This is a genomic window from Sideroxyarcus sp. TK5, from assembly GCF_054601595.1.
In genome coordinates, this window is the sequence record NZ_BAAHSJ010000007.1 from 57,237 (window position 1) to 112,821 (window position 55,585).

General features: G+C 60.9%; 58 protein-coding genes and 1 tRNA gene (2 of these 59 only partly in view). 22 read left to right on the top strand and 37 right to left on the bottom strand.

What is annotated here, in order from left to right; genetic code table 11:
- From nusA to ACYPYQ_RS11705, 6 genes are all read right to left on the bottom strand, one after another.
- On the bottom strand, positions 1-389 hold the start of the coding sequence (nusA, locus tag ACYPYQ_RS11680) for a transcription termination factor NusA (protein WP_459724016.1). Its footprint begins 1,087 nt before the window's first position; the window shows 389 of its 1,476 coding nt (coding positions 1-389); its start codon is at positions 387-389; its stop codon lies off the left edge, out of view.
- Positions 390-412: 23 nt separating this feature from the next.
- Positions 413-838 carry a ribosome maturation factor RimP gene (rimP, locus tag ACYPYQ_RS11685; protein WP_459724017.1) on the bottom strand — a complete coding sequence of 142 codons (426 nt, stop codon included), beginning with the start codon at positions 836-838 and terminating at the stop codon, positions 413-415.
- Between the two features lie 183 nt (positions 839-1,021).
- Positions 1,022-2,065, bottom strand: a complete 1,044-nt coding sequence (gene mtnA / locus ACYPYQ_RS11690) for an S-methyl-5-thioribose-1-phosphate isomerase (RefSeq protein ID WP_459724018.1) — start codon at positions 2,063-2,065, stop codon at positions 1,022-1,024.
- Entirely contained in the window at positions 2,065-2,592 is a 528-nt protein-coding gene (locus ACYPYQ_RS11695) for an adenine phosphoribosyltransferase (protein ID WP_459724019.1), read from the bottom strand. The genes mtnA and ACYPYQ_RS11695 overlap by 1 nt, the downstream gene beginning before the upstream one ends.
- A 1-nt stretch (position 2,593) precedes the next feature.
- Positions 2,594-3,232, bottom strand: coding sequence for a class II aldolase/adducin family protein (locus ACYPYQ_RS11700; RefSeq protein ID WP_459724020.1), 639 nt, complete (start codon positions 3,230-3,232; stop codon positions 2,594-2,596).
- Positions 3,229-4,101 carry an S-methyl-5'-thioadenosine phosphorylase gene (locus ACYPYQ_RS11705; RefSeq protein WP_459724021.1) on the bottom strand — a complete coding sequence of 291 codons (873 nt, stop codon included), beginning with the start codon at positions 4,099-4,101 and terminating at the stop codon, positions 3,229-3,231. The genes ACYPYQ_RS11700 and ACYPYQ_RS11705 overlap by 4 nt, the downstream gene beginning before the upstream one ends.
- Positions 4,102-4,230: 129 nt before the next feature.
- Here ACYPYQ_RS11705 and ACYPYQ_RS11710 point away from each other — a divergent pair, with 129 nt between their 5' ends.
- The 5 genes from ACYPYQ_RS11710 to ACYPYQ_RS11730 all read left to right on the top strand — a co-directional run bounded on the left by ACYPYQ_RS11710 (position 4,231) and on the right by ACYPYQ_RS11730 (position 8,276).
- Entirely contained in the window at positions 4,231-4,692 is a 462-nt protein-coding gene (locus ACYPYQ_RS11710; protein WP_459724022.1) for a hypothetical protein, read from the top strand.
- Positions 4,693-4,730: 38 nt separating this feature from the next.
- Positions 4,731-4,925: a YgaP family membrane protein gene (locus tag ACYPYQ_RS11715; RefSeq protein ID WP_459724023.1), complete on the top strand. Its 195-nt coding sequence runs from the start codon at positions 4,731-4,733 to the stop codon at positions 4,923-4,925.
- 61 nt (positions 4,926-4,986) lie between these two features.
- Complete coding sequence (locus tag ACYPYQ_RS11720) at positions 4,987-5,556, top strand: Tll0287-like domain-containing protein (RefSeq protein ID WP_459724024.1); 570 nt, start codon at positions 4,987-4,989, stop codon at positions 5,554-5,556.
- 22 nt (positions 5,557-5,578) lie between these two features.
- Positions 5,579-7,750: a heavy metal translocating P-type ATPase gene (locus ACYPYQ_RS11725; protein WP_459724025.1), complete on the top strand. Its 2,172-nt coding sequence runs from the start codon at positions 5,579-5,581 to the stop codon at positions 7,748-7,750.
- A gap of 64 nt (positions 7,751-7,814) precedes the next feature.
- The gene (locus ACYPYQ_RS11730) at positions 7,815-8,276 is read left to right on the top strand and encodes an outer membrane lipoprotein (protein ID WP_459724026.1); all 462 of its coding nucleotides are present in this window, start codon (positions 7,815-7,817) and stop codon (positions 8,274-8,276) included.
- A 66-nt stretch (positions 8,277-8,342) separates the two neighbouring features.
- On the opposite strand, the gene ACYPYQ_RS11735 is transcribed toward ACYPYQ_RS11730, so the two are convergent.
- The 4 genes from ACYPYQ_RS11735 to ACYPYQ_RS11750 form a co-directional block, all read right to left on the bottom strand.
- Positions 8,343-10,856 carry a coiled-coil domain-containing protein gene (locus ACYPYQ_RS11735; RefSeq protein WP_459724027.1) on the bottom strand — a complete coding sequence of 838 codons (2,514 nt, stop codon included), beginning with the start codon at positions 10,854-10,856 and terminating at the stop codon, positions 8,343-8,345.
- A 336-nt stretch (positions 10,857-11,192) separates the two neighbouring features.
- Positions 11,193-12,773, bottom strand: a complete 1,581-nt coding sequence (gene guaA / locus ACYPYQ_RS11740; protein ID WP_459724028.1) for a glutamine-hydrolyzing GMP synthase — start codon at positions 12,771-12,773, stop codon at positions 11,193-11,195.
- 42 nt (positions 12,774-12,815) lie between these two features.
- Positions 12,816-14,276 carry an IMP dehydrogenase gene (gene guaB / locus ACYPYQ_RS11745; protein ID WP_459724029.1) on the bottom strand — a complete coding sequence of 487 codons (1,461 nt, stop codon included), beginning with the start codon at positions 14,274-14,276 and terminating at the stop codon, positions 12,816-12,818.
- A 79-nt stretch (positions 14,277-14,355) separates the two neighbouring features.
- Positions 14,356-15,018: a hypothetical protein gene (locus tag ACYPYQ_RS11750; RefSeq protein WP_459724030.1), complete on the bottom strand. Its 663-nt coding sequence runs from the start codon at positions 15,016-15,018 to the stop codon at positions 14,356-14,358.
- 128 nt (positions 15,019-15,146) lie between these two features.
- Here ACYPYQ_RS11750 and ACYPYQ_RS11755 point away from each other — a divergent pair, with 128 nt between their 5' ends.
- A complete protein-coding gene (locus ACYPYQ_RS11755; RefSeq protein WP_459724031.1) occupies positions 15,147-15,599 on the top strand; it encodes a DUF4124 domain-containing protein in 453 nt (150 codons plus the stop codon).
- Here ACYPYQ_RS11755 and smc read toward each other — a convergent pair.
- Positions 15,596-19,114: a chromosome segregation protein SMC gene (smc, locus tag ACYPYQ_RS11760; protein ID WP_459724032.1), complete on the bottom strand. Its 3,519-nt coding sequence runs from the start codon at positions 19,112-19,114 to the stop codon at positions 15,596-15,598. The two genes, ACYPYQ_RS11755 and smc, sit on opposite strands and share 4 nt — an antisense overlap.
- 63 nt (positions 19,115-19,177) lie before the next feature.
- Here smc and queF point away from each other — a divergent pair, with 63 nt between their 5' ends.
- Genes queF through ACYPYQ_RS11775 form a run of 3 tightly spaced genes read left to right on the top strand, consistent with a single transcriptional unit; the run spans position 19,178 to position 21,076 of the window.
- Positions 19,178-19,597, top strand: coding sequence for a preQ(1) synthase (gene queF / locus ACYPYQ_RS11765; protein ID WP_459724033.1), 420 nt, complete (start codon positions 19,178-19,180; stop codon positions 19,595-19,597).
- 4 nt (positions 19,598-19,601) lie between these two features.
- Complete coding sequence (locus tag ACYPYQ_RS11770) at positions 19,602-20,636, top strand: NADP(H)-dependent aldo-keto reductase (RefSeq protein WP_459724034.1); 1,035 nt, start codon at positions 19,602-19,604, stop codon at positions 20,634-20,636.
- Between the two features lie 59 nt (positions 20,637-20,695).
- Positions 20,696-21,076: a hypothetical protein gene (locus ACYPYQ_RS11775; RefSeq protein ID WP_459724035.1), complete on the top strand. Its 381-nt coding sequence runs from the start codon at positions 20,696-20,698 to the stop codon at positions 21,074-21,076.
- On the opposite strand, the gene zapE is transcribed toward ACYPYQ_RS11775, so the two are convergent.
- Genes zapE through purT form a run of 3 tightly spaced genes read right to left on the bottom strand, consistent with a single transcriptional unit; the run spans position 21,073 to position 23,788 of the window.
- Positions 21,073-22,212: a cell division protein ZapE gene (gene zapE / locus ACYPYQ_RS11780; protein WP_459724036.1), complete on the bottom strand. Its 1,140-nt coding sequence runs from the start codon at positions 22,210-22,212 to the stop codon at positions 21,073-21,075. The two genes, ACYPYQ_RS11775 and zapE, sit on opposite strands and share 4 nt — an antisense overlap.
- Positions 22,209-22,583 (bottom strand): VOC family protein, encoded by a 375-nt coding sequence (locus ACYPYQ_RS11785; RefSeq protein WP_459724037.1) that lies wholly within the window; start codon positions 22,581-22,583, stop codon positions 22,209-22,211. The genes zapE and ACYPYQ_RS11785 overlap by 4 nt, the downstream gene beginning before the upstream one ends.
- On the bottom strand, positions 22,580-23,788 hold the full coding sequence (gene purT, locus ACYPYQ_RS11790) for a formate-dependent phosphoribosylglycinamide formyltransferase (RefSeq protein ID WP_459724038.1): 1,209 nt from the start codon (positions 23,786-23,788) through the stop codon (positions 22,580-22,582). Before purT ends, ACYPYQ_RS11785 begins: the two co-directional genes overlap by 4 nt.
- Positions 23,789-23,896: 108 nt before the next feature.
- On the opposite strand from purT, the gene ACYPYQ_RS11795 reads away from it, so the two are divergent.
- Positions 23,897-24,946, top strand: coding sequence for a class I fructose-bisphosphate aldolase (locus tag ACYPYQ_RS11795; protein ID WP_459724039.1), 1,050 nt, complete (start codon positions 23,897-23,899; stop codon positions 24,944-24,946).
- Between the two features lie 25 nt (positions 24,947-24,971).
- Here the strand turns inward: ACYPYQ_RS11795 and ACYPYQ_RS11800 are convergent, their stop codons facing one another.
- From ACYPYQ_RS11800 to ACYPYQ_RS11815, 4 genes are all read right to left on the bottom strand, one after another.
- Positions 24,972-25,850, bottom strand: a complete 879-nt coding sequence (locus tag ACYPYQ_RS11800; protein ID WP_459724040.1) for a DMT family transporter — start codon at positions 25,848-25,850, stop codon at positions 24,972-24,974.
- A 148-nt stretch (positions 25,851-25,998) separates the two neighbouring features.
- Entirely contained in the window at positions 25,999-26,601 is a 603-nt protein-coding gene (locus ACYPYQ_RS11805) for a cytochrome b/b6 domain-containing protein (RefSeq protein WP_459724041.1), read from the bottom strand.
- A gap of 4 nt (positions 26,602-26,605) precedes the next feature.
- Positions 26,606-28,177, bottom strand: a complete 1,572-nt coding sequence (locus ACYPYQ_RS11810) for a tetrathionate reductase family octaheme c-type cytochrome (RefSeq protein WP_459724042.1) — start codon at positions 28,175-28,177, stop codon at positions 26,606-26,608.
- A gap of 91 nt (positions 28,178-28,268) precedes the next feature.
- Positions 28,269-28,817: a DUF302 domain-containing protein gene (locus ACYPYQ_RS11815; RefSeq protein ID WP_459724043.1), complete on the bottom strand. Its 549-nt coding sequence runs from the start codon at positions 28,815-28,817 to the stop codon at positions 28,269-28,271.
- Between the two features lie 335 nt (positions 28,818-29,152).
- Here ACYPYQ_RS11815 and dapC point away from each other — a divergent pair, with 335 nt between their 5' ends.
- The 9 genes from dapC to hpnE all read left to right on the top strand — a co-directional run bounded on the left by dapC (position 29,153) and on the right by hpnE (position 37,897).
- Complete coding sequence (gene dapC, locus ACYPYQ_RS11820) at positions 29,153-30,343, top strand: succinyldiaminopimelate transaminase (protein ID WP_459724044.1); 1,191 nt, start codon at positions 29,153-29,155, stop codon at positions 30,341-30,343.
- A gap of 13 nt (positions 30,344-30,356) precedes the next feature.
- Positions 30,357-31,178: a 2,3,4,5-tetrahydropyridine-2,6-dicarboxylate N-succinyltransferase gene (gene dapD / locus ACYPYQ_RS11825; protein WP_459724045.1), complete on the top strand. Its 822-nt coding sequence runs from the start codon at positions 30,357-30,359 to the stop codon at positions 31,176-31,178.
- Between the two features lie 25 nt (positions 31,179-31,203).
- Complete coding sequence (locus ACYPYQ_RS11830) at positions 31,204-32,382, top strand: PilT/PilU family type 4a pilus ATPase (protein ID WP_459724047.1); 1,179 nt, start codon at positions 31,204-31,206, stop codon at positions 32,380-32,382.
- The gene (locus ACYPYQ_RS11835; RefSeq protein WP_459724048.1) at positions 32,382-32,729 is read left to right on the top strand and encodes a Spx/MgsR family RNA polymerase-binding regulatory protein; all 348 of its coding nucleotides are present in this window, start codon (positions 32,382-32,384) and stop codon (positions 32,727-32,729) included. Before ACYPYQ_RS11830 ends, ACYPYQ_RS11835 begins: the two co-directional genes overlap by 1 nt.
- Positions 32,726-33,859, top strand: a complete 1,134-nt coding sequence (gene dapE / locus ACYPYQ_RS11840) for a succinyl-diaminopimelate desuccinylase (protein WP_459724049.1) — start codon at positions 32,726-32,728, stop codon at positions 33,857-33,859. The genes ACYPYQ_RS11835 and dapE overlap by 4 nt, the downstream gene beginning before the upstream one ends.
- 203 nt (positions 33,860-34,062) lie before the next feature.
- A complete protein-coding gene (gene prmB / locus ACYPYQ_RS11845) occupies positions 34,063-34,968 on the top strand; it encodes a 50S ribosomal protein L3 N(5)-glutamine methyltransferase (protein WP_459724050.1) in 906 nt (301 codons plus the stop codon).
- Positions 34,968-35,777 carry a squalene synthase HpnC gene (gene hpnC, locus ACYPYQ_RS11850; RefSeq protein WP_459724051.1) on the top strand — a complete coding sequence of 270 codons (810 nt, stop codon included), beginning with the start codon at positions 34,968-34,970 and terminating at the stop codon, positions 35,775-35,777. The genes prmB and hpnC overlap by 1 nt, the downstream gene beginning before the upstream one ends.
- 6 nt (positions 35,778-35,783) lie before the next feature.
- Positions 35,784-36,617 (top strand): presqualene diphosphate synthase HpnD, encoded by an 834-nt coding sequence (gene hpnD / locus ACYPYQ_RS11855; RefSeq protein ID WP_459724052.1) that lies wholly within the window; start codon positions 35,784-35,786, stop codon positions 36,615-36,617.
- The gene (gene hpnE, locus ACYPYQ_RS11860) at positions 36,602-37,897 is read left to right on the top strand and encodes a hydroxysqualene dehydroxylase HpnE (protein WP_459724053.1); all 1,296 of its coding nucleotides are present in this window, start codon (positions 36,602-36,604) and stop codon (positions 37,895-37,897) included. Before hpnD ends, hpnE begins: the two co-directional genes overlap by 16 nt.
- On the opposite strand, the gene ACYPYQ_RS11865 is transcribed toward hpnE, so the two are convergent.
- Together ACYPYQ_RS11865 and ACYPYQ_RS11870 are read right to left on the bottom strand one after the other, a co-directional pair.
- Entirely contained in the window at positions 37,891-38,640 is a 750-nt protein-coding gene (locus ACYPYQ_RS11865; protein ID WP_459724054.1) for a MipA/OmpV family protein, read from the bottom strand. The two genes, hpnE and ACYPYQ_RS11865, sit on opposite strands and share 7 nt — an antisense overlap.
- On the bottom strand, positions 38,637-39,488 hold the full coding sequence (locus ACYPYQ_RS11870; protein WP_459724055.1) for a DUF3025 domain-containing protein: 852 nt from the start codon (positions 39,486-39,488) through the stop codon (positions 38,637-38,639). The genes ACYPYQ_RS11865 and ACYPYQ_RS11870 overlap by 4 nt, the downstream gene beginning before the upstream one ends.
- 91 nt (positions 39,489-39,579) lie before the next feature.
- Here ACYPYQ_RS11870 and ACYPYQ_RS11875 point away from each other — a divergent pair, with 91 nt between their 5' ends.
- Positions 39,580-40,077: a Crp/Fnr family transcriptional regulator gene (locus ACYPYQ_RS11875; RefSeq protein WP_459724056.1), complete on the top strand. Its 498-nt coding sequence runs from the start codon at positions 39,580-39,582 to the stop codon at positions 40,075-40,077.
- A gap of 6 nt (positions 40,078-40,083) precedes the next feature.
- A complete protein-coding gene (locus tag ACYPYQ_RS11880; RefSeq protein WP_459724057.1) occupies positions 40,084-40,851 on the top strand; it encodes a ParA family protein in 768 nt (255 codons plus the stop codon).
- A 1-nt stretch (position 40,852) separates the two neighbouring features.
- On the opposite strand, the gene ACYPYQ_RS11885 is transcribed toward ACYPYQ_RS11880, so the two are convergent.
- The 3 genes from ACYPYQ_RS11885 to rnr are packed head-to-tail and all read right to left on the bottom strand — an operon-like array spanning position 40,853 to position 44,128.
- On the bottom strand, positions 40,853-41,077 hold the full coding sequence (locus tag ACYPYQ_RS11885) for a hypothetical protein (RefSeq protein WP_459724058.1): 225 nt from the start codon (positions 41,075-41,077) through the stop codon (positions 40,853-40,855).
- A 5-nt stretch (positions 41,078-41,082) separates the two neighbouring features.
- Positions 41,083-41,826: a 23S rRNA (guanosine(2251)-2'-O)-methyltransferase RlmB gene (gene rlmB / locus ACYPYQ_RS11890; RefSeq protein ID WP_459724059.1), complete on the bottom strand. Its 744-nt coding sequence runs from the start codon at positions 41,824-41,826 to the stop codon at positions 41,083-41,085.
- Complete coding sequence (rnr, locus tag ACYPYQ_RS11895; RefSeq protein WP_459724060.1) at positions 41,819-44,128, bottom strand: ribonuclease R; 2,310 nt, start codon at positions 44,126-44,128, stop codon at positions 41,819-41,821. The genes rlmB and rnr overlap by 8 nt, the downstream gene beginning before the upstream one ends.
- A 46-nt stretch (positions 44,129-44,174) precedes the next feature.
- Here rnr and ACYPYQ_RS11900 point away from each other — a divergent pair.
- A tRNA-Leu gene (locus ACYPYQ_RS11900) sits at positions 44,175-44,259 on the top strand.
- Positions 44,260-44,377: 118 nt separating this feature from the next.
- Here the strand turns inward: ACYPYQ_RS11900 and ACYPYQ_RS11905 are convergent.
- From ACYPYQ_RS11905 to ACYPYQ_RS11970, 14 genes are all read right to left on the bottom strand, one after another.
- Positions 44,378-45,691 (bottom strand): adenylosuccinate synthase, encoded by a 1,314-nt coding sequence (locus ACYPYQ_RS11905; RefSeq protein WP_459724061.1) that lies wholly within the window; start codon positions 45,689-45,691, stop codon positions 44,378-44,380.
- A 20-nt stretch (positions 45,692-45,711) separates the two neighbouring features.
- A complete protein-coding gene (locus tag ACYPYQ_RS11910) occupies positions 45,712-46,869 on the bottom strand; it encodes an ATP phosphoribosyltransferase regulatory subunit (RefSeq protein WP_459724062.1) in 1,158 nt (385 codons plus the stop codon).
- Between the two features lie 2 nt (positions 46,870-46,871).
- On the bottom strand, positions 46,872-47,057 hold the full coding sequence (locus tag ACYPYQ_RS11915) for a DUF2065 domain-containing protein (protein WP_459724063.1): 186 nt from the start codon (positions 47,055-47,057) through the stop codon (positions 46,872-46,874).
- Positions 47,058-47,063: 6 nt separating this feature from the next.
- A complete protein-coding gene (gene hflC, locus ACYPYQ_RS11920) occupies positions 47,064-47,942 on the bottom strand; it encodes a protease modulator HflC (protein ID WP_459724064.1) in 879 nt (292 codons plus the stop codon).
- Positions 47,943-49,118 (bottom strand): FtsH protease activity modulator HflK, encoded by a 1,176-nt coding sequence (hflK, locus tag ACYPYQ_RS11925; protein ID WP_459724065.1) that lies wholly within the window; start codon positions 49,116-49,118, stop codon positions 47,943-47,945. It abuts the gene before it with no gap.
- Positions 49,119-49,137: 19 nt separating this feature from the next.
- Positions 49,138-50,280, bottom strand: coding sequence for a GTPase HflX (hflX, locus tag ACYPYQ_RS11930; RefSeq protein WP_459724066.1), 1,143 nt, complete (start codon positions 50,278-50,280; stop codon positions 49,138-49,140).
- On the bottom strand, positions 50,280-50,510 hold the full coding sequence (gene hfq / locus ACYPYQ_RS11935) for an RNA chaperone Hfq (protein WP_459724067.1): 231 nt from the start codon (positions 50,508-50,510) through the stop codon (positions 50,280-50,282). Before hfq ends, hflX begins: the two co-directional genes overlap by 1 nt.
- A 114-nt stretch (positions 50,511-50,624) precedes the next feature.
- Entirely contained in the window at positions 50,625-51,701 is a 1,077-nt protein-coding gene (locus ACYPYQ_RS11940; protein ID WP_459724068.1) for a protein-glutamate methylesterase/protein-glutamine glutaminase, read from the bottom strand.
- On the bottom strand, positions 51,698-52,270 hold the full coding sequence (locus ACYPYQ_RS11945) for a chemotaxis protein CheD (protein WP_459724069.1): 573 nt from the start codon (positions 52,268-52,270) through the stop codon (positions 51,698-51,700). Before ACYPYQ_RS11945 ends, ACYPYQ_RS11940 begins: the two co-directional genes overlap by 4 nt.
- Positions 52,254-53,063, bottom strand: coding sequence for a CheR family methyltransferase (locus ACYPYQ_RS11950; RefSeq protein WP_459724100.1), 810 nt, complete (start codon positions 53,061-53,063; stop codon positions 52,254-52,256). Before ACYPYQ_RS11950 ends, ACYPYQ_RS11945 begins: the two co-directional genes overlap by 17 nt.
- 23 nt (positions 53,064-53,086) lie before the next feature.
- On the bottom strand, positions 53,087-53,410 hold the full coding sequence (locus tag ACYPYQ_RS11955) for a hypothetical protein (protein WP_459724070.1): 324 nt from the start codon (positions 53,408-53,410) through the stop codon (positions 53,087-53,089).
- Between the two features lie 14 nt (positions 53,411-53,424).
- Positions 53,425-54,168, bottom strand: a complete 744-nt coding sequence (locus ACYPYQ_RS11960; RefSeq protein WP_459724071.1) for an oxygen-binding di-iron domain-containing protein — start codon at positions 54,166-54,168, stop codon at positions 53,425-53,427.
- The gene (locus tag ACYPYQ_RS11965; protein ID WP_459724072.1) at positions 54,165-54,794 is read right to left on the bottom strand and encodes a hypothetical protein; all 630 of its coding nucleotides are present in this window, start codon (positions 54,792-54,794) and stop codon (positions 54,165-54,167) included. Before ACYPYQ_RS11965 ends, ACYPYQ_RS11960 begins: the two co-directional genes overlap by 4 nt.
- Before the next feature lie 3 nt (positions 54,795-54,797).
- Positions 54,798-55,585, bottom strand: partial view of a methyl-accepting chemotaxis protein gene (locus ACYPYQ_RS11970; protein ID WP_459724073.1) — the end only. Its footprint extends 1,123 nt past the window's final position; 788 of the gene's 1,911 nt are visible here — the last part of the coding sequence; its start codon lies beyond the right edge, outside the window — the gene reads right to left on this strand; it ends in the stop codon at positions 54,798-54,800.

Sequence of the window (55,585 nt, forward strand, 5' to 3'; positions counted from 1 at the left end):
AGGATCTGCTCGCGCTCGGCGTCGCGGATCTTCTGGAAGATGACCTGCTTGGCTGCCTGCGCGCCGATACGGCCGAAGTCGATGTTCTCAAGCGGCTCTTCGATGTAGCCTTCCAGCTCCGCCTCAGGATCGCGCTTCTTCGCCTCTTCCAGCTTGATATGCAGCTCGGGTGTCTCGAAGGTCTCGTCGTCCATCACCTGCCAGCGACGGAAAGACTCGTACTCGCCGGAATCGCGGTCGATGCTCACACGCACATCGGCTTCCTCGTCCACGAAACGCTTCTTGGTCGCGGAAGCCAGAGCAGACTCCAGCGCACCGAACACGATCTCCTTGTCCACGTTCTTTTCACGTGCCAGGGCATCCACCAACAACAGAACTTCACGACTCATCGTTATTCTCCGACTGCATCAAATCAAAATACGGGCACCAGACGTGCCTTGTCCACATTCGACAGCTCGATCTCGACCGAACTGCCCGCCATATCCAGCTGCAGCACACCATCCTTCAGCTCGCCGATGATGCCCACCAACTGCTTGCTACCGTTCACGGGCAGACGCATCTTGAACTTCGCCTTCTGCCCTTTGAAGCGCACAAAGTCCGCTTCCTTTTTCACCACCCTGTCCAGCCCCGGTGAAGACACCTCCAGGCGCTCATATTCCACGCCTTCCACCGTGAACAGGCGTACCAACTGGTTGCTCACCCGCTCGCAGTCTTCGACCGAGATGCCATCCGGCTTGTCCATGAACACGCGCATCAGTCCGCGCCCGGACAATTCCAGATCGACCAGCTCGTAGCCCATGCCGGTCAGCGTCGTTTCAACCAGATTCGCAACGTCCATATTCGATCCCACAAATAAAAAACGGGCTCGAGGCCCATCTGAAAACGGCGCGGATTGTACCAAAAGGTTTGCTTATGGGAAACAGGTATTTATGGAATGACCCACAATACACCCCGCCATGCACCCCGCATGCCGCGTAAAGCATGCGCCAGCAGGGGCAGAACGGGGGGGTATCGCGCCGATTCAGCCGGCGTCGAACAGCTTGCGGATGCCTTGCACATCCGGGGCCAGCACCACGCCCTTTTCGGTGATGAGTCCCGTCACCAGCTCCGCCGGGGTCACATCGAACGCCGGATTGCGTATCTTCACCCCCTCCGCCGCCCAGTGATAGTCGCGGAAGCCCTTCACCTCATCCACCGAGCGCTCCTCAATGGGGATGTCCTTGCCCGAAGCGATGTTCAGGTCTATGGTCGACAGCGGGCACGCCACATAGAACGGGATGTTGTGCCGCTTCGCCAGCACCGCCACCATGTAGGTGCCGATCTTGTTCGCCACATCGCCGTTGGCCGCCACGCGGTCCGTGCCCACCACCACCGCGTCGACCTCGCCGTGCGCCATCAGGTGGCCCGCCATGTTGTCGGTGATCAGCGTGACGGGGATGCCTTCCTGCACCATCTCCCAAGCCGTCAGCCGCGCCCCCTGCAGGAAAGGCCGCGTCTCGTCGGCGATCACGGAAATCTTCTTGCCCGCCTCCACCGCCGAGCGGAACACCCCCAGCGCCGTGCCCCAACCCGCCGTCGCCAGCGCCCCCGCATTGCAATGCGTCAGCACCCGTGCGCCGTCCTTCAGCAAGGCCGCGCCGTTCGCGCCCATCGCCTTGTTGATGCGGATATCCTCGGCATGGATCTCATGCGCCTCGGCCAGCAGACGCTGCGCGATCTGCTGCAGCTTCTGCGTCGTCACGCCCTCCCACACCTTGCGCATGCGCTGCAAACCCCAGAACAGGTTCACCGCCGTCGGACGGCTGGCGGCCAGCACCTTGAAGCCCTCTTCCATGCCCGCGTTGAACTCAGCCGCAGACTTGTCCTGCAAGCGCAGCGCCTCCAGCGCCACCCCATAAGCCGCCGCCACCCCGATGGCCGGCGCACCACGGACCACCATGCTGCGGATGCCCTCGGCCACGGAATGCGCGGTGTAGTAACTCAGATACTCGAACGCAGCGGGCAGGATGCGCTGGTCTATCATCTCCAGCCGGTTGTTGAACCAGCGCAGGGTTTCGATCTTCATCAATCCCCCTCGAACTCGCACAACGCGAACACCTTGTGCCCGCGCTTCTCCAGCCGCGCGCGACCGCCAATATCCGGCAGGTCGATCATGAAGCTGCATTCGATGACATGGCCGCCCATCTTCTCGATGAGGATGCAGGCGGCTTCGGCGGTGCCGCCGGTGGCGATGAGGTCATCCACTAGCAACACTTTCTCGCCTTTGGCGATGGCGTCGGTGTGGATCTCGATGCGGTCGGTGCCGTATTCCAGTTCGTAGTCGTGGCCGATGACTTCGGCGGGCAGTTTGCCTTTCTTGCGGATGGGCACGAAGCCGATGCCTAGCGCATAGGCCAGCGGCGCGCCGAGGATGAAGCCGCGCGATTCGATGCCGGCGATCTTGTCGATCTTCACATCCTTGTATCTGCGCACCAGTTCGTCGATGGTGGCGCGCAGGCCGACAGGGTCCTTTAGCACCGTGGTGATGTCGCGGAACATGATGCCTTGCTTGGGATAGTGAGGCACTGTCCTCACGCGTGACTTGATGGGCATGTCAACTCCGTTTCTTGTATTCGACGAACTTCTCTTTCACTGCGTGCATCTGCTGCGCGCTGAGTATGTTCGGCACACCGGCCGCCAACGCTCGCCAGTACACCTCGCACAAGAACTCCACTTCCTGTGCCACCGACAGCGCCTCATCGAGGTCTTTGCCCAGCGCGATCATGCCGTGGTTGCCAAGCAGGCAGGCTTTGCGATCGCGCAACGCTTCCAGCGCGAGGTCGGAAAGGTTCTGTTCGCCGAAGATGGTGTATGGCGTACAGCGGATGCTGTCGCCGCCCGCGATGGCGATGTGGTAATGCACGGCAGGCACATCCTTGCCCAGGCACGCCATGGTAGTGGCGTAGGTGGAGTGCATGTGCAGCACGGCGCCGATCTCGGGGCGGGCATTGAGGATGTCGCAGTGGAAGCGCCATTCGCTGGAGGGTTTGCGGCCTTGCAGCACCTTGCCTGTCTTGTCCAGCAGCACCAGATCGGATTCAGACATCTCGGCCACCGGCAAGGCGGACGGCGTGATGAGGATGTCCTCACCACAGCGCACCGAGGCATTGCCCGCCGTGCCACGGTTCAGGCCGAGCTCTACCATGCGGCGGGAGGTTTGCAGCAAGGCGCTGCGCAATTGCTGTCCGTTCATCTCAACACGCGCCCTGCGATGGCCTGCAGCTTCTTCTTCATCGCTTCATCGCGCGCTTCCGGGGCGGTGATGAGCGCGTGCTGCAATGCGCTACGACAGCCGCATTCGCACGCTTGCTTGTCCGAACCGATATGCGGCACAGCGTGTTTGACCAATGTGCGGGCTTTGTCGGCATTGGCCAGCAGTACCTGGATGATCTGGTCTACGGTCACATCGTCATGGTTGGGGTGCCAGCAGTCGTAGTCGGTGACCATGGCCACCGTGGCGTAGCACAGCTCGGCCTCGCGCGCGAGCTTGGCTTCCGGCATGTTGGTCATGCCGATCACATCGCAACCCCACTGGCGGTACAGCTCGGACTCGGCCAGCGTGGAGAACTGCGGGCCTTCCATCACCAGATAGGTGCCGCCGCGCATGACTGAGATACCCGCTTCGATGGCGGCATTCTCGATGTGCTCGCCCAATCGCCCGCACACCGGATGTGCCATGGAGACATGCGCCACCAGCCCGTTGCCGAAGAAGGATTTCTCGCGTGCGAAGGTGCGGTCGATGAACTGGTCGACGATGACGAAAGTGCCGGGCGAGAGATGTTCACGCAGCGAGCCGACGGCGCTGACCGAAATGACATCGGTGCAGCCGACGCGTTTCAGGGCGTCGATATTTGCGCGAAAGTTGATATCGGAAGGCGGGATCTTGTGGCCGCGACCGTGACGGGGCAGAAAAGCCAGCTTCACCCCGTCCAGCTCACCGAACAGCAGCTCGTCCGAAGGTTCACCGAAAGGCGACTCGACCTTCTCCCAGCGTTTGTTCTCCAGCCCTTCGATGTCGTAGACACCGCTGCCGCCGATGATGCCGATGCTCGCCTGCCCCATGATTCCCCCCAAGTCCGTAATGGGCATGGATTGGAACAGGAAACCGCCATGCGCTCAAGTGTGATGTTTCTCACAGACACTGTTGCAGCTGCTGCCTATGATGCGCCGCATTCCGCACGGAGCCTTAAGATGAAAACCAGCAAATTCGCAATATTCGCCGTTTTCCTTTGGGTCGCCACTGCACTCGTATTCGGCTGGTTCTTCATAAAGGGCAATACCACCGAGATCGAAGGCCAGCGCGATGCCATCGTGCTGTTGCCTGCCGAACGTGAACTGGTGTTACTGGAGATGCGTGGCCTGCTGGGTTCCACCCAGGGTATCCTGGCCGGACTGGACAAGAAGGACATGAAGCAGGTCGCCCAGGCGGCACGTGCTTCCGGTATGGCTTCAGCAGCCGATGTGAATCCTGCGCTGATGGCCAAGCTGCCGATGTCGTTCAAGGAACTGGGCATGACCGTGCACCACGCCATGGACGAGATCGCTCAGGACGCCGAGGCCGGAAAGCCTTCCGCCGAAATCCTGAACAAGTTGAGCAATACCCTTACCAGCTGCGTGGCCTGCCATGCGGCATGGCAATTGAAGTCGGAGTAATATTCAACAACCGTAACCCTTAATGGAAGGAGTCGAAGATGAAATGCAACTCAGGTGGTATCGATCGTGGACTGCGTGTGATCGTCGGACTGGCGCTGATCGGCCTGACTGTGACCGAGACCATAGGCGTATGGGGCTGGATCGGCGTGGTGCCGCTGTTGACCGGCGCCATCGGCTTCTGCCCGGCCTATGCGATCTTCGGCATGAACACGTGCTCGACCGAGAAGAAGTAAACATCATTTCCCCAGACTTGCCCGGCTCAAGCCGGGCATTTTTTATAAGGAAGGAATACCCATGAAGAAATCCCTGCTTTTGACCTCCCTGTTTGTCCTGTCCGCCCCGGCTTTGGCAGACAACCTGGAAAAATACCGCGAAGAGAGCCGCGCTGTGATCGGCCCCTTCATGCAAAATCTGGTTGCCGCGAACAAGAAAGCCGTGATGGAAGGCGGCCCTGAGTCAGCCATCACCGTGTGCAAGGACATCGCCCCCGCGATGGCCGGTGACATCTCCCGCCAGCAAGGCATCAAGCTGACCCGCGTCTCGGACAAGGTGCGCAATCCGATGTTGGGCACGCCCGATGCATGGGAACAGAAGGCCTTGAAGAAGATGGAGAAACAACTGGCCAAAGGCGCGAAGCCCGAAACGCTGGAAGTGGCCGAGATCGTGAAAGAGCCGAACGGCAAATACCTGCGTTACATGAAGGGTATCGTGCTGCAGCCCGGTTGCGTCGCTTGCCACGGCAGCAAGGAAGAAATCTCGCCCGCCGTTCAAGCGCGTCTCGCCGCAGACTATCCGCATGATCAGGCCACCGGCTACAAGCCCGGCCAGCTGCGCGGCGGTGTGAGCCTGAAACGCCCGCTGTAAATCGTGGTAGATTCGGCGTGCCATGACTGAAAAGACAGAGCACGCCGAATTGCAGATCGCCGGGATGCGTTGCGCATCCTGCTCTGCGCGTCTGGAAAAATCCCTCAACGAATTGCCCGATGTCACCGCCGTGGTGAACATCGCCACCGAAAAAGCCAGCCTCACCTACGATCCGACCCGGACCGACCTGGAAACCATAATCGAAACGGTGCGCCACACCGGCTTCGACGCGCACCCCGCGCGCGACTTCGCCGCCGAGAAAGCCGATCGCATGGCTGTGCTGAAGCATGAGCGCAATCTGTTCCTCGTTTCTATATTTCTGACCTTGCCGCTGATCGGTGAGATGGTGCTGATGTTCGCCGGTGTGCATCTGATGATGCCGCTGTGGGCGCAATGGTTGCTCGCCACACCGGTGCAGTTCTGGGCCGGGGCGCGTTTCTATCAAGGCGCTTGGGCGGCATTGCGCAGCGGTGGCAGCAACATGGATGTGCTGGTCGCATTGGGTACCAGTGCAGCCTATTTCATGAGTGTTGCGGTATGGCTGCTCGGGCTGGATCAGCCCGTGTATTTCGAAGCCAGCACCACGCTGATCACACTGGTGTTGATGGGCAAGCTGCTGGAAGCGCGCGCCAAGGGCAAAGCCTCCGCCGCGTTGGAAGCCCTGATCAACCTGCAACCAAAGATCGCCCATACCGAGCGCAACGGTCAATTACTGGATGTCTCCGCCGGTTCCTTGCGCCCGGAAGACATCTATATCGTGCGCCCCGGCGAGAGCGTGCCGGTGGACGGCATCGTGCTGGAAGGCGAATCGAGCATCGACGAAGCCATGCTCACCGGCGAAAGCCTGCCGCAACTCAAACAGTCCGGCACCAAAGTCTATGCCGCAACCCTCAACCAGCAAGGCGTGCTGCGCTGCCGCGCGCTGGCGGTCGGTTCGCAGACCCAGCTCGCCGCCATCATCCGCCTAGTGGAACAGGCGCAAGGCAGCAAAGCCGCCATCCAGCGTCTGGCCGACAAGATATCCGCCGTGTTCGTGCCCACCGTGCTGGGCATCGCACTGCTCACCTTCCTGGGCTGGTGGCTGTATCAGGACAACTTCAGCATCGCGCTCATCAACGCGGTATCGGTATTGGTGATCGCCTGCCCCTGCGCGCTGGGACTGGCCACGCCGACGGCCGTGGTGGTCGCCACCGGCCGCGCCGCGCATGCCGGCATCCTCGCCAAGGACGCCGCCGCACTGGAACGCGCGCACCAGCTCGACATATTGGTGTTGGATAAGACCGGCACGTTGACCGAAGGCAAGCCGGCCGTGACCGAAGTCACCCCCTCTACCGGCATCTCAGAAGAAAGACTGCTTCACACCGCCATCGCGCTGGCCCAGCACTCCACGCACCCGCTCGCCCGCGCGCTGCTTGAGCATGCGGGCGAGCAAGCCATCATCGAAGTCGGCGATCTGCACGAACATACTGGCCAAGGCTTGACTGCCACGGTCGATGGCGCGAATTGCCTGCTGGGTTCGCCCGCCTTTGCCAAGTCGCAGAACATCGTGCTGGACGATGCCGCGCTTGCAGCGCTACAGACCGAAGGCCGTTCGGTGATCGTGCTGGCGCACAGCAACGCCGTGCTCGGCTACATCGCACTGGCCGATCGCCTGCGTGAGAGCAGCCGCGAAGCCGTCGCCAAACTGCGTGGCATGGGCATACGCGTGGTGATGCTGAGCGGCGACAACGACGCCACCGCGCGCGCCATCGCTCAGCAGGCCGGCGTGGATGAGTACCTGGCCGAAGTGTTGCCGCAAGACAAGGCTCGACATGTGACTTCGTTCAAGAAAGGCGGCAAGGTGGTCGGCATGGTGGGCGACGGCATCAACGATGCCCCTGCACTGGCGGCGGCCGATGTCAGTTTCGCCATGAAGAGCGGCAGCGACATCGCGCTGGAAGCGGCCGATATCACCCTGATGCGCAACGACCTGATGTCGGTCGCCGATGCCATCTCGCTGTCGCGTGCCACGCTGAGCAAGATCCGGCAGAACCTGTTCTTCGCCTTCGCCTACAACGTGCTGGGCATCCCGCTGGCGATGCTGGGCATGCTCAATCCGGTGGTGGCGGGCGCGGCGATGGCGATGAGTTCGGTGTCGGTGGTCAGCAACGCCCTGCTGCTGAAACGATGGAAGCCCGATAACGAAAAGCATTGAACTGCGGGCGGTCGGTGCAATCGAACCATCCACCCCGCACATCTATCGACCGAGGAGTCACGTCATGAACACCCCTGCCACTCTCCTGCTTATCTCCAGCACCCTTTTGCTCGGCGCATGTGCCAGCAGCAAATCGGGTGACGTCTATACCCGCGACCAGGTGCGCCAGGTTCAGACCTTCCGCGTCGGTACCATAGAGCAACTCAAGGAAGTGCGCATCGAGGGCACTGCCACCCAGATCGGCACGGCCGCAGGTACCGTGGTCGGCGGTATCGCGGGCAGTTCGACAGGGGACGGCAAAGGCAGCGATGTGATGCGCGTGCTGGGGGCCGTGGTCGGCGGTGTGGTCGGTGCAGCGGCCGAGGAAGGTTACACGCGCGAGGACGGCATCGAGTTCTCCATCCAGCTCGAAGATGGCAGCCACATCTCCGTGGTGCAGGAAAAGTCAGTCAACGACAAGACTTTCAATGTCGGCGACAAAGTGCGTGTGATAGAGAGCGGCGGCGTGGTGCGCGTCTCGCATTGATTTTCCATTCAAGGAAAAAGGAACGGCGGCCCAGGCCGCCGTTCCTTTTCCTCACAGAGCAACTTCTTATTCTGCTGCAGCCACTTTCAGGGTGGGCAGGCTCAACTCCGTCGCGAGCTGGAAACTGGCCAGTTCAATCTTGGGCGCGGCCGACACAGCAGGGGTGACCGGCTTCGTGGCGATCTGGCCGGATGCATGGGCGACCGGGTCCGGCGTATTCATCCACAATCCGGCACTGAGCAGCAAGGTCGCAGCCAGCGCCCCCTGCGACAAGCGTGCGATCCAGTTGGTACGGCGCAGTCTGCCCAGCAGATGTTCGGTCTCCATGGCGGCGCTCAGTTGCTGCATCTCTTCACGCAAGCCCGCATTCTTGCGGGCATCATTCTCTGCGTACGCTTCCGCCAGCGTCTTCAACTCGGCCTGCAATCTGACGCTCTCTTCCGCTGCGGCTCGCGCATGGCGCTCTGCTTCCGCGCGCTGTGCACTCATCTCTGCCAACTGGCGCTCCTGATCGATGCGAGCGGTCGCCTCGGCATCGGCGATGCGTTCTGCTGCCTCACGTTCGACGCGCAAGGTCTCAATATGTGAACGCAGCATCTCGTTCTGCGCCTGGATATCTGCGACCTGTCCGGCTTCCTGCTCGCAACGCTGCGCAAGCAGCTCGATCTGGGCCGATTCGGCCAGTACCTTCTGTTGTTCGAGTTCTGCCAGTGCCAGAGCCTCCTGCTCCTTCTGCGCTGCCAATTGCGCTGCCTCGGTCGCTGCGGCGATACGCTGGCGGGCAGCTACGACGGCGCGTGCATCAGCCTGCAGCGCGGCCTCCTCCGCCTGCGCAGCCTGTTGCAGTGTGGCGGCCTTCATCTTCGCCATGTTCATGGCGCGCAAGGCGACGGATTCCTTGTCGCGTTCGACCTCCATCAATCTTGCTTCCTCAGCCAGTTTGGCAGTTGCGGCTTCCTCGGCTTTGACTTCCTGTTCCATGCGCGCGTTGTCTGCTTCGATGGCGCGCAGTTCAGCATCCATGCGCGCAGTCATGGCTTCGATGGCTTGTTGTTCAGCAATGACTCGACGGAGGGCGACCTGCTCGGCATCCGCTTCCTGGGCGGCGCGCTGCATCGCAAGCGCTTCCGCTTCAGTTTCCGCTGTCATGCGTTGACGCGCGGCGGTCTCGGCCTGCTGCTCAGCCTCTATGCGCTGCTGGATGGCAACCAGTTCCGCTGTTTCCGCTTGCAGGCGCTGCTCTTCCGCCTCGCAATCAGCTATTGCCAGCTGGACACGGGTCTCCGCTGCCGCCAGTTGCTGGTTGATCGCATCCAGACGCTGCTGGAAAATCAGCACTTCCTGTTTGTCGTTGGCAGCCTGTTGCTGAGCGGCCAGATACAGTTGATGTTCGGATGCCGCTTTCTGTGTGGCGAGTTCCCGCGCACGCTCGGCCATCTCGCGATGTTTGTGTGCATTGGCGATGGCTTCCTGCTCGGCTGCCAACTGCATTTCCAGCGCCCGCGAGGTATACATCTCGGCTTCGGCGCGTTGCTGGGCTTCCTGCACCAGCTGATGCGCTGTCTGCGCGCGTGATTCGGCAGCGCGCTTGGCTTGCTGTTCAGCCACCAGCAGGTCGCGTGCATCGGCTTCCGCCTTGCGCAGCAACAGATTGGCGGCTTCGCGCTCGGCAGCGGCCTGACGTTCGATCTCGGCGCGTTCGGTCAGTGAGCGCAAGGCTTCCTGCTCAGCTTGAAGTTTCTGCTCGGCAGCGGCACGGGCTATCTGTTCTTTTTCCAGCGCCTGCCGTGCGATCTCGGCTGCACGACATTCCGCCGCATTGCGCGCAACAGCCTCTTCCTGCGCCTGTTGTTCGAGGCGACTGCGCAACTCAATGCTTTCTGTGAGGGCGCGTTCTTCATTTGCACGCGCAACGGCAGCACGTTCTGCCTCCAGTTCGGCAGCGATACGCGCCTGTATCTCCGCCAATGCCTGCGATTCGCTGCGTTCGCGGGCGATCAGAGCTTCCTGCGCGGAGCGCTCGGCAGCTAGTTTGGCATTCACCAGTGCAACGACTTCGCGCTCGCGCTTGAGTTTTTCTGCCGCGACCTTGACCAGTTCTGCCTCACCGACCTCGCGCTCCTGTGCTTTCAAAGCTGCTTCGTGCTCGGCTTCCGCACGACGGCGCTGCTCATCGTGCAAGCGTTGCTCGGCAAGCAGACGCTTCTCCAATTCCTTTTGCGCTTCCAGTTCGGCCTGCTGGCGGATGCGCACAGATTCTGCCAAACGTGCTTCGGCTGCCACCTTCTCCTGTGAGGCGAGGGTCAGCGCGCGTTCCTGTTCAAGCCGCAGTCGAACTTCTTCGACCAACTGGGACTCGGCACGATTGCGCATCTCGATCTGTTCGGCGATCTCGCTCTCGCGCTGGGCTTTGCCCTGTGCGATGGCCCGTGCATGTGCTTCGGCACGGGAACGGGCCTGCGCGGCGAGTTGCGCATCGATCTCGGCCTCGATGCGGCCGCGCGATTCGAGTATGGCTTCGGATTCAGCCACCTCATCTTCGCGGGATGAGACCAGACGGATCTTGTTGAGTGCTGACATGTTTAACCTCGCTTAAAACTTGTTTGCCGTTTTGGCACGAGGCTAAATTAACAGTCGGGGATATTTTGTATCTGCGGAATAAAGCGGGGAAAGTGGCTTATTTCGGTGATCGACGGGCTGGAAGCAGCCGGATTCACGGCAAGTGGCCGTGGAACGGAGAACGCCGGCGGTCGCTCGGGTCAGATTCCCTCGCTACGCGCGGGGCCCCTCTACCACCTGCTCAGGCCGTTGCCCGCTCATTCCAATTCGGCTGAAATTCACCGTCTGTCGATTCGCGGGCGCATCCTCCTCGGGGTCACACCCCGCAAGCGGGGCCCCGCTCCGCCCTCGGAGGCGCTACTCCCACTCGATCGTGGCGGGCGGCTTGCCGGAAATGTCGTAGACGACGCGGTTGATGCCGCGCACTTCGTTGATGATGCGGTTGGAGACCTTGCCCAACAATTCGTACGGCAGGTGTGCCCAATGCGCCGTCATGAAATCGCTGGTCACCACGGCACGCAGCGACACCACCCACTCGTAGGTGCGGCCGTCACCCATCACACCGACCGATTTGACCGGCAGGAACACGGTGAAAGCCTGCGAGGTCTTGTCGTACCAGCTCTTGCCTTCTTCGTCACGCGTGGCACGCAACTCCTCGATGAAGATGGCATCGGCACGGCGCAGCAGGTCGGCGAATTCCGGTTTCACTTCACCCAGGATGCGCACACCCAGGCCGGGACCGGGGAATGGATGGCGATACACCATGTCTGCCGGCAGGCCGAGCGCGACACCAAGTTCACGCACTTCGTCCTTGAACAGTTCTCGCAGCGGTTCCAGCAGTTTGAGGTGCATGGATTCCGGCAGGCCGCCCACGTTGTGGTGGCTCTTGATGGTGTGCGCCTTCTTGGTCTTGGAGCTGGCAGACTCGATCACGTCGGGATAGATGGTACCTTGTGCCAGCCACTTTGCACTCTTCAGCTTGGCCGATTCGCGCTGGAACACCTCAACGAACTCGCGGCCAATGATCTTGCGCTTCTGCTCGGGGTCGGTGACGCCGGCCAGATGCTTCATGAACTCGCCGCTGGCCTCCACATGCACGATCTTCATGTGCATGTTCTTGCCGAATGTCTCCATCACCTGTGCGCCTTCGTTCAGGCGCAGCAGGCCGTTGTCCACGAACACACAGGTCAGCTGGTCGCCGATGGCACGGTGGATCAGCGCAGCCGCAACGGAGGAATCGACGCCACCTGACAGGCCGAGGATGACTTCCTCGTCGCCGACCTGTGCCTTGATCCTGTCCACGGCTTCCTCGATGTAGTCAGGCATGTTCCAGTCCTGACCGCAGCCGCAGATGTCATGCACGAATCGGCCGATGATGGCCTTGCCCTGATGGGTATGCGTGACTTCCGGGTGGAACTGCACCGCATAGAAACGGCGCGACTCGTCCGCCATCGCCGCGAACGGCGTGGCAGCATTGGAGGCGATCACACTGAATCCGGGGGGAAGTGCGGTGACCTTGTCGCCATGGCTCATCCATACGTCTAGCAGACCGTGGCCTTGTGCATTGGTCTTGTCCTGTATGCCGTCGAACAGTTTCGAATGGCCGTGCGCACGTATCTCGGCATAACCGAACTCGCGCACCGTGCCGCTCTCGACCTTGCCGCCCAGCTGGGCCGACATGGTCTGCATGCCGTAACAGATGCCGAACACCGGAACGCCCAGATCGAACACGACCTGCGGAGCCTTGGGCGTCTCGTCCTCATAGACCGAGTTCGGACCGCCGGAAAGGATGATGCCTGCCGGATCGAAAGCGCGGATATCTGCTTCGCTCATATCCCAGGGATGCAGCTCGCAATACACATGCGTCTCGCGCACGCGGCGGGCGATCAGTTGGGTGTATTGCGACCCGAAATCGAGGATGAGGATTTTTTTGTGCATAGTGAGATGGAAACAAAAAAAGGCGGACGAATCCGCCTTTTGTTAATCGATGTGGTAGTTCGGTGCTTCCTTGGTGATCTGCACGTCATGCACGTGAGATTCACGGATACCGGCGGATGTGATCTCCACGAACTCGGCTTGCGCGTGCACCGTAGGGATGTCTTTGCATCCAAGGTAGCCCATGCTGGCACGCAGGCCGCCGAGTAACTGGTGGATCACGGCCAGCACACTGCCTTTGTAGGGCACGCGGCCTTCCACCCCCTCCGGCACCAGTTTGTCGTTGTTGCCTTCTGTATCCTGGAAGTAGCGATCCTTGGAACCTTGCTGCATCGCGCCCAGACTTCCCATGCCGCGATAGGATTTATAGGAACGCCCCTGGAACAGCTCGATCTCGCCCGGTGCTTCCTCGGTACCGGCAAACAGACCGCCCAGCATCACGCAGTTCGCGCCAGCCGCGATCGCCTTAGCGATATCTCCGGAGAAGCGCACGCCGCCGTCGGCGATCAGCGGCACGCCGGTGCCGGCCAGTGCTTCCGCGACATTGTGGATGGCGGTGATCTGCGGTACACCCACTCCCGCCACCATACGTGTGGTGCAGATGGAGCCGGGACCGATACCCACCTTTACCGCATCGGCACCATGTGCGACCAAGGCCTTGGCAGCGGCCGCCGTGGCGATGTTGCCGCCGATGACGTCCACCTGCGGGAAGTTCTTCTTGACCCATTGCACGCGGCTCAACACACCTTGCGAATGGCCGTGCGCGGTATCCACCACGATGACATCCACCCCCGCTTCGACCAGCAGTGCGACGCGCTCTTCGGTCCCATCCCCTACGCCGACCGCCGCGCCCACGCGCAGCCGCCCCTGGCTGTCCTTGCAGGCATTGGGATGTTCGGTTGATTTGAGGATGTCCTTCACCGTCATCAGTCCGCACAGTTCGAAAGCGTCATTCACCACCAGCACACGCTCGATACGATGCTTGTGCATCAAGTTGCGGGCCTCATCGTGGCTGGCACTCTCGTTGACGGTGATCAGACGCTCGCGCGGCGTCATGATGTTGCTGACCGGCTGGTCGAGATTGCTCTCGAAACGCAGGTCGCGGTTGGTCACGATGCCCACCACGTTCCTGCCTTGCAGGACGGGCAAGCCGGAGATCTTGTGCTGGCGTGTCAGATTGAGCACATCGCGCACAGTCATGTCCGGCGTGATGCTGATCGGGTCCTTGACCACGCCGCTCTCGAAGCGCTTGACCTTGGCCACGTGGGCGGCCTGCTCTTTCGCGGTCATGTTCTTGTGGATGATGCCGATACCGCCTTCCTGTGCCAGCGCGATGGCGAGACGGGCTTCGGTGACGGTATCCATCGCTGCCGACAGCAGCGGGATGTTCAACTGGATGTTGCGGGTGAGACGGGCGCGCAGACTTACATCGCGCGGCAGGACATCGGATTGCGCAGGAAGCAACAGTACATCGTCGAAAGTGAGAGCTTTTTGAGTGATACGCATGGAACCTTCCTCCGCAAAGCGCGCATTATATCAAAACTTGCCGCCGCAACCGGGCCAGCGTGTTGCCCCGCGCTTGCGTTTACCGCTTGTTCCCCATCACATAGATGATGTGCTCGAAGAACAGCTCGCACCAATCCAGATCGCTCCCCTTCAGGGTCTGCAGCAGCTTGTTGACCTCGGCCAGCGGCCAGTTGGGATTCAGCATGACCAGCTTCTCGATCGGATAATGCGGCAACAGGGACTTCATCTTGAGCGCATGCTTGCCGATACCGTCCAGCATCAGGGCCAGATCATTGTCCTTGTCGGCACCGCCAGCCATGTCTCCGTACTGTTTGGGATGCTCGCGCGTGTAATCGATGAACTGGTTCAGTACGTAATAGAACTCGCCCTCATTGTTCTGGGTCACTTCATCACCCAGCATGAAGGGGAAGACCGAAAGCTCCAGCCAGTAATAGTTCAGCTTGGGGTTGCGCCACTTGCTGACACCTACGAAACCCTGTCGCTCCTGCGCCCGGCGCACACAATCATCCAGAATGAGACGGTCCGAGGCCCGCTCTATCAGATCCGGGTCCTTCAAAACGATGGGTTTGACCAAGAAGAAATCGGGGAAATCCTCGAACAGCTTTCCGGAAGTCTGATGCGAGCGGTAGTAGGTACGGAACAGCCGCAGCACCAGATCCTGGTTGCTCTCGACCCGCATGAACTCCTGTCTCTGATTCGATGGTGCCTTGCTGTGCGGCATCTGCCCTCCGGCTATGACTGCATTCTGGATATGGCTGGGTATCCATATCCAGACTGGGGCGGCAATGATAAATTGACGCACCCAAAATTAATAGGTAGTTTTACATCAATTTTCCCAGGAGCCCCCCCATGAGATCTGCTGCCGCACTAGCTCTGCTCTGTTGCCTTTCCCTGTCGGCCCAGGCAGGACTCAACAAGTGGGTGGATGAGAACGGAAAGGTCCACTATTCGGATTCCCCGCCCACCGGGGCAAAGGTCGAATCGGTACGCAACATCACCGGAAAAGGCCAGGAATCGGCCCCGGCCGACTACTCATCCAAGAGTTATACCCAGCGCGAAGCCGAGCTGAATAAAGCACGCCAGGAGAAAAAGGAAGCTTCCGAGAAGTCCGCTCGCGAGACTGCCCAGCAGCAGGAAAGGAAGCAGAACTGCGCAGTCGCACGGGAGAACCTGCGTGCGCTTGAGAGCGGTGCCCGTTTGGTCACCTATGACGAGAAGGGTGAGAAGCGCTTCCTGGATGATGCCGATCGCGAACAGCGTCTGAACAGCGCCCGCGAAGCCGTCAAAGCCAACTGCGACTAGGCTGCCACCGGCGCGGCGCTTGCGTCGCGCATCCGCATCGCCTCTTCGATATCCACCGATACCACCTTGGAGACACCGCGTTCCTGCATGGTCACGCCGACCAGTTGCTGCGCCATCTCCATGGTGATCTTGTTGTGGCTGATGTAGACGAACTGGGTCTTGTCCGACATCTTCTGGATCAGCTTGCACAGGCGCTCGGTGTTGGTGTCGTCGAGCGGCGCATCGACTTCGTCCAGCACGCAGAACGGCGCCGGATTCAGCTGGAACAGCGAGAACACCAGGGCGATGGCGGTCAGTGCCTTCTCGCCGCCGGAGAGCAGATGGATGGAAGCGTTCTTCTTGCCCGGCGGGTGCGCCATCACCTGCACGCCGCTGTCGAGGATCTCCTCGCCGGTCAGCACCAGGCGCGCCTCGCCGCCGCCAAACAGCACGGGGAACATCTCTGACAGGTGGCGGTTCACTTCTTCGTAGGTGGCCATCAGCAGGTCGCGCGATTCCTTGTCGATGCGGCGGATCGCCTCTTCCAGTGTGCCGATCGCCTCGTTCAGGTCTTTCGCCTGCGCATCGAGATATTCCTTGCGCTCCTGCGCCGTCTGTAATTCCTCCAGCGCGGCGAGGTTGACCGCGCCCAACGCGGCGATGTCATTGGCGAGGTGCGACAGCTCAGTCTGCAGGCCGCCGATCTTGGCGCCTTCCAGCAAGGGCTGTAGCGGTTCTTCGTCCACGCCCTGCAGCTGTTCCGACCATTGTTCGAACTGCAGGCGCGCCTCCTGCTCCTTCAGCGTCAGCTCGTTCACCCGCTCGCGCAGCGGATGCAGCTTCTGCTCGCAGGAGAGTCGTGTCTGCTCCAGCTGGTTCAGGTTGAGCGTGGCATGTTCCAGGGTGTTGCGCGCTTCGGCCAGGGATTGTTCCTGCACCTGCCTTTGCTGCAACAGCGCCTGCAATTGCGTCTGCGCATCGCCTTCGGTCAGGTTCGCCAGTTCCGTCCGGCTGGACTCCAGCGTCTTTTCCAGCTCCTGCAGGGTCGCTTCGTGATGCTCGATGTTCAGCCCGAGGTCGGCCAGCTTTTCGGCGCAGGTCTTGGCGAAGAACCGTGCTTCCTGCAGTTCGCGCTGGGCATGGTGGGCGCGCTCGCGCACTTCACGCAACGCGGCTTCCTGCGCATTGGCCTGATAGCGCGCCTGATCGCATTCGATCTGTTGCTGGTCCAGCCGCGCACGTTGTTCGGCCATGGTCTGCGCGATCTCTTCCAGCTGCTGCTGTGCCTCGCCCGCACGCGCGGCCAATTCTTCCATCTCCTGCGAGATCTGCGCGCTGCGTTCCTGCGTGCGTTCGTTGGCCTGCGTCAGCTTCAGGATCTGCATCTGCAGCTGGTGCTGGTCCTGCTGCAACTGCGCCGCGCTGCCGCGCAGGGCGGCGATGCGGCCTTCCATCTCATGATGGGTCTGTTCGGTCTGGGCCACGGCTTCTTTGCCTTGTTCCAGCGCGGCGCTGCGCACGCCGGCTTCCTGCTCCAGCAGTTCGATCTCGCGCTGGCGCGCCAGGATGCCGTGCACCTGGCTGTCCGGGGCGTGGAACAGCACGCTGTGCGCGCCGACCAGATGCCCCTGCGGTGTGACCAGCCAGGTCCCGGCGGCCAACTGGGCGCGGCGCGCCATGGCAGTCGGCAAGTCGTCCACCGCATAGATGCCGTGCAGCCAGTCCTGCAGCACCGGCGCGGAACGTTCATCCTGCACACGGACATAGTCGGCGAGCGGTTTCAGCCCGGGCAGCGGCACGGCACTGCTGCCCGCCCCGTCGGCGGCGTACAGTGCCAGCTTGCCCGGCGGCTGGTCCCAACGTGCGGCCTCATCCAGCCGGGCCAGCGGCAAGGCATTGATGCGCTCGCGCAGCACGGCTTCCAGCGCGTCTTCCCAGCCCTGCTCGATGCGGATGGACTGCCACAGGTGCGGAGCCCCCTCCAGGCCGTGGCCCTGCAGCCAGACTTTCAGATCCTGGTCGTTGTCGAGTTGCGCCTGCAACTGCTTCAGGGCATTCAGGCGCGCCTCTGTATGGCCGAGCTGGCGTTCCAGGTCCTGCGCGGTGAGCCGGGCATTGCGCCGCGCCTCGTCGGCCTGGGGCAACTGCGCCTGTAGCGCGGACAACTGCGCCTGCTGCATCTCATGCTCGGCCTGCATCCCGGCTGAACGCTGCTGGGCCTGCGCCAGGGCCTCGGTATCGGGGCGCGGCAGGTTGTCGCGCTCCAGCATCAGCCGCGAACGGCGGCTGTCGAGCTGTTGCAGGTTGCTCTGGATATGGCCACGCTGGGTCTCGGCCAGCTGCAGTTGCTGCTGCAGGCGCAGTTGTTCGCGCTGCATCTCGTTGGATTTCTCCTGCGCGAGGCGGGCCGTTTCTTCCGCCTGCGGCAGGTATTGCGCCTCGTTCTCGGCACGCTCTTCGCATACGCCGACGCGCACCGCGCCGTCCTGCTGCTGTTCCTGCCAATGCGTCTGCAAAGAGCGCAAGCCCTTCAGCTGCGTCTGCTGCTGGGCGATCTGTCGTTCGCCGTTCTGGATCTGCTGCGCCAGACGGTTGCGCTGCTCGTTGATGAAAGCCAGTTGCTGTTCCAGGCGCGCCACCTCGGCATTGGTCGCATACAGCTCGCCCTGCCGCGCGTGCACCGCGTCGGACAATGTGAAATGCTCGCTGCGCGCGCCTTCCAGCTTGCTCTCCACTTCGCGCAGGCTGGCGATCTCGGCTTCCAGATCGTTCTTCGTCTTCTCGACCTGTTGCGCATGGCGCTCGCGGCGGGCGGCGGCCTCCTGTTTGTTCAGCAGCCACAGCAGCCGCTGCGTGGTCTCGCGCCGCGCTTCGAGTTCACGGTAGGTCTTGGCCACTTCGGCCTGCTCGCCCAGATGGGTGAGCTGCTTGCCCAGTTCCTGCAGGATGTCGGAGACGCGCGACAGGTTGACACGGGTGTCGGCCAGGCGCAGCTCGGTCTCGCGCCGGCGGTCGCGATACTTGGAGACACCGGCCGCCTCTTCCAGGAACACGCGCAGCTCTTCCGGCTTGGCCTCGATGATGCGCGAGATCATGCCCTGTTCGATGATGGCGTAGGCACGCGCACCGACGCCGGTGCCGAGGAAGATGTCGGTGATGTCCTTGCGGCGCACCGACTGGTTGTTGATGTAGTAGCTGGAATCGCCGTCGCGCTGCAGCACGCGCTTGATGGAGATCTCGCCATAGCTGGCCCACTGGCCGCCGACCTTGCCCAGCGAGTTGTCGAACACCAGTTCCACACTGGCACGCGACACCGCCTTGCGGTTGCCCGAGCCGTTGAAGATCACGTCCTGCATGGATTCGCCGCGCAAGGCCGAAGCGCGCGATTCTCCCAGCACCCAGCGCAACGCGTCGATCACATTGGATTTGCCGCAGCCGTTCGGCCCGACGATGCCCACCAGCTGCCCGGGCAGCGAGATGTGGGTGGGATCGACGAAGGACTTGAAACCGGCGAGTTTGATCTGGCTAAGGCGCAATTTGCAGACGGGTAGACGTTATAATGCGCCGCATTCTAACTGAACTCCCAAGGGCCACCAACAATGACCACCAAACCAGCCAAGACACTGGAGACTTTCCCCAATCCCCAGCCCGGACGTGATTACCACATCCACATGGAGATCCCTGAATTCACCTGCCTTTGCCCCAAGACCGGCCAACCCGACTTCGCCACACTGATCCTGGATTACATCGCCGACCAGCAATGCGTGGAATTGAAGAGCCTGAAGCTCTATATGTGGTCGTTCCGCGAGGAAGGCCATTTCCACGAGGACGTGACCAACCGCATCCTGGACGACCTGGTGGCCGCTACCCAGCCGCGCTTCATGCGCCTGACCGCCAAGTTCTATGTGCGCGGCGGCATCTTCACCAACGTCGTGGCCGAACACCGCAAACCGGGTTGGCAGCCCGCACCCCGTGTAGAACTGAGCAGTTTCCACAGCCAGTCCAACACGCGCGGCTGAATCCATGGAATATCGCATCATCGGCAGTAGCGACCTGAAGGTCTCCGCCCTGTGCCTGGGCACCATGACCTTCGGCGAGCAGAACACTGAGGCAGACGCGCATAGCCAACTCGATTATGCGGTGTCACAAGGCGTGAACTTCATCGACACCGCCGAGATGTATCCGGTCGCGCCGCGCGCCGAGACGGTGCACCGCACGGAAACCTATATCGGCAACTGGCTTAAACGGCAGCCGCGCGACAAGCTGGTCATCGCCACCAAGATCGCCGGCCCGGCACGCGGTTTCAGCTGGATACGCGGCGGTCCGCGCGTCAACAGGGAACACATACATGCCGCCATCGAGGGCAGCCTCAAACGCCTGCAGACCGACTACGTCGACCTGTACCAGATCCACTGGCCGGACCGCTATGTGCCGATGTTCGGTGCTACCAGTTACGATGCCACACAAGAGCGCGAAGCCACCGCGGTCGCCGAGCAATTGCACGCACTGGGGGAACTGGTCAAAACCGGCAAGGTGCGCCACATCGGCTTGAGCAACGAGACGCCATGGGGCGTGATGGAGTTCGTGCGCTGCGCCGAACAGCTCGGCTTGCCGCGCATCGTCAGCATCCAGAACGCCTACAGCTTGCTCAACCGCACTTTCGAAGCCGGGCTGGCCGAGGTCTGCCATCACAGCCAGGTCGGACTGCTCTCCTACAGTCCTCTGGCCTTCGGCTGGCTGACCGGAAAATATCTTGCCGATCCCCGTGCGCATGGCCGCATCACCCTGTTCCCCGGCTTCGGCCAGCGCTACAACAAAACGAATGTCCCTGCCGCGACAAAGGAATATGTGCGCATCGCGCAGGAAGCGGGCCTGACACCAGCCACGCTGGCGCTGGCTTTTGCCAGAACGCGCCGCTTCACCGGTAGCGTCATCCTGGGCGCGACGACACTGCAGCAATTGGAAGAGAACCTGGATAGTGCAGAAGTGACGCTGACTGAAGAGACGCTGGCCGCCATCGAAACGACACACCAGCACTACCCCAATCCCGCCCCATAACCTTACGAAAAACAAGCTATGATGCGCGCACCTGACCAAACCCTCCGGAGGATCTGTAAATGCTGAAGAAAGTGATTGCCGTCGTTCTGATCGTGCTGACTGCAGGTGCATGGTTATATCTGGATCATTTGAACAAGCAGGAGCAGATGCTTGCGGAGCAAGCGCGACAGGAGATGATCCAGGCGCGCGCCGAGGCGGCAGCCCGCGCGGCGGCGAGAGCCAAGTTCGAAGCGGAACTGGCGGATGCTTTCAACACCTGCAAGGCAACGGCAGATCAGGCCAAGGAAGACTTCCTGACGGCGAACCGCAAGCCGGTCAAGCGCAAACCGGGCCAATTCACGATCCCGGCAGAGATCGCCGCTCAGGCCGATGACACCTTGACTGCAGCCTATGTGGAGTGCCAAAAGGCGCACGACACCCGGCTCGCGCAAGGCAACTAGGCTCCTTCAGCCCCAGTCAATGCCGCACCGCGACTACGGTGCGGCAGCTCCAGATAATGCCGGGTCTGCATCTCGGCCAGGCGGCTGGCGATGCGTTGCGCTTCGCTGTCATGCCTGCCCGTCGCATATAACCCCTCCAGTGGCACCGCAAAGCTGGCAGCCAGCTTCACATGGTTGTCGTACAGCACGTCGATCAACCAGGTGAACCTGCGTGCGGCGGCTCCGTTCTCGGCAGTCAACTGCGGGATACCGGAGACAAGCACCGTCGGGTAGCGATGCGCGATATCAAGATAATCCGACTGGTCATGGTTGCCACCGCATAGCTCAGCGAAATCGAACCACACCACTTCACGCGCGACACGACGCGCCGGTATACGGATGTTGCGAACCTGAACGGACTGCGCTTCCGAACCGGCACCTGCCGTCAGACGATCGAACAATGAGGCCAGCTGCCTTTCGTTCTCCTCAACCTCGCCGAACATGAACAACGGATCGCGTTCCATCTGCAGCAGGCGGTAATCCGTCTCGCTATCCAGATGCAACACCTTCAGCTCGCGCTTGATCAGCGCGATAGCCGGCAAGAAGTTCTGCCGCTGCAGGCCGTGCAGATAAAGCGCGTCCGGCTCGATGTTGGAGGTGGTCAGCAATACCACACCGCGCTCGAACAATGCTCCCAACAAGCGGCCGAGGATCATCGCATCGGCGATGTCGTCAACATGGAACTCATCCAGGCATAACAAACGGGTCGACTGCGCGATAAGGTCGGCCAGCGCGATCAGCGCATCGCGCTCGTGTGCCAGCCGCTTCATCTCGTGATGCACTTCGAGCATGAAATGGTGGAAATGGATGCGCCGTTTGCGTTTGTATGGCAGGCACTCGTAGAAACCGTCCATCAGGAAGGTCTTGCCGCGCCCCACACCGCCCCAGATATAGAGCCCCTTGGGTACATCCGGACTCAGCAAGCTGCGCCCCAGGAACTGGTTACGCTTCTGTTTGAACTCGATCAACTGGTTCCACAGGTCCTCAAGTTGCTCGATCGCAGCGAGCTGAGGCGCATCGCAAACGATCCCGGATCGCTGGCACGCCGCCTGATACCAGGTCCTGGGGCTGACTGCAGAGTCTGTACCGGAAGTCATGATCGTGCTTGAACGAACTCGAGTGCATTGCCGTCCGGATCGCGGCAGAACAAAGCACTGCGTCCCGACTGACTGAGGGTGAATGCGACACCAGCCGCCAGCAGATGCGCGGCCAGGGCCTTCACATCTCGCACCATGAACGCCACATGACGGTCGCGCCCGCCATGCAGCGGACGTTCCACACCCGCGTCCGGATCTGGCAACACCATCAGATGGATCTGCTGATCCGGTGCCACGTCGTACCACACACCGTCAAAGCTCATCAGCGAACGTTTGGGATCGGGCTGCAATCCCAGCAACCCCTCATAGAATCCGCGCGAACGTGCCAAGTCGCTGCTGATGAAGGTGGCGTGATGGATGCCCAGGATCATGGTTTGAACGGAACGACTTTGCTTGCTGCCATCTTGGCGCGCTGCCGGGCCTCATCGGTATCGTCGCCGGTGGCCAGCGCCACCCCCATGCGGCGGCGCGTGAAAGCTTCCGGCTTGCCGAACAGGCGGATGTCCGCGCCCGGCACACGCAAAGCCTCTGCCACACCCTTGAAGGCGATGCCCTTTTCATCCATCTGTCCATAGATGACAGCCGACGCACCGGACTCGCGCAACGACGCATCCACCGGCAGGCCAAGGATGGCGCGGGCATGCAGCTCGAACTCGTTGAAGCGCTGTGTGCACATGGTCACCATGCCGGTGTCGTGCGGACGCGGGCTGACTTCTGAGAACCACACGCGGTCGCCCTTCACGAACAGTTCGACGCCGAACAGGCCGAGACCGCCGAGGTCGTCGGTGACCTGCTTCGCGATCTCGCGCGAGCGCTGCAAAGCGACCTCGGACATCACCATCGGCTGCCAGCTCTCGACGTAGTCGCCGTGCACCTGCACATGACCGATGGGGGCGCAGAAATGCGTCTCGATCTCCCCTCCCACCCCCAGTGCGCGCACGGTCAGTTGCGTGATCTCGTAGTCGAAGTCGATGAAACCTTCCACGATCACCCGCCCCTGGTCCACGCGCGAACCGCTGGCCGCGTAGTCCCATGCCTTCTTCACGTCATCCGGGCCATCCACTTTCGACTGCCCCTTGCCGGAAGAGGACATCACCGGTTTGACGATGCAGGGATAGCCGATGCCGCCGTCGATCGCCGCCTGTAGTTCTTCCAGGCTGTCGGCGAACCTGTACGGTGAAGTCGGCAGCCACAGTGTCTCTGCCGCCAGACGGCGTATGCCTTCCCGGTTCATGGTGAGTTTGGCAGCTCTGGCCGTCGGAATGACCCGCGCCAGCCCTTCGCTCTCGATCTGCACCAGCATGTCGGTGGCGATGGCCTCGATCTCCGGCACGATGATCTGTGGCTGCTCTTTCTCGATCAATGCACGCAAAGCGGCACCGTCCGCCATATTGATGACATGCGCACGATGCGCCACCTGATGTCCCGGTGCGTTCTCGTAACGGTCCACCGCGATGACTTCCACCCCCAGCCGCTGCAACGCGATGATGACTTCCTTGCCAAGCTCGCCGCTGCCCAGCAGCATGACTTTGGTGGCGGACGGTGACAGCGGTGTACCAAGGATGGCGGCTTGCATGAGCGGTTCCAGACGATGAATATGAATGCCGGAATTATATCGGAGGAGTAACATGGAATCCCTGATACGTTGCCCGCTTCATCGTATTTTTTCAAAGGAGAAAGAATCATGACGAACATCGCGCAGTTGCTGGGAGAGGAAGCCGACTCCCTGTTGAACCACCGCTGCACCGGCATCCCCAAGGAATCGCTGCATGTGCCCGGCCCGGACTATGTCGACCGCGTGGTGGCGATGAAGGATCGCAAGACCGCCGTGCTGCGCAGCCTGCAGACCCTGTATGGCCACGGCCGCCTCGCCAATACAGGCTACCTTTCAATCCTGCCGGTGGATCAGGGCGTGGAGCATTCCGGCGGCGCCTCGTTCGCGCCAAACCCCATCTATTTCGATCCCGAGAATATCGTGAAGCTTGCCATCGCGGCCGGCTGCAACGGCGTGGCTTCCACGCTGGGCGTGCTGTCGTCGGTCGCGCGCAAGTACGCGCACAAGGTGCCGTTCATCGTGAAGATCAACCACAACGAACTGCTGACCTATCCCAATGAGTTCGACCAGACATTGTTCGCCAGCGTGGACCAGGCCTTCGACATGGGCGCGGTGGCGGTGGGTGCGACGGTGTTCTTCGGCTCGGAGCAGTCACGCCGCCAGATCATCGAGATCTCGGAAGCGTTCCAGCATGCGCATGAACTCGGCATGGCCACCATCCTCTGGGCCTACCTGCGCAACCCGGCATTCAAGACCGCCGACAAGGATTACCACGTCGCCGCCGACCTCACCGGGCAGGCCAACCATCTCGCCGTGACCATCAACGCCGACATCGTCAAGCAGAAGATGGCCGAGAACAACGGCGGCTACAACGCCATCAAGTTCGGCAAGACCAGCCCCAAGGTGTACAGCGACCTCACCACCGACCACCCCATCGACCTGGTGCGTTACCAGGTGGCCAACTGCTACATGGGCCGCGCCGGGCTGATCAACTCCGGCGGCGAATCGGGCAAGGACGACCTGCACCAGGCCGTGCGCACGGCCGTGATCAACAAGCGCGCCGGCGGCATGGGCCTGATCCTCGGGCGCAAGGCGTTCCAGAAGCCGATGCCGGACGGCGTGGCGCTGATCAATGCGGTGCAGGACGTGTATCTGGACAACAAGGTGACGGTGGCCTGAAACAATCAAGAGAACCGCTAAGGACTCATTCGTCCCGGTGCACCCTGCCAGACAGAAGGGTAGCCGAGACGATGAGTGCCGCCCCCACCCACTCACGCCAGTCCATGCGTTCGCCGGCCAGCACCCAGGCTGCGGCGGCGGCGACCACCAGCTCGAACAAGAACAGCACCACCGCACGATTGGCGGGGATATGTGAGACACCGTATTGCACGGCGAAGCTGGTGGCGCACAGCACCAGCCCCATCAACAGCAGCAATCCCCAGAACCCGGCCGGGACGACCGCCAGTTGCTGAGACACGCCACCCTGCCACCACAGGAACGGCAGGGTCAGCACCAGGGTACCCAGCCAGAGGCTGAACGATTTGACTTCCACCGACAGATGGGAGGAGCGGCGCGAGACGACATTGGAGAGCGCGAAGCCCATGCCGGCAGTCAGGCCCAGCCATTCCGACACATTCTGCGGGATCGGCAGGCCCAGCTCCGGCGTCCACAGCATCACCACCGCACCGCCCAGCGACAGCGCGACGATGGCATAGCCATGGCGGTCGAGGCGCTCGCCCAGCAGCCAGCGCGAGAACAGAACGGTCCACACCGGCGCGAGATAGAACAGCAGCAGCACGCGCATCACCTCGCCCTGCAGCATGCCCAGCACGTATCCCAGATTGGCCCAGCCCGCACTGAACACCAGCAGCAAGGCCCAGCCGCCCAGCGACGCACGTTCGCGCCACAGGCGCGGCAGGATGAATGAGCCGCACAGCATGGCGAAACCGTAGGTCAGTCCGGTGGCCAAAGCACCCGATATGCCGGCGTCCTGCAGCACCCGGTAGGGATACCAGATCAATCCCCACACCAATGCACCGCTCAACAAGCCTGCTACCGGCACGACGTTTTTCTTTGCAGTCACTTCCCGCCCCTGTCAGCGTCCTATCGAAACGATGCCTCGACTTGCGTTGATTATCACACAGCCTAATGTGGACGGCAGGCGGAGACCGTCCCGATAACGTACATGCCAGCGTATCTGATCATCAGATCAGTATTGGAACTGGTACAGGTCAGTCGACCTCTTCCCAACCGGTGATCATGGCCTTGATGTGGGACAAGGGGGTATGTCCGGTAGTGGTCAGATAGATGTGCGCGATGAGGAATGCCAGCATCATGAACGCCCCCGCCGTATGGAAGAACGCGACCCACTCCAGCGACAGCAAGCCATCCACGCCCCAAGCCTTCCAATCCCCGAAGAAAAGGTAGAACCAGCCCGTGATCCAGAGCAAGGGGCCGATGAACAGCAGCACACCCAGATAGGCGAGCCGTTGCAGGGGATTGTGTTTCTTCAAGACGGTCGGGCGATAAGGATGCGGCGCGCCCTGAAAGATACCCACCGAGTAAAAGCGGATCATCGCCACGACCTTCTCGGTGGTCGGCAGGTACTGCTTCCACTCCCCGGTCGTGAAATGCCAGAAGATGGCGAACACCCACAGCCCCACCAGCGTCCAGGCGGCGACGGTATGCATCGCCACAGCATCCGCGAAACCGAACAGATGGTAGCTGCCATGCACCTCGAAGCCGGTGAGCAGCATGAAGATGATGAGCAAAGCCTGAGACCAGTGCCAGAAACGTTCGAACTTCTTGAATACGTAGATCCTCTCGACTGTCATTTCATCACCCTGCCTTCCTGCTGTTCACCACACGGATCGCACCGTGCACCACAACGCCGATCAAGGTCAGCAATGCCAGTGCCCAGCCGATTATGTCCAGCCAGCGACTGCCGTCGCGTGCCGGCATATAGATGCCTTCGATATCCTTGAGCCTCCCGTTCTTGCTGTGGCATTGCTCACAACTCAGCGCATCCTGCTTGGGTGCGACCATGTGCGTGATCGGCCAGGTCAACTCGGTCTCGACGAAATCGAACTTGCCGCTATAAGGCAGTCCGGCTGCCTTCATGCCGGTGCCGATTGCCTTCTGCCAATCATAGTTGTGCCACAGTGCGGTCGAATCCTCGCCGCCGGTATGCTGCACGGTCAGCGTCATGTTGACCGTATCGTAAGGTTGCTTGCCGCGATGCACCTTGGTCGGCCAGATGCGTGATTCCGGATCCTCCGGCCCGCCGCCCACCTCACTGAGTTGCACCGGTTTGCTCGGGTCGATCTTGTCACCTATCACCTTGTAGGTGGACGTGCCGTTGAACCAGCGGTATTCTGGAATGACATACGACTCCCACTTCCATTCGCCCTTTTGCGAATCGAAAGCGCGTCGCCCGGCGCTGTCCTTGCGCACCATGCGCTTGCCATCCGGCCCCATGGTGGTGGCCTTGGACCAGTCCCAACTCAACTCGGTGCCTATGTCATTGCGCGCGAACTCCGGGATGTGACAGGTCTGGCAGGCGATGTGGTCGGTATGCTGATCGAGTCGTGCCTGATGGTGCGGCTTGTTGCTGTGGCAGGCCTGGCAGGCTGCCGGATTCTCATCAGACTTGCCGCGTATCGCCGCCTCGCCAGTACGCGCCGCTTCTATGTTGTAGCGGCTACCTGTTATCTCGTGTCGCTTCGTGGCATGGCAGGTCGTGCAGCTGAAGTTCAGGCCTTTTTCGTCCATATGTACGTCCAGATAGCGCCCCGGATGCTGCAGGGAACTGTCCATGTCGCCGTGTTTCGCCCCATTGGCACCCCCACCGAAGAAGTGGCAGGAACCGCAGTTGGAGCGGGTCGGCAACTGGATACTCTGTGCGACTTTGCGCAGATCGACCGCTTCGACGAACTTGCCGGAACCGTGCGGGAACTCGACACGCTTGTACACCGGGTGCCCCGAATAACCAGGCAACTTGCGGTAAGTGCCTGTCCCATCATGGCAGATCAGGCAATCGACGTTCTTCTGCACAGAAAAATCAAAACTCTGGTCCTTCCAGCCATAGCCGGCATGACAGGCCATGCAATCCTTCTCGTTGGAGACGACCGCCGTGCAATAGTTGTTGATGATGTTCTTCTTGCCCCGTACCTGCCCCGTCTTGGGATCCTTCGACTGCCAGGTCCAGTGTTTGGTGTGCTGCACCTGTCGCGCTGCTTCGGTATGGCAGATCAGGCAGGCCTGGGTCACTTCCGGCCCGGTTTTGAATACGCGGTCCAACTCGGGGAACTTGCTGTGGTCGGCAGTCGACATTCTGCCGGCCGCTGCCGCATTCTGTGCATCGGATTCGACCGCCTTGGCAACCGCCAAACCCAAGGACGTCGTCAACACGAGCGTAGCCCCACACATCGCAAGCAGGGCCGTTCTGATAGTAGGTATGTTCATTCCGGTTCTTTCACTACGGTGGAGATGACGAACTTGCTCAGCAGCCTCCGGCGGCGCTTGCCCCCCCTGCTCCGCTGGCTCCCGGCGGGGCCGTTTTGATCATGGATGGTGCCGGCTCATTGGGATCGAACAGCACGAACTTGGCCTGGTCCTCAGCAACCTTGCCCATCACATCACCCACCATGGGACCGAACATCTTGCCCATCAGGCTGGCATTCATCATGCCGATATAGGTCTTGCCGTCGTTCTTTTTGTACACCGACACCTTGCAAGGCATCAGGATGGACAGGAAGCGCACCGAATCGTCCTTCAGTATCGGTGCCGAATATTTCGTACTGCACGCCTCGACCATGATCACCGGCAACACATTCCCCCCGGAAGACTCGACAGCCTTGCCCGGGTTACGCAAACCGGACAGCGCCCAGCCATTACCCACCTTCTGGATATTGTGCTGGATGCGCGCGACCGTTTCTTCGACCCCGAACGGACTCTCGATCTCACGGAACATCAGACTTCCCATGAAGACATACGCAAGCACAGCGACTGCCAGTACACCCGCTGCAAATCCCCCAAACAGTTTCAACATGACTTTCTCCTGATAGACACGATGCGGCGATGACTGAATCGGACCCACTTGATGCCGCGCGACTGCATTGCGGTCATTCTATGGCCATGCTCCGCTCACAGATATGCCTCTTTGGAGCTATCTAACCGCCATCCCCAAGGTATTGCCTCGATCGCTCAAGCGATCCGCATCACCTGCCAGTTGATTATCTCCGAGAGACATGACCGGAAGATTGCACCACTACAGCACTCGATCTTGCCAAGTTGCAGAGCGGATCAAGCGATATTTTTGGCAGCACGCGCAGGTGACGAATATAATCCCGCAGTCCGAAAGATCCTCTCCATGCCGGCTCGCTGATGAACCCATATCTAGACAAGCTCCAACCTTACCCTTTCCAGAAACTGACCAGGCTGTTCGGTGAAGTCAACGCAAATTCGTCACTCGATCCGGTCAGCCTGCACATCGGCGAACCCAAGCACCCCACGCCGCAGTTCATCCGGGATGCGCTGATCGGGGGACTGGATGGTCTGGCGAGTTATCCCACGACGGCGGGCAGCAACGCGCTGCGTCTGGCGATCGCCTCATGGTTGCACAGACGTTACCAAGTCCCGACCCCGAACATGAAGACACAGGTGTTGCCGGTGAACGGCAGCCGCGAGGCGTTGTTCGCTTTCGCGCAGGCCGTGATCGACCGCAGCAAGCCGGATCCGGTCGTGGTCTGTCCCAATCCCTTCTACCAGATATATGAAGGCGCGGCGCTGTTGGGGGGCGCGACACCGCACTTCCTCAATACACTGCCAGAAGACAACTATGCGCTGAACTTCACACATCTGAGCGAAAAAGTCTGGCAGCGCACCCAGCTCATCTATGTATGCTCGCCGGGCAACCCGAACGGCCGCGTGATGCCGCTGGCCGAATGGCAGACCCTGTTCGAGATGAGTGACCGTTACGGCTTCGTCATCGCCGCCGACGAGTGCTATTCGGAGATCTACTTCGGCGACGACCAGCCGCTCGGCGCCCTGAAAGCCGCGCAGCTACTCGGTCGCAGCGACTATCGCAACCTGGTGGTGTTCTCCAGCCTGTCCAAACGCTCCAACGTGCCGGGCTTGCGCTCCGGCTTCGTGGCGGGCGATGCCGCCGTGCTGGAAAGGTTCGCGCTGTACCGGACCTATCACGGCTGTGCCATGAATCCCGCCGTGCAAACCGCAACCATCGCCGCGTGGAACGATGAAATACACGTGATGGAGAACCGTCGTCTGTATGCCGAGAAGTTCGAACTGGCCATCAAGGAACTCAGCCCGGTGTTACCGGTGAGCAGACCGGATGCGGGGTTCTACCTGTGGATCCGCACGCCCATCGCCGATACAGCCTACGCGCAACAGCTCTACCGCGACTATAATGTGTCCGTGTTGCCCGGCAGCTTCCTGGCACGCGAAGCGCATGGGATCAATCCCGGCGCGGATTTCATCCGTCTGGCACTGGTCGCCGGACTGGACGAGACGCGGGAAGCCGTACGCCGCATCGCCGAATTCACCAATAAACTCTAACCAGGAAAAAACCATGCCCCAATTGCAAGCCATCATCGAAGAAGCCTTTGAACGCCGCGCCGAGATCACCCCGCGCAATGTGGATGCCCAGCTCAAGGAGTCGATCAACACCGTCATCGAATACCTGGACCAGGGAAAGCTGCGCGTGGCCGAGAAGATCAACGGTGCATGGGTCACCCATCAATGGCTGAAGAAGGCCGTGCTGCTGTCGTTCCGCATCGAGGACAACGCCTTCATCAAGGGCGGCTTCACAAACTATTTCGACAAGGTGCCTTCCAAGTTCGCCGACTACAACTCCAAGGAATTCCGCGAAGGCGGCTTCCGCGTGGTGCCGCCGGCAGCCGCACGTCGCGGTGTGTACATCGCCAAGAACGTGGTGCTGATGCCTTCCTACTGCAACATCGGTTCCTACGTCGATGAAGGCACCATGGTCGACACCTGGGCCACCGTCGGTTCCTGCGCGCAGATCGGCAAGAACGTGCACCTGTCCGGCGGCGTCGGCATCGGCGGCGTACTGGAACCGGTGCAGGCCAACCCCACCATCATCGAGGACAACTGCTTCATCGGCGCGCGTTCCGAGATCGTGGAAGGCGTGGTCGTAGAGGAAGGCTCGGTCATCTCCATGGGCGTGTTCATCGGCCAGAGCACCAAGATCCTCGACCGCGAGACCGGCGAGATCATCTACGGTCGTGTGCCGGCCGGTTCCGTCGTGGTCAGCGGCAGCATGCCTTCGAAGGACGGCACGCATAGCCTGTACTGCGCGGTGATCGTGAAGAAGGTGGATGCCAAGACACTGGGCAAGACCGGTATCAACGAACTGTTGCGCGGCATCTAAACCCACTCCACCGGGGGAGAAGAACATGATCGTCACACCGCTGTTGCAACTGGCTGCAGACAAACTGGCATCCGACCTGTTCTTCTCCGTCGGCGCACCGATCAACATCAAAATCAACGGCATCCTGATGCCGGTCAACCAGCAGAAGCTGACCGACGAGCAGATCAAGCAGATCGCCTACGAGATGATGACACCGGAGCAGATCTCCGATTTCGAGCTGCACATGGAGATGAACTTCTCCTTCCGCGTGCCCGAGATCGGCAACTTCCGCGTCAACGTGTTCCGCCAGCGCGGCAGCATCGCCGTCGTCATCCGCTATGTGCGCAACAACATCATGAACATCGAGGACCTGCACCTGCCACTGGTGCTCAAAGAGCTCATCATGGAGAAGCGCGGTCTGGTGCTGATGGTCGGCGCGACCGGTTCCGGCAAGTCCACCACGCTGGCCGCCATGCTGGAACATCGCAACCGCACGCAGAGCGGCCATATCCTGACCATCGAGGACCCGCTGGAATACATGTTCCACCACGGCAAGTCCATCGTGAACCAGCGCGAGATCGGCACCGATACCGAGGATTATGGCAATGCGCTGATCTCTGCCATGCGCGAAGCGCCTGATGTTCTGATGATCGGCGAGATCCGCGACCGCGACACCTTGAAACACGCGCTGATCTTTGCCCAGACCGGCCACCTGTGCCTGTCTACCCTGCACGCCAACAACAGCTACCACGCGCTCAACCGCATCGTGAACTTCTTCCCGTATGACGCGCGGCAGAGCATCCTGTCCGACCTGGCGATGTGCATGCGCGCGGTGATCTCGCAACGACTGGTGCGCAACACACAGGGCAAGCTGGTGCCCGCCGTGGAGGTGTTGCTCAACTCCGCGCTGATCGCCGACCTGATCAAGAACGACCAGATCGAGAAGATCCGCGAGGCGATCGAACAGAGCGTGTCGCACGGCTCGCAGACCTTCGAACAGGCCTTGTACAAGCTGTTCAAGTCGGGACAGATCACCAAGGAAGAAGCCCTGAAGAACGCCGACTCGGCCAGCAACCTGTCTTCGCTGATCGACTATTCCGTGACCAGCAAGATGAAAGCGTTCGATCCTGCGGAACACCCATCGCAGACACCGGCCCATGCTCCGGCAGCTGCCAGCTTCGACAGCATCAAGCTGAACATCGAGATGCCCGGTTCCGATTCCTGATGAAACTGTACGGCATCCCGAACTGTGACACGGTGAAGAAAGCGCGTGCCGCATTGGCCGCGCGCGGCGTCACTTACGAGTTCCACGATTTCAAGAAGCATGGTGTGACCGAGGCCATGCTTGCCGGCTGGCTGAAACAGGTCGGCTGGCAGCGGCTGCTGAAGAAGACCGGCCCGACCTGGGCCAAGTTGCCGCAGGAAGTAAAGGATGGCATCAAGGACGATGCCTCTGCCCTGCCCGTGCTGCTGCAACACCCGAACATCATCAAACGTCCGGTGCTGGAATCGAGCGGCAAGGTGCTGGCGACCGGGTATAACGAAAACGAATATAAAGAACTGAAACCATGAGCAGCACACTGGAACTGACCAAACAACTCATCGCCCGCAGATCCCTGACGCCGAACGACGCAGGGTGTCTGGACCTCATGGCCTCGCGCCTCGCGCCGCTTGATTTCAATCTGGAGAAGATGCGCCACGGCGAAGTGGACAACCTGTGGGCACGACGCGGCAGTGCCGCGCCCATCGTCTGTTTCGCCGGCCATACCGATGTGGTGCCGACCGGCCCGGTGGAACGCTGGGACAGCGACCCGTTCACCCCCACAGTGCGCGACGGCATGCTGTACGGGCGCGGCGCCTCCGACATGAAGGGATCGCTGGCCGCATTCGTCACCGCGATCGAAAAGTTCACCGCTGAACATCCCGGACACAAGGGCAGCATCGCCCTGCTGCTCACTTCCGACGAGGAAGGCATCGCCGTGGACGGCACGGTGCGCGTGGTGGAAGCATTGAAGGCCCGCCAGCAAACCATAGACTACTGCATCGTGGGCGAGCCGACCTCGGTCAGCAAGACCGGCGACACCATCAAGAACGGCCGTCGCGGTTCGCTGTCCGGCACCCTGATCGTGAAAGGCGTGCAAGGCCACATCGCCTATCCGCATCTGGTGAAGAACCCCATCCACATGGCAGCACCAGCCATCGCCGAACTGGCCGCGACCGTATGGGACGAAGGCAACGAGTATTTTCCACCCACCTCGTTCCAGATCTCCAACATCAAGGGTGGCACCGGCGCCACCAACGTGGTACCGGGCACAGTCGAACTGCTGTTCAACTTCCGCCATTCCACCGCCAGTAGCGTGGCCAGCCTCAAGTCGCGCTTCATCGCCATCCTCGACAAGCACAAGCTGGCATATGACCTGGAGTGGGAGAACTCTTCCGGCAAACCCTACCTGACCCCGCGCGGGGATCTGGTGGATGCCGTGGCTGCCGCCATCAAGCAGGTCACCGGCCTGGATACCGAACTCTCCACCAGCGGCGGCACATCGGACGGCCGCTTCATCGCCGACATCTGCCCGCAGGTGATCGAGCTCGGTCCGCTCAACGCCACCATCCACAAGGTCAACGAAAGCGTGGCGGTCGCCGACCTGGATGCGCTGTCCGAGATCTATTACCTGACCTTGCGCAAGTTGCTGGCAGAATGATGTCGCCCGTTTTCATTCTTTTCATGGTCGCGATCCTGCTGTTGTTGTGCCTCTGGGCATGGAAGATAAACAGGAGCAGTCAGAATCAAAATAGTAGCAGCACGGGCAGCAGTTCAGGCGACCCGTGCAATGGATACCCTTCTCCGCACTGTGACAACGGTGGCAACTGCGGTGGCGGAGGAGATGGCGGAGGAGGAGACTAGATGGACATCAATCATTTTTCCGAGGCCAGCACCTCGCTCAGGACGGTGCGCGACTGCTTCCGTTTCGCCATCAGCCGCTTCAACGAGGCCAAACTGTTCTTCGGCCACGGCAGCGAGAACGCGCAGGACGAGGCCGCCTACCTGATCCTGCACACGCTGCACCTGCCGCTCGACCAGCTGGAACCGTTCCTGGATGCGCGGCTGACGCAGTCCGAGATCTATGAAGTGCTCAACATCATCGAGAAACGCGTGACCCAGCGCGTACCGGCCGCCTATCTTACCCAGCAAGCCTGGCTGGGGGATCACGCCTTCTTTGTCGATGAACGCGTCATCGTGCCGCGTTCCTTCATTGCCGAGCTGCTGCGAGAACGCCTGTTCCCCTGGATCGAGGATGCCGAGCAGGTGAACAGCGTGCTGGACCTGTGCACCGGCAGCGGCTGTCTGGCCATCCTGGCGGCGGAAGCCTTCCCGCATGCCATCATCGATGCGGTCGATCTGTCGGCGGATGCACTGGATGTGGCGCAATACAACGTCACCGACTACGGCCTGGACGAGCGCATCGAACTGATCGAATCCGACCTGTTCGCCAAGCTGGAAGGCCGCAAGTACGATCTCATCATCAGCAACCCGCCCTATGTCGACGCGCCATCCGTCGCCGCACTGCCGCAGGAATACAAGCACGAGCCGGAACTGGCGCTCGGTAGCGGCACGGACGGACTGGATGCCACACGCATCATCCTGCAGCAGGCTGGCGAGCACCTGACCGAGAACGGCATCCTCGTGGTCGAGATCGGACACAACCGAGATGTGCTGGAAGCTGCCTATCCGGATATCCCCTTCACCTGGCTGGATGTCACGGCGGGTGGTGAATTCGTATTCCTTTTGCACAAGAACGATCTTCCTTGATGTCCGTAGACCACTACGAGAATTTTCCCGTCGCCTCCATTCTCATGCCCCGCCGCTTGCGCAAGCCGGTGGCGGCCATCTATCACTTCGCCCGCGCGGCGGACGACATCGCCGACGAAGGTGAGCTGAGTGATGATGAGCGCCTGCGACAGTTGGACGAGTTCCGTGATGAGCTGACGCATATCGCCAACGGTGAGAAACCGTTCCTGCCGTTGTTCCAGCATCTCGCCGGTGAGATACAGGCGCATGCCTTGCCCATGCAGCCCTTGCATGATCTGCTCGACGCCTTCTCGCAGGATGTAGTGAAGAAACGTTACGACGATTACGACGAACTGCTGGACTACTGCCGCCGCTCGGCCAATCCGGTGGGCAATCTGCTGTTGCATCTGTATGAAGAAGCCACGCCGGTGAACATCGCGTATTCCGATGCCATCTGCACCGCGCTGCAACTGATCAACTTCTGGCAGGACGTCGCCAAGGATTGGGCGATAGGCCGCGTCTACCTGCCGCAGGAAGACCTTGCCCGCTTCGGCGTGAGCGAGGCACAGATCGCCGAGGGCCGCTTTGATGACAACTGGCGCGCCTTGATGAAGTTCGAAGTGGATCGCGCGCGCACGCTGATGCTGTCTGGAAAACCGCTGGGCAGCATCCTCAGCGGACGCATCGGTCTGGAGATGCGCATGATCATCCAGGGCGGGCTGCGCATCCTCGACAAACTCGAATCCGCAGACTACGACATGTTCAACAAGCGCCCGGTTTTGAAGCCTTACGACTGGGTTATCATGCTGGCCAGATCCGCCCCCTTCTGAAGCACAATGAATCCCTACGAATACTGCCTGGACAAGGTCAAACAGAGCGGCTCCAGCTTCACCAGCAGCTTCCGCATCCTGAGCAAGGAGCGGCGCGAGGCCATGACGGTGCTGTACGCCTATTGCCGCGAAGTCGACGACGTGGTGGACGAATGTTCGGATGCCAATGTCGCGCGCACCACGCTCAACTGGTGGCGCAATGAAGTGGCGGCGATCTATGGCGGCAAGCCGACCCATCCGGTGTGTCAGGCGCTGGTGCCGGTCGTCTCGCGCTACCAGTTGCCGCAAGAACACCTGCTGGAGATCATCGACGGCATGGAGATGGACCTCGACCAGCCACGCTATGCCGATTTCAAGTCGCTGCAACTGTATTGCTACCGCGTCGCCTCTGTGGTCGGTCTGCTGTCGGCCGAGATCTTCGGTTACACCGACCGTGAGACCCTGAAATACGCACACGACCTCGGCATCGCCTTCCAGCTCACCAACATCATCCGCGACGTGGGCGAAGATGCGCGCCGCAATCGCATCTACCTGCCGATGGACGAGATGCAACAGTTCGGCGTGACCGCAGCCGACATCCTCAACGCGAGAGAGAGCGCTGCCTTCCATAAGCTGATGGCGTTCCAGATCGAACGGGCACGCCGTTATTACCAGCAGGCGTTCAGCCACCTTCCGGCAGCCGACCGCAAGTCGCAGCGTGCCGGACTGATCATGGCCGCCATCTATCGCGCCGTGCTGGACGAGGTCGAGCGTAGCGGCTGCCATGTATTGAAAGAACGCGTCTCGCTGGGGCCCGCCTACAAGCTGTGGCTCGCCATCAAGGCATGGCTGCAGAATTGAAGGTCGGCATCATCGGCGGCGGCTATGCCGGTATGGCGGCTGCCGCCGAGCTCGCCGCCGCCGATATTCCCGTCACCGTATTCGAGAGCGCCAAGCAGCTGGGCGGGCGCGCGCGTGGTGTCGTTTACCACGACACGCAACTCGACAACGGCCAGCATCTGTTACTCGGCTGTTACCGCGAGACGCTGCGGCTGATCGAACGGGTCGGCGGCGATATCGAACGCGATTTCCTGCGCCTGCCTTTGCAGCTCGACCTGCATCACCACCTCGAGTTGCGCGCGCCCCGCTTGCCTGCTCCGCTGCATCTGCTGCTCGCATTGCTCAATGCCAAAGGACTGAGCTGGCACGAAAGGATCAAGGCTGCCCGCTTCATGCTCGCCTTGCGCGGCATGGACTTCCGCTTGCCGCAGGACATGACGGTAGCTGAATTGCTCAGGCTGCACGGGCAAGATGACGCGCTGACGCTCAAATTCTGGGAACCGTTGACCATCGCCGCACTGAACACGCCTATCCACAAGGCCTCCGCACAGGTACTGCTGAACGTGTTGCGCGATGCACTGAACCGCAAGCGTGCCGATAGCGACATGCTGTTGCCACGCGTGGATTTCACATCGCTGTTTCCGCAGCGTGCTGCAGCCTATGTCGAACGGCATGGCGGCAAAGTGAATCTATCTTGCGCTGTGGAAGCCATCGTTCCCGATGGCGACGGAATCGCATTACAGACCGCACAAGGCACGCATCGTTTCAGCCATGTGATCTGCGCAGCCTCCCCTGCAGTCGCCGAAAGACTGTTGCGCCCCTTGCCTGAGCTGGCGGATACGGTGCGACAGATCGCCGCGCTGGAGCAACAGCCTATCTATACCGTGTATCTGCAATATCCCGCGCAAGTGCGGCTGCCACATCCCATGATCGGCCTGCACCAGCGCTTCAGCCAGTGGCTGTTCGACAAGGGCAGCATCGCCGGACAGCACGGGCTGCTGGCAGCCGTGATCAGCGCGGAAGGTATCCATCAGCAACTGGATCAGGAAGCACTGGCGGAGAAAGTAGTCGTGGAGTTGCGCGAGGAATTCGGCATCGTTGACGTACCGCTCTGGCGCAAGGTCATTGCCGAGAAACGCGCGACCTTCTGCTGTGCGCCCAACCTGCAACGCCCTGCCCAACAGACCGCCCTGCCCCGCGTGTTGCTGGCCGGCGACTACACGGCTGGCGCATATCCGGCGACCCTCGAAGGCGCGGTGATGAGTGGCATCAACTGCACACGATCACTCCTCCGTCAGTAGCGATAACTCAAAGCCAGATAGGCGGTATCCAGATAGCGCTGCGTGACGATTGGACTCCGGTAGATCGAATCGTCCAGCCGCTTATGCCGAACATAGGCATTCAGATGCCAGTTCCGGCTCAGACCGACATCCATGATCAGCGCGATGAAGGCATTGACGGCCGAGGCTGGTGCATAACTGGCGAAAGGACTGCCGATCGCTTCCTGTGCCGACACACCATAGTAATAGCCCGTGTAAGCGGCCGATTGATAGTCGAACCCGAGCATTGGATAGAACACCACGCCTGAGGCCTTGAACTTTGCTCCGTAGATCAATTCGGCCCAATCGCCTCGGGACTTGTTGATATCGTGGAACACATTGAAGAACACACCGCCCAGTGGCGTCACTTGCAACGTCCCCAGTCCGACCGGCAAGGAAGACTGGCGCGTGGATAGTCCGTTCAACGCAGGAGTATCCGTTCTGAATCCATCCTGATTGAACCTTGCGATAACTTCCAGACACCCATAACCGATCTTTTTCGCCTTGTAACCAAAGGTATCCACGCGCGCAAAGAAACGCTCATAGGTGAAATCCAGATACGGCAGGACAGACAGCTCAGCCTGTGAGCCCTCGACGATGGCGCGCGTGGAATAGCTCGCCAGTCCGACATCCCCCTGCAGGCGACTATCGAACATTTCCGATGCAGACACACGCATAGCACCCCATATCAGCCATAGCAGGAAGATCCAGACAGCTTGCTTCACGTTGCGCTCCTCTCTGAATGAATGCGCCTGCCGGGACGGAAGTAGCGCGTGTCCTCATAATATTCCTCATGCTCGTTCTCTGCCGCCCAACCCGGTATGCCGAGCAGCGGCACGGGGGTCAGCTCATGTGTCGTCATGCAATGCGCCGGATCGTCCAGATAGCGGGCGATCGATTCATCCAGCCTTTGCAGGCGCTGCGGCAGTGGCAGATCGAAGAAGGCACGATCCACTTTCAGCAACAACCCCTGCCCGGTGAGGCCGATGTAGGGATTCAGCACCTTTTCATACAGGCCGTGGCCGAACAGATAGAAATCCATGCTGAGGCCGATCTCGGATCGTCTCAGCCAGAACAGTTGTTTCCAGGAAAAACCGCGCAACAGATCGGCCATGCCTTCATCCGCATAGGGCACGACCACGCCGGATTCGTCGAACAAGGTATTCATATCGCGTATAGCACCGCGCTCGCTACGCCCTGTCCCCTGCCGCACCGACGTGAGTGCGGCATAGTGACGGACGTTGATCGCCCGCTTGGCGGACGGGAACGCCAGCCAGACCAGGGCATTGAAGAGATCATGCCAATTATTCTCGCGCGACTGCACCTCACCATGAAGATAACAGCGCGGCTCATATTGGGCTTCGAACGGCAGTTTGCCGTGATCCTGAGGAACGAAACGCAGTGCCTTGCCATTCCTGACACGCACCTCATCCGTTTCGTGCGCAAGCAGCTCGTTCAAATCCTGCAGACCGGGAAAGCGATCAGACGGCAGACGGGAAATCTGTGCGCTCAAGGGCAGTAAAGCGAGCGATTCCAGCAATTTTTCCTGTTGCCAGGGATGGTCGATTCTCATGCCGTGAAGTCTAACGCAAGCACGGGACTCAAGACAGGGCGTGCGGCATGTGATAAGTTGCGCGCAAACGTAAATACCAGCGGGGGTTCCAATGGATGAGATTGATGCGATACAGGCCAGCCTGGCCAGCTTCACCCAGCGTCTCGACGATGTCGCTTCGGACAGTTTCAACGAGATACGAAAGTGCTCTTTCTTCGATCCTATCCCCAGCGAGCAATTGCGCCCCATCGCTGAACTGGCGACCATCCACACCTTCGTACAAGGCGACAAACTTACTCTGGAAGGCGAAGAGATCAGCTCGTTCTTCGTCATCCTGTTCGGCCGCGCCAGCGTGCATGTGCGCGACAACGAGGTGGCAGTCATCCATAGCGGCGAATGCATAGGCGAAAGCACCTTCTTCGCCGGCGAGGCTGCTTCGCGCTCGGCCACCGTGATCGCCGAGGGCGAGGTGATCGCCGCCGAGATCAAGAAAGCCGATATCGGGAGATTGACGCAAGAGAGCCGCAGCTATATGGACAAGGCGCTGCTCAATGCGCTGTTCCGCAAGCTGCAGCAGGCCAATCGCAAGATCGAGGAGCTGTTGCGCTAATCATCCATGAGCATCATTGCCGTATTCAACCAGAAGGGCGGCGTCGGTAAGACCACCACTGCACTGAACCTTGCGGCCGCACTGCACAAGCGTGGCCGCCAGCCGCACGCCTTCGACCTCGACCCGCAAGCCCAATTCAGCTCCATCACCGGGACTGTCGCGCGCAACGGGCACGAGACGCTGCTGTCCCTGTTCCAGCTCAACCGCCCGCTGCGCGATCTGCTTCGCACCTCGGACAGCGGGATCACGCTGATCCCTTCACACAACGAACTGGCCAAGGTCGACGTGCTCTACGGCAAAGGATTCAACGTGGTGAACCGTCTTAATTCGGCGATCAAGGCGGAACGCTTCGGCTCGGCTGAGAATCCCCTGATCATGGATTGCAGCCCCCTGATCGGCGTCATGTCGCTGAATGCCATCTTCGCCAGCAACGGACTGGTGGTGCCGATCTCGGCCGACCATCTTTCACTGCAGGGTGCCAGACAGATCGAGAAGACGCTCAATGCGCTCGAACCTGTTCTTAAAAGGCGAGTCGCCCGTCGCTACCTGCTCACGCGCTTCGACCGCCGACGACGCATGGCGTGGGACGTGCTGGAACAGGCGCAAGCGTTGTTCGGCACGGATGTGTGCAAGACCTGTATCGCCGAGAACGTGAGCCTGGCCGAGAGCCCTGCCCTGAACAAGACCATCTTCGAACACGCCCCGACCAGCCGCGGGGCGCAGGATTACGATGCGCTGCTCGACGAGCTGCTGGCCGACGGCTTCATCGAATAGGTCATTTCGAGATCAGCGTGATGATGTCTTCCACCGAGATCGCCTGCTGCGGCCGGTGGTCTTCCTGTTTGCGGATCTCGCAGGTCAGTACTTCGCAATAGCGGTACATCTGATTCAGCTTGCGCTCGGCATCCTGCTGGTCACGGCCTGATATCACCACGCTGACGATATGCTGCCCGTCGCGGGTGCGTATCGAGAAATCGTATTTCTGCATGGTGTCGCTCATGGTGATCAGTTCCCCGCTGTCCTCATCGCTCTGGCTTCGTACAGGCAGATGCCGGTGCTGACCGAGACGTTCAAACTCTCCACACTGCCCAGCATCGGGATGCGCGCCAGTTGATCGCAGGTCTCGCGCGTCAGGCGGCGCATGCCCTCGCCTTCCGCGCCCAGAACCAGCGCAATCGCACCCTTGTGCTTGACCTCGCCCAGTGTGGCTTCGGCGTCCCCGTCCATGCCGACCACCCAGATGTCTCGTTCCTGCAGTTCGCGCAGGGTGCGGGCCAGATTGGTCACGGTGATGAAGGGCACGGTATGCGCCGCGCCGCAGGCGACCTTCTCCACTGTGGCATTGATACCCACTGCCCGGTCTTTGGGGGCGATCACAGCGTGCACGCCGAAGGCATCGGCACTTCGCAGGCACGCGCCCAGGTTATGCGGGTCCTGCACACCGTCCAGTACCAGCAGTAGCGCCGGCTCGGTCAGCGTTTCCAGTACATCGTCCAGATGTTGCACCTTCTGCGCCGCATCGACGCGGGCGGCGACGCCCTGATGGCGCGCATTGCCCGCCATACCGTCGAGCCGCTTGGCATCCGCCTGGATCACCCGTACGCCGTTGATCTCCGCCAGCTTGAGCAGATCCCTCGCGCGCGGGTCCTTGCGCTGCGAGTCGATGTATATCTCGAATACGCTGTCGGCGTTCTGGCGTATGCGCGCGGTGACGGCGTGGAAGCCGTGGATGATGCGTGACTCAGCCATGACGCTTCGCTCCCTTGCCGCTCTTGCCGGCTGGCTTCGCATGCTTCTCGGACGGCGCAGCCTTCACCGGTTTCTTCTTGGCACCACCCCAGGCACCCACATCCACACCGGATTCATTTGTTCCGCTGGTTTGCGGCTCCCCTTCCAGCACGAAGTCGATCTTGGTGCTTTCCATATCCACGCGCACCACCTTCACCTTGACCCGGTCGCCGAGGCGGTAACGTTTGCCGGTGCGCTCCCCCAGCATCTGATGTTTGGTGGCGTCGAAGTGGTAATAGTCCGCGCCGAGTTCGGACACGTGCACCAGACCCTCGACATACAGATCGTCCAGCGACACGAACAGGCCAAAGCCGGTGACCGAGGATATGGTTCCGACAAATACGCTGCCCAGGTGGTCCCGCATATAGAAACACTTGAGCCACGCTTCCACGTCGCGCGTCGCGTCGTCGGCACGGCGCTCGGTCATGGAACAGTGCACCCCCAACTCGGCCCATTTGAGTTTCGGCTTGTACTGTTTGCCTTCGAGCACGGCCTTGATGGCGCGGTGCACCAGCAGGTCGGGATAGCGGCGGATGGGCGAGGTGAAATGCGCATAGGCCTCGTAGCCGAGGCCGAAGTGGCCGTTGTTGTCCGGTGCATACACGGCTTGGCGCAGCGAACGCAGCATCACCGTCTGCAGCAAGCCGGCATCGGGACGGCCCTTGATCTGCTTCAGCAGGGCCGAATAGTCGGAAGCCTGGGGATCATCGCCGCCGCCCAGTTGCAGGCCAAATTCCTTGAAGAACTCGCGCACCGTTTCCAGTTTCTCCGGTGTCGGGCCTTCATGCACGCGGTACAGCACAGGATGTTTGTGCTCCTTGAGGAAATCCGCCGCACACACGTTGGCCGCCAGCATGCATTCCTCGATCAGCTTGTGCGCATCGTTGCGGATCACCGGCACGATCTTTTCGATCTTGCCTTGGTCGTTGAAGATCATCTGCGTCTCGACCGTCTCGAAATCGATAGCTCCCCTCTTCTCGCGCGCGTGCAGCAGTGTCTGGAACAGACGGTACAGATTGTTGATGTGCGGCAACACCTCGGCATATTTCTGTGCGTTTTCGCCCTTTGGATCGGCCAGCATATCGGCCACCTGGGTATAGGTCAGGCGCGCATGCGAAAACATAACCGAGGGATAGAAACGGTATTTGCCGATCTCGCCCTCCGCGCTGATCTGCATATCGCACACCATGCACAAGCGATCCACGTTGGGATTCAGCGAACACAGACCGTTGGACAGTTCCTCCGGCAACATGGGAATAACACGGCGCGGGAAATACACCGAGTTGCCGCGATTGATCGCTTCAGTATCCAGCGCGTCACCCGATCTCACATACGAGCTCACGTCGGCGATGGCGACCACCAGCCGGAAGCCGCTGCCGCTAGGCTCGCAATACACCGCATCGTCGAAGTCGCGCGCCGTCTCTCCATCGATAGTGACCAGCGGCAGGTGCTTCACACTTTCGCGACCGGCATAGTCCGCCGGCTGCACTTCGGGTGCGAAACGCTCGGCCTGATGTTTCGCGTCGTGCGGGAACTCGTTGGGCAGATCGTGCTTGCGCAGCGCGATCTCGATCTCCATGCCGGGATCCGCATAGTTGCCCAGCACTTCGACGATGCGGCCGATAGGCTGCGCATGCTTGGAGGGCTGTTGCAGGATCTCCAACATGACCACCTGCCCGGCCTTGGCCCCGCCCGCACCGCCCGCCGCCACCAGGAAGTCCTGGCTGATGCGGCGGTTCTCGGCGACCACGAACTGGATGCCGTGCTCCTCATACAGCCGGCCGACCACGCGGGTGTTGGCATGTTCCAGCACTTCGACGATCTTGGCTTCGCGACGACCGCGTCTGTCCTCTCCCGCGACACGCGCCATCACGGTGTCACCGTGCAAGGCGTTGTGCATCTCCTTGGCGCTCAACACCAGGTCATCGCTGCCGTCTTCCGGGATCAGGAAACCGAATCCGTCCGGATGGCCCTGCACCTTGCCCTTGATCAGGTCCAGCTTTTCCATCACACAGATGGCGCGTTTGCGGTTGCGCATGATCTGCCCGTCGCGCTCCATGGCGCGCAGACGGCGGATGAACAGTTCTTCCTCGTCATGCTCGATCTGCAGCAACGCGATCAGTTCGTCCTGTTCCAGCGGGACCCCCTTCTCCGCCAGTATCTGCAGGATGTATTCACGGCTGGGCAGCGGATGTTCGTATTGTTCGCGTTCGCGTTCCAGGTAAGGATCGAGCTCGCGGATGTTTTTTTTCTTTTTCGTCATTGACAGAGAGTCCTATAGCAATTAAAGTGCGCGCCGTTGTTGCATTGCCCAGATGGCGGAATTGGTAGACGCGCACGGTTCAGGTCCGTGTGCCGCAAGGTGTGGAGGTTCGAGTCCTCTTCTGGGCACCAATATTGAACAAGACGGTTCGCGAAAGCGAGCCGTTTTTGTTTTTGCGGAACACTATTCAAACAAAAACACGCACCGCTCCCGCGATGCGTGTCCATTCTTTCCACCGACTGCACCCGCTCAGACCTCGAATGGGTGACGCAGAACGATGGTCTCGTCACGATCGGGACCGGTGGAAACCATGTCGACCGGCACTTCGCAGATCTCGGCGATGCGTTGCAGGTAGTTGCGTGCTTCCACCGGCAGTTCCTCGTAACGTTTCACCCCTACCGTGCTGCCGCTCCAGCCCGGCATGTCCTCGTACACGGCCTCGCAGCCGTCCAGCGATTCGGAGCCGACCGGCAGGATGTCGCTGAACTGGCCATCGATCTTGTAGCCCACGCCGATGCGCACCTTTTCCATGCCGTCCATCACGTCCAGCTTCGTCACACACAGGCCGGACACACCGTTGATCTGGATGGAACGCTTGAGCGCGGCCGCGTCGAACCAGCCGCAGCGGCGGGCACGACCAGTGGTGGAACCGAACTCATGCCCCTTCTCGGCCAGCATCTTGCCGATCGGGTCCTGCTTGGTCTCGGCATCGTACAGCTCGGTCGGGAACGGACCTGAACCGACGCGCGTGGTGTAGGCCTTGGTGATGCCCAGCACGTAATGCAGGCTCTGCGGGCCGATTCCGCTACCGGCACAGGCCGCACCGGATATGCAGTTGCTGGATGTCACGAACGGGTAGGTACCGTGATCGATATCGAGCAGGGTACCCTGCGCGCCCTCGAACAGCAGGTTCTGGCCAGCCTTATTGGCTTCGTACAGCGCACGCGGCACATCCAGCACCAGCGGCTGGATACGTTCGGCCAATGCCAGCGCTTCGTCCATGGTCTTGTTGAAATCGACCGTCTCCGCCTTGAAGTAGTTCTTCAGCACGAAGTTGTGATAATCCAGCACTTCGCCCAGTTTGGCGGCGAAACGCTTGCGGTGGAACAGGTCCTGCAGACGGATGGCACGACGCGCGACCTTGTCTTCGTATGCCGGGCCGATACCGCGTCCTGTGGTACCGATCTTGCCGGCTCCTTTGGCAATCTCGCGTGCCTTGTCCAGGGCCTCATGGTACGGCAGGATCAGCGGACAAGCCTCGGAGATGCGCAGGCGCTCGTAGACCTTCACGCCTGCAGCGGCCAGCATGTCCATCTCTTTCAGCAAAGCGGAGGGTGACAGCACCACGCCGTTGCCGATGTAGCACATGACGTCGTCGCGCAGGATACCGGACGGGATCAGGTGCAGCACGGTCTTCTCTTTGCCGATGACCAGCGTGTGGCCGGCGTTGTGACCACCCTGAAAACGCACCACGCCCTGGGCATGGTCGGTCAGCCAGTCGACCACCTTGCCCTTGCCTTCATCGCCCCACTGGGTACCGATCACTACCACGTTCTTTGACATATCTCTTCCTGTTCCGGATTTCAGTTTTTCATCTCGACGACGACCCATTTGCCATCCTGCTGGATCAACTCGCGGTCGCAATTCAATTCTGCATGCAGTGCGGCATCCCCCAGCAGGTCGACCACGACGATCTCCCCCTGCCCGCGCAGGGCTTCGATCGCTGCATCCAGCGCCGGGTCCTGACGATACGGCGCGTGGATGGCCCTGGTCAGCGGCTGCTTCGACAGCAAGCCGTGCAGTTGTCGCAGGTCCATGCTGAAACCGGTGGCGGCCCGGGCACGGCCGAAGACCTTGCCCAGTTCGTCGTAACGGCCGCCGACCGCGATCGCATCGTGGCTGCCCGCATGGTACGCCGCGAACACCATGCCGCTGTGATAGTGATATCCGCGCAGCTCGGCCAGATCGATACCGATGCTGTCCACTTTGCCGTTCAGGTTGTCGGCCGCACGCTGCAGATCATCCAGCGCTGCGGTCACCGCAGGCAGCCTGGGCAACTGGGCGCGCGCGCGCGCGATCACTTCGACGCTGCCATAAAGATGGGGAAGCGCCAGCACTGCGGCGCGTGTCTCCACCGGCAAAGACTGCGCCAGTGCAGCCAAGGTCGGCACATCCTTCTGCTGCAGCGCGACGAACAGCGCGTGCTCCAGTTCGGCAGCGGCCCCCGTCCCTTCGAGCAGCGCATGGAACACGCCGACATGCCCCAGATCGAGATGCACCTGTCCGATGCCCAGCAAAGCCAGACTGCGCAGCATCAGGGACTGGATCTCCAGATCGCTTTCGATTCCGCCATGCCCATACAATTCTGCACCGACCTGCAAGGGTTCGCGCGTCCTCATCAGCCCGGATGGCTGGGTATGTACCACGTTACCGGCATAACAAAGCCGGGCGACTCCCTGACGGTTGAGCAGATGGGCATCGATACGGGCGACCTGGGGGGTGATATCGGCACGCAACGCCAGCGTGCGGCCGCTCAACTGGTCGACCAGTTTGAAGGTGCGCAGATCCATGTCGGCGCTGTCGTTGATCAACAGGGAATCGGCATATTCGATCAGCGGGGGGGAGACCAACTGATAGCCCGAGCGGCGCATCAGTTCAAGTACGTCACGGCGCATCGCTTCGATGCGCCATGCCTCGTCGGGCAACATGTCCTGAATGAATTCAGGCAACAACCATTTCATTTTCAGTTTATCCAGTAGATCAGCAGCAAACCGCTCAGCATGAGCGTCAATCCGAGGAACCTCACCTGCCCGTCATGCCACTGCGACAGGTTCCGCAGCGTCTGGCGCCAGGGCTTGGGAAAGATGAAAGGCATCAAGCCCTCCAGCACCAACATCAAGCCCAGCGCCGCCAGCCAGAAATCGAGCATCTCGCACTACTGTGCAGACTTGCCGGAATTCTTCAGATACTTGAAGAAAGCGGAACTCGGATCGATCACCATCACATCGTTCTTGTCCTTGAAAGTCTGCTTGTAGGCTTCCAGGCTGCGATAGAAGGAGAAGAATTCAGAATTGCGGCCGAAGGCGGCAGCGTACAGGGCGGTGGCTTTCGCATCGCCCTCACCCTTGATCTTCTGCGCGTCGCGGTAGGCATTGGCCAGGATCACCTGGCGTTGCTTGTCGGCATCGGCGCGGATCTTTTCGCTCTCGGCGTTACCGGTCGCGCGCAGCTCGTTGGCGACGCGCTTGCGCTCCGCCTCCATACGGCTGAACACGGAGCCACTGATCTCGACCGGGAAGTCGACGCGCTTCAGGCGCACATCCAGTACTTCCACACCGATCTTGCGCGCATCGCCGTCGGTCTTCTCCTGCACCACGCGCATCAATTCATCGCGCTTGCCGGACACCACGTCATGGATGGTCAGTTTGCCGAACTCCTCACGCAGGGCCGAATTGACCGTCTGCATCAACCGGGTCTGCGCAATCGCCTCATCGCCGCTCACACTGATGTAGTACTGCTTGATATCGAAGATGCGCCATTTGACGTAGGAATCGACCAGCACGTTCTTTTTCTCGGCCGTGATGAAACGTTCCGGTTCCGCAGAATCCAGTGTCAGGATGCGCGAGTCGAAATAGCGCACGTTCTGCAGCAACGGCACCTTGAACTTGAGCCCCGGCGTCGTCTCCAGCCGCATCACTTCGCCCAACTGGAACACGATGGCAGCCTGACGCTGATCCACCACGAAGGTGCTCATGCTCAGCAGGATCAGGGCGATGATCGTCCCCACCAACATATTTCTGATCTTCATACTCATTTAGCGTGCCTCCCGTTCGCGGCCGATCAACAATTCACGCGCGCGTTGCGGCATGTACTCCGAGACCGGGGCCTCCTGCTCGGCGGTTTTGCCGGTTGCTTGCGGGGCGGGAATCGCGCCCGTTTGCTGCATCAATTTATCCAGCGGCAGATAGAGCAGGCTGCCGTTGCCGTTCTTCTGGTCGATCATCACCTTGCTGCTGCTGGTCATGATCTGCTGCATCATGTCGATGTACATGCGCTCGCGTGTGACCTTGGGAGCCTTCTCGTATTCCGCCAGGATCTGTTTGAAACGGCTGGCATCGCCCTCGGCATTGGCGATCACGCTCTGCTTGTAACCTGCCGCCTCTTCCATCAGTCGCGCTGCCGCACCTTTCGCCTTCGGCACAACGTCGTTGGCATATGCCTGGCCTTCGTTCTTCTGGCGTTCGCGGTCCTGACCCGCCTTCACCGCATCGTCGAACGCGGCCTGCACCTGCTCCGGCGGCTGTGCGTTCTGCATGGTCAGCTTGCTGATGACGATGCCGGAATTGTATCGGTCCAGGATGGACTGCATCAGGCGCGTGGTCTCCCCCGCGACCTCTTCTCGGCCTTCATACAGCACGAAATCCATCCGGCTGCGACCGACCACCTCGCGGATCGCGGTCTCCGCCGACTGGCGCACGTTCTCGTCCGGATTGCGGTTGTTGAACAGATAGGCACCCGGATCTTTCAGGAAGTACTGCACTGCGAACTGGATGTCGATGATGTTCTCGTCGTCGGTCAGCATCAGCGACTCTCGCAGCACCTTGTTCTTCACGTTGTCGCGATAGCCCACCTCGATCGTGCGCACCTGGCTCAGATGGACGATCTCGACCGTCTCGACCGGGTAAGGCAGGTGCCAGCGCGGACCGGCCTCGGTCGTCTCGACCTGTTTGCCGAAGCGCAGCACCACACCGCGCTGACCTTCGTCCACGATGTAGAAACCACTGGCGAGCCAGATCAAGACCACGATCAGCGCGATCAGGCCTATGCCCATACCGCCACCGGCATTGCCACCACCGCCGGATTTGGGGGCGGTGTTACCGCGACCACCGAAGATGGATTCGATCTTGCGGTTCAGGTTGCGCACCACCTCTTCCAGGTCCGGCGGACCGCCACTGTTGTTCTTTCCCCACTGCGGGTCATTCAATCCCATGATTCCTCACACTTTCAAATCAATGATCGTTCAACGGATGCCATTCTTCGGCAACCGCTTGCCGGGGCGGCGTATCACGTACTTCGGCCAGGGCATCGCGTAGCGCCTCCACGCCTGCACCAGTCTTTGCACTCAAATGGATCGCCGCGATATTACCATACTCGTCGTGCCTGACGTCCGGTGCCAAGCCCTGCAGATCGATCTTGTTATAGATCACGATCTGCGGGATATCCTGCGCCCCGACCTCCTTCAGGACCTTGTTCACCTCGGCCACCTGGTCGTTGCGTTCCGGGCTGTTCACATCGACCACATGCAGCAGCAGATCGGCCTGCGCGGTCTCCTCCAGCGTGCTGCGGAAAGCCGCCACCAGCCCGTGCGGCAGATGCCGGATGAACCCGACCGTATCCGAAAGCACGACTTGGCGAGGGCTGTCACCCTGCAGGAACAGCTTGCGCGAGGTGGTGTCCAGCGTCGCGAACAACTGGTTGGCGACGTAGGTACCGGCATTGGTCATACGGTTGAACAGAGTGGATTTGCCGGCATTGGTATAGCCCACGATGGACACCGACATCACATCGGACCGATTGCGCGCACGGCGCTGTAATTGCCGGTGGCGCTTGAGCTGTTTCAGGCGGTCGTTGAGCAGGTACACGCGCTTGTCCAGCTTGCGCCGGTCCAGCTCAAGCTGCGTCTCGCCGGGACCGCGCGCGCCGACGGCATGCTTCTGCTGTCCCATGTCCATGTTCATGCCGGCCAGACGGGTGGACAGGTACTTGAGCTGCGCCAGCTCCACCTGCACCTTGCCCTCGTGGCTTTGCGCGCGCAGGGCGAAGATATCCAGGATCAGCATGGTGCGGTCGATCACCCGCGCCTGCAGCTTGGCCGACAGGTTGCGCATCTGCGCGGGGGACAGGTCGTGATTGAAGATCACCAGCGGCGCTTCCAGCTCCTCGACACGGGCGGCGATCTCGTCCACCTTGCCGCTGCCGGCGAAAGTGGCCGGATCGGGACGCTGCCGCTTGCCTTCGATGAGGGCGAGCACCGTCACGCCCGCACTTTCCGCGAGCAAACGGAGTTCTTCCAGACTCTCTGCGTAGTCCGGCGCGCCAAAATCAAGACTGACCAATACCGCCGTATTGGGTGCAGTCGTTGATTCGGACATCACTGCTCGTCGTAGGGGATGGAGATGGCGCGAGCCGGGACGATGGTCGAGATGGCGTGCTTGTAGACCATCTGGGTGACAGTGTTCTTCAGCAGCACCACGTACTGGTCGAACGAATCGATCTGCCCCTGCAGCTTGATGCCGTTGACCAGATAGATGGCGACCTGCACATGTTCCTTGCGCAAAGCGTTCAGAAACGGGTCTTGTAATTGTTGCCCTTTAGCACTCATGATAGTCGGCTCGTAGTGTGGTTAAAACGCCGCCACTGTACTGGAAAACGGCGGCTTGCGAAAGGAAAAATCTGCATCGAAACAAAAGGCATTGAACGGCCGCCTCGCGGCAAGCTATCTGCCCGATGCCACGGCCATTATGGCATGGGGGATCTCCCCCAAAGGCATGATGCGGTCCGCCGCATCCAGCTTGACCGCCTCCTTGGGCATGCCATACACCACGCAGGTGGCCTCGTCCTGCGCGATGGTCCTGGCACCCGCCTCGCGCATCTCTTTCAGGCCGCGCGCGCCGTCGTCGCCCATGCCGGTCATGATGACGCCCAGCGCATTGGCACCGGCGCATTTGGCGGCGGAGCGGAACAGCACGTCGACCGAAGGCCGGTGGCGGTTCACCAGCGGCCCGTCCACCACGTCCACGTGGTATTGCGCGCCGCTGCGCTTGAGCAGCATGTGCTTGCCGCCGGGCGCGATCAGCGCCAGTCCCGGCACCACGCGGTCGCCGCTCTTCGCCTCGCGCACCTCGATCTGGCAGATGCTGTTCAAACGGTTGGCGAACGCCTCGGTGAACTTCTCCGGCATGTGCTGCACGATGACGATGCCGGGACTCACGCGCGGCAGCTTGGTGAGCACGGCTTCCAGCGCCTGCGTTCCGCCGGTGGAGGTACCGATGGCCACCACCGCCTCGGTGGTCTGCGCCATCGCATGGCCCGCGCCGGCGGACAAGACGACATCCGCTGTCAGCTTGGGGGCGACCGGCAACGGGCAACTGTTCACGCTGGGCTGGCGCAGATTGGCGCGCGCCGCAGCCTTGACGGTGGCCACCAGATTGTCCGAGCTGTCTTCAAGAAAATGCTTGAGCCCGACCTTGGGCTTGGTCACGATGCTCACCGCCCCGGCCGACAGCGCCTGCATCGTGGTCTCTGCCCCTTTCTCGGTCAGCGTGGAGCAGATCACCACCGGCGTCGGATGCTCGGCCATGATCTTCTTCAGAAAGGTGATGCCGTCCATGCGCGGCATCTCGACGTCCAGCACCAGCACATCCGGCCAGTCCTTGTTCATCCTGTCCAGCGCGAACACCGGATCCGATGCCGCACCGATGACCTCGATTGCCGGATCGGCCGACAGCTTGGCGGTCAGCACCTGCCGCACCACAGCGGAATCATCCACGATCAACACGCGTATCTTGCTCATCTTCTTGTTATCTCCTTGATCGGGAACAGCGGTGCCGAGGCCGGTACATGCTTCATCCAGGCGTAGCCGCTCCAGACATCGAACAGCAACTGGCGGTGACCTTGTCCGCCCAGATGCTCGGCATGGATCGCGAAACCGTGTTGCTGGACCAAGTGATAGGCGACCTGACGGTTGCGGCAATGCACTCTGGGGCATGCCCCGTCAGGCTTGGAATAGGCGACTTCCGGCGTGCAGCGCGTGCAGCCGTGATGACCGGCATGCGGGAACATATTGCCGGCACCGAACAGTTTCACCTGATACTCGGAGGGCTTGGTCCCGGTTGCCTGCAACTCCCGCATGAACAGCTCCATCGCCTCGTCGGCATACTTCCCATCCGGCTCGCCGTCGTATTTCTTGCCGCGCGTGGGCAGCATGTAATGGCACATGCCGCCGATCAATTTCTGCGGATGCCAGGCGATGATGGAGACACAGGAACCGAGTACGGTACGGATGCGCGTGTCCTTGTCGCCGAAGTAGAAATCACCCGGCTGCAGGAAGATCTCGATGACATGCTCAGGTTTCGCGTGCATCGGGTTTGCGATAGACGGAAGGGGTGACGACCTTGAGCGCATCCGATATGCCGTTCAGGCTCTCGGAATGGCTGACGATGAAATATCCGCCCGGTCGCAACAGCGGCAGCATGCGCGCCACCACCTGGCGCTTGGTCTCCATGTCGAAATAGATCATCACGTTGCGCAGGAAGATCACATCGAACTCGCCCAGCTTCGGCAGGCTCTCGTTCAGGTTGGCCTGCTGGAAAGACACGCGGCTGCGCAAGCTGCGGTCGATCAAAAAGGTGCCGTCCTGCGGCCCCACCCCTTTCAGGCAGAACTTGCTCAGATAGTGCTTCGGTATCCCCTCGATGCGCTTCATCGGGTAATGCCCCTTGCGCGCCGTCTCCAGCACGCGCGTGCTGATATCGGAGCCGACCACCTCCCACGCACTGTCGCCCAGCACGTCGGCCAGCACCATGGCGATGGTGTACGCTTCCTCTCCGGAAGAACTTGCCGCGCTCCACACGCGGAACGGCTTGCCGGCACGCTGCAGCAACGGTGCCTGCTGGCGCAAAAGGTCGAAATGCTTGGGTTCGCGGAAGAAATAGGTCTCGTTGGTGGTCAGCAGGTCGATGGCGACCTGCAGTTCGGCGCGCTGATCCTTGAGCATCAGGATGCTGAAATACTCCCCGTAGCTGGTGACGCCGTGTTCCCTCACACGCTTGGCCAGCCGCCCGCTCACCAGCGGCTTCTTGGCATCCGACAGGCTGATGCCCGCGATGTCGTAGATCATTTCCTGGAACTGGCGGAATTCTTTGTCGCTCAACACTGGGGGATGCATGTCGCCTGTTCTCACTTTCCGCTCGCAGCCTGGAGCTTCTCTTCCAGCAACCGCTTGCTGTTCTCATCCATGTCCAGCCAGCGCACGGTGATCTTGAATTGTTCGGAAGCCAGCACACTGGTCACGATCTCGGCGCGCCCGCGCACCTGCAGGGATTCACCCTCCGGCTCCGCCCTGGGCGGCATCAACGCCAGTTCGCACTGGCCACCTGCCGGCAGATTGCGCCCGACACTGAGCACCGCCTTGTGCCTGCCCACATGCTGTGTCCGCGCCTGCAGCACGGCCCCGCCGTTGCCCAGCCTGATGACGGCGCGCCAGTAAGCCCGTATCTCCATACCACCGCCCGTCACTAGCTACCGACACCGCTGCCCACCGGCAGCTCTGCGAACCAGTCGATGAAACGCTGCACATCCTTGCCCTGATAGATCGCACCGTGTTGCGGACACAGCAGGTCGATCCGCATCCGGCTGGCGCGCTCGCACCAGTCCAGCTTGGCTTCGGCAGAACCCATCCAGCGCCGGTGGAATCCCTCTGCATGTTTGATATGGCGATCGAAGTCCCGCACGAACAGTCCGTCCATCTCCGGAGGCAACAGGGCTGCGCCCACATCCCCACTGAACAGGATGTTGGCCTTGCAGTCGTACAACTGGAAATTTCCGGACGAATGCAGATAGTGCGCCGGCACGGCCTGCAGTCGAAGATTGCCGAGCAGGATTTCCATCCCCTCGTCCGGGATGCTGATGAAGGTCTCATCGTTGCCGCCGAAATGCGGCACGAAGGAACCCCACAGCCAGCTCAGGTAGCAGCGTATCTCCGGATTGAAGTCCAGCCACAGCGACAGAGAAGAGATGATGTCCGGATCCTGGTGAGAGGCGAACAGCCACTGGATCTTGCGCGGATCGAATTCGGTACTGATGGCAGAGAACACCGCCGGGAAGATTTCCATCCCGCCCGGGTCGGTGAGCAACGCGTGCTCGCCGTTCAACACCAGATATTCATTGGTATCGATCAGGAAATCCTTTTTGGCCGGATCGCGCGCCACCGCCAGCCAGCGATGGCTGCCCTGTTCATAGATCGTCGTGGTCTTTTTCATCTTTTCGTTTCCAGTTGACCGGCCAGTTTCTGCAGGGTGGACAGGATCTCGCGCACGGAAGCCTCGACCCCCTCCGACACATGTTTCAATGCCCCCGCCTGAGCGCCGCCGTAGACCGACTCGATCTTGGCCGAATAGGAAAGGGATTGCCCCATGACACAGAGCTTGTCCGCGCGTGCCAGCGCGGAAGTCAGATTGGCGCGACAATCGAGGACGGCCGCCCCGCTTCGGGCGAGTTCCCCGGACTTGCGCCGCCACATCGCCTCCCAATGCGGATAGTGCGTCGCGGCTGCGCGTGTCGCCTGCTGCAGCGACAATGCCTTGTCGAGTCGTATCATGCCCGCCACCTCGCGCACCAGCGCCGACACAAGCTCCATCAGTCGGGACATCACCTCGCTCAGGCGCCTGCTGAAAGTGCGCAGTTCGGCGGAAACCACACTGAATCCGCTGCTGGCATCACCGATCTTCTTGGCGATCAGCATCGCGTTGATCGCTGCCAGATTGAGTCCGTTGGCGATGCGCATGACTTCCTTGATATCTTCATTGATACCGACTACCGCATCCAGTTCTATCCTGTCGGGTGAACCAACCGGGAGGCAGCAGACGCTGTCTATCGTTGTATCCATGGGTCACGCATTCCCGAGCTTGAAGAAAGCCACCAGCTGTTGCAGGTTCTCCGCCTGGCCGCTCATCTCCTCAGCGGTCGCCGCCAGCTCTTCCGAAGAGGAGGCGTTCTGCTGCGTGATCTGGTTGAGCTGGCTCATCGCGGTATTGATCTGCGCCGCGCCCGCGCTCTGCTCGTTGCTGGCGGCGGCGATCTCCTGCACCAGATCCGAAGTCTTGTTGATGCTGGGCACCATCTCCTGCAACAGTTTGCCCGCCTGCTCCGCCTTGCTCACGCTGCCGGAGGCGAGTTCACCGATCTCCTGTGCCGCCACCTGCGAACGCTCGGCCAGCTTGCGCACTTCGGCCGCCACCACCGCGAAGCCCTTGCCCTGCTCGCCGGCGCGCGCCGCTTCGATGGCCGCGTTCAGTGCCAGCAGGTTGGTCTGGTAGGCGATATCGTCGATGATGCCGATCTTGCCGGCGATGGTCTTCATCGCGTTCACCGTCTCCTGCACCGCCTGACCGCCCTGATTGGCCTGGCGCGAGGCCGACTCGGCCATTCCGTTGGTGACCTTGGCATTGTCCGCGTTCTGGTTGATGGAGGCACTCATCTGCTCCACCGAGGCGGAGGTCTCTTCCACCGAAGCGGCCTGCTCGCTCGAAGCCTGCGACATGCTCTGCGCCGTCGCACTCACTTCTTCCGAGGCACTGGACAACGCGTCCGCCGAGCCGCGTACCTCGCCGATCAGCTGTGCCAGCTTGTCGGTCATCGAATTGAAGTTGCGCGCCGCCTCGGACAGCTCATCCCGAC

Excerpts from the sequence above, each read along its gene's own strand:
- rimP (WP_459724017.1), bottom strand. The coding sequence starts at position 838 with ATGGACGTTGCGAATCTGGTTGAAACGACGCTGACCGGCATGGGCTAC.
- mtnA (WP_459724018.1), bottom strand. The coding sequence starts at position 2,065 with ATGAAGATCGAAACCCTGCGCTGGTTCAACAACCGGCTGGAGATGATA.
- ACYPYQ_RS11695 (WP_459724019.1), bottom strand. The coding sequence starts at position 2,592 with ATGCCCATCAAGTCACGCGTGAGGACAGTGCCTCACTATCCCAAGCAA.
- ACYPYQ_RS11700 (WP_459724020.1), bottom strand. The coding sequence starts at position 3,232 with ATGAACGGACAGCAATTGCGCAGCGCCTTGCTGCAAACCTCCCGCCGC.
- ACYPYQ_RS11705 (WP_459724021.1), bottom strand. The coding sequence starts at position 4,101 with ATGGGGCAGGCGAGCATCGGCATCATCGGCGGCAGCGGTGTCTACGAC.
- ACYPYQ_RS11710 (WP_459724022.1), top strand. The coding sequence starts at position 4,231 with ATGAAAACCAGCAAATTCGCAATATTCGCCGTTTTCCTTTGGGTCGCC.
- ACYPYQ_RS11715 (WP_459724023.1), top strand. The coding sequence starts at position 4,731 with ATGAAATGCAACTCAGGTGGTATCGATCGTGGACTGCGTGTGATCGTC.
- ACYPYQ_RS11720 (WP_459724024.1), top strand. The coding sequence starts at position 4,987 with ATGAAGAAATCCCTGCTTTTGACCTCCCTGTTTGTCCTGTCCGCCCCG.
- ACYPYQ_RS11725 (WP_459724025.1), top strand. The coding sequence starts at position 5,579 with ATGACTGAAAAGACAGAGCACGCCGAATTGCAGATCGCCGGGATGCGT.
- ACYPYQ_RS11730 (WP_459724026.1), top strand. The coding sequence starts at position 7,815 with ATGAACACCCCTGCCACTCTCCTGCTTATCTCCAGCACCCTTTTGCTC.
- ACYPYQ_RS11735 (WP_459724027.1), bottom strand. The coding sequence starts at position 10,856 with ATGTCAGCACTCAACAAGATCCGTCTGGTCTCATCCCGCGAAGATGAG.
- guaA (WP_459724028.1), bottom strand. The coding sequence starts at position 12,773 with ATGCACAAAAAAATCCTCATCCTCGATTTCGGGTCGCAATACACCCAA.
- guaB (WP_459724029.1), bottom strand. The coding sequence starts at position 14,276 with ATGCGTATCACTCAAAAAGCTCTCACTTTCGACGATGTACTGTTGCTT.
- ACYPYQ_RS11750 (WP_459724030.1), bottom strand. The coding sequence starts at position 15,018 with ATGCCGCACAGCAAGGCACCATCGAATCAGAGACAGGAGTTCATGCGG.
- ACYPYQ_RS11755 (WP_459724031.1), top strand. The coding sequence starts at position 15,147 with ATGAGATCTGCTGCCGCACTAGCTCTGCTCTGTTGCCTTTCCCTGTCG.
- queF (WP_459724033.1), top strand. The coding sequence starts at position 19,178 with ATGACCACCAAACCAGCCAAGACACTGGAGACTTTCCCCAATCCCCAG.
- ACYPYQ_RS11770 (WP_459724034.1), top strand. The coding sequence starts at position 19,602 with ATGGAATATCGCATCATCGGCAGTAGCGACCTGAAGGTCTCCGCCCTG.
- ACYPYQ_RS11775 (WP_459724035.1), top strand. The coding sequence starts at position 20,696 with ATGCTGAAGAAAGTGATTGCCGTCGTTCTGATCGTGCTGACTGCAGGT.
- zapE (WP_459724036.1), bottom strand. The coding sequence starts at position 22,212 with ATGACTTCCGGTACAGACTCTGCAGTCAGCCCCAGGACCTGGTATCAG.
- ACYPYQ_RS11785 (WP_459724037.1), bottom strand. The coding sequence starts at position 22,583 with ATGATCCTGGGCATCCATCACGCCACCTTCATCAGCAGCGACTTGGCA.
- purT (WP_459724038.1), bottom strand. The coding sequence starts at position 23,788 with ATGCAAGCCGCCATCCTTGGTACACCGCTGTCACCGTCCGCCACCAAA.
- ACYPYQ_RS11795 (WP_459724039.1), top strand. The coding sequence starts at position 23,897 with ATGACGAACATCGCGCAGTTGCTGGGAGAGGAAGCCGACTCCCTGTTG.
- ACYPYQ_RS11805 (WP_459724041.1), bottom strand. The coding sequence starts at position 26,601 with ATGACAGTCGAGAGGATCTACGTATTCAAGAAGTTCGAACGTTTCTGG.
- ACYPYQ_RS11815 (WP_459724043.1), bottom strand. The coding sequence starts at position 28,817 with ATGTTGAAACTGTTTGGGGGATTTGCAGCGGGTGTACTGGCAGTCGCT.
- dapC (WP_459724044.1), top strand. The coding sequence starts at position 29,153 with ATGAACCCATATCTAGACAAGCTCCAACCTTACCCTTTCCAGAAACTG.
- dapD (WP_459724045.1), top strand. The coding sequence starts at position 30,357 with ATGCCCCAATTGCAAGCCATCATCGAAGAAGCCTTTGAACGCCGCGCC.
- ACYPYQ_RS11830 (WP_459724047.1), top strand. The coding sequence starts at position 31,204 with ATGATCGTCACACCGCTGTTGCAACTGGCTGCAGACAAACTGGCATCC.
- ACYPYQ_RS11835 (WP_459724048.1), top strand. The coding sequence starts at position 32,382 with ATGAAACTGTACGGCATCCCGAACTGTGACACGGTGAAGAAAGCGCGT.
- dapE (WP_459724049.1), top strand. The coding sequence starts at position 32,726 with ATGAGCAGCACACTGGAACTGACCAAACAACTCATCGCCCGCAGATCC.
- prmB (WP_459724050.1), top strand. The coding sequence starts at position 34,063 with ATGGACATCAATCATTTTTCCGAGGCCAGCACCTCGCTCAGGACGGTG.
- hpnC (WP_459724051.1), top strand. The coding sequence starts at position 34,968 with ATGTCCGTAGACCACTACGAGAATTTTCCCGTCGCCTCCATTCTCATG.
- hpnD (WP_459724052.1), top strand. The coding sequence starts at position 35,784 with ATGAATCCCTACGAATACTGCCTGGACAAGGTCAAACAGAGCGGCTCC.
- hpnE (WP_459724053.1), top strand. The coding sequence starts at position 36,602 with ATGGCTGCAGAATTGAAGGTCGGCATCATCGGCGGCGGCTATGCCGGT.
- ACYPYQ_RS11870 (WP_459724055.1), bottom strand. The coding sequence starts at position 39,488 with ATGAGAATCGACCATCCCTGGCAACAGGAAAAATTGCTGGAATCGCTC.
- ACYPYQ_RS11875 (WP_459724056.1), top strand. The coding sequence starts at position 39,580 with ATGGATGAGATTGATGCGATACAGGCCAGCCTGGCCAGCTTCACCCAG.
- ACYPYQ_RS11880 (WP_459724057.1), top strand. The coding sequence starts at position 40,084 with ATGAGCATCATTGCCGTATTCAACCAGAAGGGCGGCGTCGGTAAGACC.
- ACYPYQ_RS11885 (WP_459724058.1), bottom strand. The coding sequence starts at position 41,077 with ATGAGCGACACCATGCAGAAATACGATTTCTCGATACGCACCCGCGAC.
- rlmB (WP_459724059.1), bottom strand. The coding sequence starts at position 41,826 with ATGGCTGAGTCACGCATCATCCACGGCTTCCACGCCGTCACCGCGCGC.
- rnr (WP_459724060.1), bottom strand. The coding sequence starts at position 44,128 with ATGACGAAAAAGAAAAAAAACATCCGCGAGCTCGATCCTTACCTGGAA.
- ACYPYQ_RS11905 (WP_459724061.1), bottom strand. The coding sequence starts at position 45,691 with ATGTCAAAGAACGTGGTAGTGATCGGTACCCAGTGGGGCGATGAAGGC.
- ACYPYQ_RS11910 (WP_459724062.1), bottom strand. The coding sequence starts at position 46,869 with ATGAAATGGTTGTTGCCTGAATTCATTCAGGACATGTTGCCCGACGAG.
- ACYPYQ_RS11915 (WP_459724063.1), bottom strand. The coding sequence starts at position 47,057 with ATGCTCGATTTCTGGCTGGCGGCGCTGGGCTTGATGTTGGTGCTGGAG.
- hflC (WP_459724064.1), bottom strand. The coding sequence starts at position 47,942 with ATGAGTATGAAGATCAGAAATATGTTGGTGGGGACGATCATCGCCCTG.
- hflK (WP_459724065.1), bottom strand. The coding sequence starts at position 49,118 with ATGGGATTGAATGACCCGCAGTGGGGAAAGAACAACAGTGGCGGTCCG.
- hflX (WP_459724066.1), bottom strand. The coding sequence starts at position 50,280 with ATGTCCGAATCAACGACTGCACCCAATACGGCGGTATTGGTCAGTCTT.
- hfq (WP_459724067.1), bottom strand. The coding sequence starts at position 50,510 with ATGAGTGCTAAAGGGCAACAATTACAAGACCCGTTTCTGAACGCTTTG.
- ACYPYQ_RS11940 (WP_459724068.1), bottom strand. The coding sequence starts at position 51,701 with ATGAGCAAGATACGCGTGTTGATCGTGGATGATTCCGCTGTGGTGCGG.
- ACYPYQ_RS11945 (WP_459724069.1), bottom strand. The coding sequence starts at position 52,270 with ATGCACGCGAAACCTGAGCATGTCATCGAGATCTTCCTGCAGCCGGGT.
- ACYPYQ_RS11955 (WP_459724070.1), bottom strand. The coding sequence starts at position 53,410 with ATGGAGATACGGGCTTACTGGCGCGCCGTCATCAGGCTGGGCAACGGC.
- ACYPYQ_RS11960 (WP_459724071.1), bottom strand. The coding sequence starts at position 54,168 with ATGAAAAAGACCACGACGATCTATGAACAGGGCAGCCATCGCTGGCTG.
- ACYPYQ_RS11965 (WP_459724072.1), bottom strand. The coding sequence starts at position 54,794 with ATGGATACAACGATAGACAGCGTCTGCTGCCTCCCGGTTGGTTCACCC.